The 57,671-nt window shown below is 43.2% G+C and carries 48 protein-coding genes, 1 tRNA gene and 1 pseudogene (2 of these 50 running past the window's edge); 16 read left to right on the top strand and 34 right to left on the bottom strand.

Translation table 11 applies throughout. The features are described from left to right. The 3 genes from FQ083_RS00670 to FQ083_RS00660 all read right to left on the bottom strand — a co-directional run. On the bottom strand, window positions 1-771 hold the 5' portion of the coding sequence (locus FQ083_RS00670) for a tetratricopeptide repeat protein (RefSeq protein WP_149408334.1). 420 nt of this gene lie to the left of the window's left edge; only the first 771 of its 1,191 coding nucleotides appear in the window; it begins with the start codon at window positions 769-771; its stop codon lies beyond the left edge, outside the window. Between the two features lie 76 nt (window positions 772-847). Then, complete coding sequence (locus FQ083_RS00665) at window positions 848-1,129, bottom strand: hypothetical protein (RefSeq protein WP_149408333.1); 282 nt, start codon at window positions 1,127-1,129, stop codon at window positions 848-850. Between the two features lie 27 nt (window positions 1,130-1,156). Next, on the bottom strand, window positions 1,157-2,641 hold the full coding sequence (locus FQ083_RS00660) for a DUF4331 domain-containing protein (RefSeq protein ID WP_149408332.1): 1,485 nt from the start codon (window positions 2,639-2,641) through the stop codon (window positions 1,157-1,159). 670 nt (window positions 2,642-3,311) lie between these two features. On the opposite strand from FQ083_RS00660, the gene arsS reads away from it, so the two are divergent. The 5 genes from arsS (at window position 3,312) to FQ083_RS00635 (ending at window position 7,822) form a co-directional block, all read left to right on the top strand. Beyond that, window positions 3,312-4,280, top strand: a complete 969-nt coding sequence (arsS, locus tag FQ083_RS00655; protein WP_149408331.1) for an arsenosugar biosynthesis radical SAM (seleno)protein ArsS — start codon at window positions 3,312-3,314, stop codon at window positions 4,278-4,280. 83 nt (window positions 4,281-4,363) lie between these two features. After that, window positions 4,364-5,173, top strand: a complete 810-nt coding sequence (locus tag FQ083_RS00650) for a DUF547 domain-containing protein (RefSeq protein WP_149408330.1) — start codon at window positions 4,364-4,366, stop codon at window positions 5,171-5,173. A 17-nt stretch (window positions 5,174-5,190) separates the two neighbouring features. Then, window positions 5,191-5,931 (top strand): TIGR04283 family arsenosugar biosynthesis glycosyltransferase, encoded by a 741-nt coding sequence (locus FQ083_RS00645; RefSeq protein WP_149408329.1) that lies wholly within the window; start codon window positions 5,191-5,193, stop codon window positions 5,929-5,931. A gap of 102 nt (window positions 5,932-6,033) precedes the next feature. Beyond that, on the top strand, window positions 6,034-6,657 hold the full coding sequence (locus tag FQ083_RS00640; protein ID WP_149408328.1) for a TIGR04282 family arsenosugar biosynthesis glycosyltransferase: 624 nt from the start codon (window positions 6,034-6,036) through the stop codon (window positions 6,655-6,657). A 109-nt stretch (window positions 6,658-6,766) separates the two neighbouring features. Beyond that, window positions 6,767-7,822 carry a methyltransferase domain-containing protein gene (locus FQ083_RS00635; RefSeq protein ID WP_149408327.1) on the top strand — a complete coding sequence of 352 codons (1,056 nt, stop codon included), beginning with the start codon at window positions 6,767-6,769 and terminating at the stop codon, window positions 7,820-7,822. A gap of 130 nt (window positions 7,823-7,952) precedes the next feature. Here FQ083_RS00635 and mtnP read toward each other — a convergent pair whose 3' ends face one another. The 6 genes from mtnP to FQ083_RS12615 form a co-directional block, all read right to left on the bottom strand. Further along, window positions 7,953-8,846, bottom strand: a complete 894-nt coding sequence (gene mtnP, locus FQ083_RS00630) for an S-methyl-5'-thioadenosine phosphorylase (RefSeq protein ID WP_149408326.1) — start codon at window positions 8,844-8,846, stop codon at window positions 7,953-7,955. A 47-nt stretch (window positions 8,847-8,893) separates the two neighbouring features. After that, window positions 8,894-9,367, bottom strand: a complete 474-nt coding sequence (locus FQ083_RS00625) for a GFA family protein (RefSeq protein ID WP_149408325.1) — start codon at window positions 9,365-9,367, stop codon at window positions 8,894-8,896. Window positions 9,368-9,612: 245 nt separating this feature from the next. Next, on the bottom strand, window positions 9,613-10,524 hold the full coding sequence (locus tag FQ083_RS00620; RefSeq protein WP_149408324.1) for a haloalkane dehalogenase: 912 nt from the start codon (window positions 10,522-10,524) through the stop codon (window positions 9,613-9,615). Window positions 10,525-10,714: 190 nt separating this feature from the next. After that, window positions 10,715-11,404 (bottom strand): glutathione S-transferase family protein, encoded by a 690-nt coding sequence (locus FQ083_RS00615; RefSeq protein ID WP_149408323.1) that lies wholly within the window; start codon window positions 11,402-11,404, stop codon window positions 10,715-10,717. Window positions 11,405-11,516: 112 nt separating this feature from the next. Next, the gene (locus tag FQ083_RS00610) at window positions 11,517-12,053 is read right to left on the bottom strand and encodes a peroxiredoxin-like family protein (protein ID WP_149408322.1); all 537 of its coding nucleotides are present in this window, start codon (window positions 12,051-12,053) and stop codon (window positions 11,517-11,519) included. A 111-nt stretch (window positions 12,054-12,164) separates the two neighbouring features. Further along, window positions 12,165-12,320 (bottom strand): hypothetical protein, encoded by a 156-nt coding sequence (locus FQ083_RS12615; RefSeq protein ID WP_188004043.1) that lies wholly within the window; start codon window positions 12,318-12,320, stop codon window positions 12,165-12,167. 311 nt (window positions 12,321-12,631) lie between these two features. Here FQ083_RS12615 and FQ083_RS00605 point away from each other — a divergent pair, with 311 nt between their 5' ends. After that, window positions 12,632-13,435, top strand: coding sequence for an aspartate dehydrogenase (locus FQ083_RS00605; protein ID WP_410477349.1), 804 nt, complete (start codon window positions 12,632-12,634; stop codon window positions 13,433-13,435). Window positions 13,436-13,465: 30 nt separating this feature from the next. Here FQ083_RS00605 and FQ083_RS00600 read toward each other — a convergent pair whose 3' ends face one another. The 14 genes from FQ083_RS00600 to FQ083_RS00535 form a co-directional block, all read right to left on the bottom strand. Next, on the bottom strand, window positions 13,466-14,830 hold the full coding sequence (locus tag FQ083_RS00600; RefSeq protein WP_149408320.1) for an aromatic acid/H+ symport family MFS transporter: 1,365 nt from the start codon (window positions 14,828-14,830) through the stop codon (window positions 13,466-13,468). A gap of 417 nt (window positions 14,831-15,247) precedes the next feature. Then, window positions 15,248-16,543 (bottom strand): M20 family metallopeptidase, encoded by a 1,296-nt coding sequence (locus tag FQ083_RS00595; RefSeq protein WP_149408319.1) that lies wholly within the window; start codon window positions 16,541-16,543, stop codon window positions 15,248-15,250. Window positions 16,544-16,623: 80 nt separating this feature from the next. Beyond that, window positions 16,624-17,403 carry a 3-oxoadipate enol-lactonase gene (pcaD, locus tag FQ083_RS00590; protein ID WP_149408318.1) on the bottom strand — a complete coding sequence of 260 codons (780 nt, stop codon included), beginning with the start codon at window positions 17,401-17,403 and terminating at the stop codon, window positions 16,624-16,626. A 54-nt stretch (window positions 17,404-17,457) separates the two neighbouring features. Next, a complete protein-coding gene (gene pcaF, locus FQ083_RS00585; RefSeq protein WP_149408317.1) occupies window positions 17,458-18,696 on the bottom strand; it encodes a 3-oxoadipyl-CoA thiolase in 1,239 nt (412 codons plus the stop codon). Between the two features lie 50 nt (window positions 18,697-18,746). Beyond that, window positions 18,747-19,406 (bottom strand): 3-oxoacid CoA-transferase subunit B, encoded by a 660-nt coding sequence (locus FQ083_RS00580; protein ID WP_149408316.1) that lies wholly within the window; start codon window positions 19,404-19,406, stop codon window positions 18,747-18,749. Between the two features lie 59 nt (window positions 19,407-19,465). Further along, window positions 19,466-20,140 (bottom strand): 3-oxoacid CoA-transferase subunit A, encoded by a 675-nt coding sequence (locus FQ083_RS00575; protein WP_149408315.1) that lies wholly within the window; start codon window positions 20,138-20,140, stop codon window positions 19,466-19,468. A gap of 112 nt (window positions 20,141-20,252) precedes the next feature. Then, window positions 20,253-21,482 carry a benzoate/H(+) symporter BenE gene (gene benE / locus FQ083_RS00570; protein WP_149408314.1) on the bottom strand — a complete coding sequence of 410 codons (1,230 nt, stop codon included), beginning with the start codon at window positions 21,480-21,482 and terminating at the stop codon, window positions 20,253-20,255. Window positions 21,483-21,557: 75 nt separating this feature from the next. Beyond that, window positions 21,558-22,337, bottom strand: coding sequence for a 1,6-dihydroxycyclohexa-2,4-diene-1-carboxylate dehydrogenase (locus FQ083_RS00565; protein ID WP_149408313.1), 780 nt, complete (start codon window positions 22,335-22,337; stop codon window positions 21,558-21,560). Window positions 22,338-22,396: 59 nt separating this feature from the next. Further along, on the bottom strand, window positions 22,397-23,413 hold the full coding sequence (gene benC / locus FQ083_RS00560) for a benzoate 1,2-dioxygenase electron transfer component BenC (RefSeq protein ID WP_149408312.1): 1,017 nt from the start codon (window positions 23,411-23,413) through the stop codon (window positions 22,397-22,399). A gap of 65 nt (window positions 23,414-23,478) precedes the next feature. Further along, window positions 23,479-23,976, bottom strand: coding sequence for a benzoate 1,2-dioxygenase small subunit (benB, locus tag FQ083_RS00555; protein ID WP_149408311.1), 498 nt, complete (start codon window positions 23,974-23,976; stop codon window positions 23,479-23,481). Window positions 23,977-24,038: 62 nt separating this feature from the next. Next, window positions 24,039-25,424 carry a benzoate 1,2-dioxygenase large subunit gene (gene benA / locus FQ083_RS00550; RefSeq protein WP_149408310.1) on the bottom strand — a complete coding sequence of 462 codons (1,386 nt, stop codon included), beginning with the start codon at window positions 25,422-25,424 and terminating at the stop codon, window positions 24,039-24,041. Between the two features lie 128 nt (window positions 25,425-25,552). Beyond that, window positions 25,553-26,476 (bottom strand): catechol 1,2-dioxygenase, encoded by a 924-nt coding sequence (gene catA, locus FQ083_RS00545; RefSeq protein ID WP_149408309.1) that lies wholly within the window; start codon window positions 26,474-26,476, stop codon window positions 25,553-25,555. A gap of 99 nt (window positions 26,477-26,575) precedes the next feature. Then, window positions 26,576-26,866 carry a muconolactone Delta-isomerase gene (gene catC, locus FQ083_RS00540; RefSeq protein WP_011513602.1) on the bottom strand — a complete coding sequence of 97 codons (291 nt, stop codon included), beginning with the start codon at window positions 26,864-26,866 and terminating at the stop codon, window positions 26,576-26,578. Between the two features lie 42 nt (window positions 26,867-26,908). After that, a complete protein-coding gene (locus FQ083_RS00535; RefSeq protein WP_149408308.1) occupies window positions 26,909-28,081 on the bottom strand; it encodes a muconate/chloromuconate family cycloisomerase in 1,173 nt (390 codons plus the stop codon). A gap of 187 nt (window positions 28,082-28,268) precedes the next feature. Between FQ083_RS00535 and FQ083_RS00530 the strand changes: the two genes are divergently transcribed. Next, window positions 28,269-29,186, top strand: a complete 918-nt coding sequence (locus FQ083_RS00530) for a LysR family transcriptional regulator (protein WP_020443476.1) — start codon at window positions 28,269-28,271, stop codon at window positions 29,184-29,186. A gap of 96 nt (window positions 29,187-29,282) precedes the next feature. On the opposite strand, the gene FQ083_RS00525 is transcribed toward FQ083_RS00530, so the two are convergent. Then, window positions 29,283-30,194, bottom strand: a complete 912-nt coding sequence (locus tag FQ083_RS00525) for a LysR family transcriptional regulator (RefSeq protein ID WP_149408307.1) — start codon at window positions 30,192-30,194, stop codon at window positions 29,283-29,285. Between the two features lie 173 nt (window positions 30,195-30,367). Here FQ083_RS00525 and FQ083_RS00520 point away from each other — a divergent pair, with 173 nt between their 5' ends. Together FQ083_RS00520 and FQ083_RS00515 are read left to right on the top strand one after the other, a co-directional pair. Continuing rightward, entirely contained in the window at window positions 30,368-30,820 is a 453-nt protein-coding gene (locus tag FQ083_RS00520; protein WP_149408306.1) for a DoxX family protein, read from the top strand. A 218-nt stretch (window positions 30,821-31,038) separates the two neighbouring features. Then, the gene (locus tag FQ083_RS00515) at window positions 31,039-31,857 is read left to right on the top strand and encodes a DODA-type extradiol aromatic ring-opening family dioxygenase (protein WP_149408305.1); all 819 of its coding nucleotides are present in this window, start codon (window positions 31,039-31,041) and stop codon (window positions 31,855-31,857) included. Window positions 31,858-32,538: 681 nt separating this feature from the next. On the opposite strand, the gene FQ083_RS00510 is transcribed toward FQ083_RS00515, so the two are convergent. The 6 genes from FQ083_RS00510 to FQ083_RS00485 all read right to left on the bottom strand — a co-directional run bounded on the left by FQ083_RS00510 (window position 32,539) and on the right by FQ083_RS00485 (window position 42,722). Then, on the bottom strand, window positions 32,539-33,804 hold the full coding sequence (locus FQ083_RS00510) for a type III PLP-dependent enzyme (protein ID WP_149408304.1): 1,266 nt from the start codon (window positions 33,802-33,804) through the stop codon (window positions 32,539-32,541). Window position 33,805: 1 nt separating this feature from the next. Then, a complete protein-coding gene (locus tag FQ083_RS00505) occupies window positions 33,806-35,836 on the bottom strand; it encodes an IucA/IucC family protein (protein ID WP_149408303.1) in 2,031 nt (676 codons plus the stop codon). A gap of 52 nt (window positions 35,837-35,888) precedes the next feature. After that, window positions 35,889-37,148: an MFS transporter gene (locus tag FQ083_RS00500; protein WP_149408302.1), complete on the bottom strand. Its 1,260-nt coding sequence runs from the start codon at window positions 37,146-37,148 to the stop codon at window positions 35,889-35,891. Further along, window positions 37,148-38,944 carry an IucA/IucC family protein gene (locus tag FQ083_RS00495; protein WP_188004042.1) on the bottom strand — a complete coding sequence of 599 codons (1,797 nt, stop codon included), beginning with the start codon at window positions 38,942-38,944 and terminating at the stop codon, window positions 37,148-37,150. Before FQ083_RS00495 ends, FQ083_RS00500 begins: the two co-directional genes overlap by 1 nt. 55 nt (window positions 38,945-38,999) lie before the next feature. Continuing rightward, on the bottom strand, window positions 39,000-40,235 hold the full coding sequence (locus FQ083_RS00490) for an acetyl-CoA carboxylase biotin carboxylase subunit family protein (RefSeq protein ID WP_149408300.1): 1,236 nt from the start codon (window positions 40,233-40,235) through the stop codon (window positions 39,000-39,002). A 291-nt stretch (window positions 40,236-40,526) separates the two neighbouring features. After that, complete coding sequence (locus tag FQ083_RS00485) at window positions 40,527-42,722, bottom strand: TonB-dependent receptor family protein (RefSeq protein WP_149408299.1); 2,196 nt, start codon at window positions 42,720-42,722, stop codon at window positions 40,527-40,529. A 205-nt stretch (window positions 42,723-42,927) separates the two neighbouring features. Between FQ083_RS00485 and FQ083_RS00480 the strand changes: the two genes are divergently transcribed. The 5 genes from FQ083_RS00480 (at window position 42,928) to fecE (ending at window position 49,269) form a co-directional block, all read left to right on the top strand. Continuing rightward, the gene (locus tag FQ083_RS00480; protein ID WP_262880808.1) at window positions 42,928-45,015 is read left to right on the top strand and encodes a TonB-dependent receptor; all 2,088 of its coding nucleotides are present in this window, start codon (window positions 42,928-42,930) and stop codon (window positions 45,013-45,015) included. 73 nt (window positions 45,016-45,088) lie between these two features. Beyond that, window positions 45,089-46,162, top strand: coding sequence for an ABC transporter substrate-binding protein (locus FQ083_RS00475; RefSeq protein ID WP_149408297.1), 1,074 nt, complete (start codon window positions 45,089-45,091; stop codon window positions 46,160-46,162). A gap of 42 nt (window positions 46,163-46,204) precedes the next feature. After that, on the top strand, window positions 46,205-47,281 hold the full coding sequence (locus tag FQ083_RS00470; RefSeq protein ID WP_149408296.1) for a FecCD family ABC transporter permease: 1,077 nt from the start codon (window positions 46,205-46,207) through the stop codon (window positions 47,279-47,281). Window positions 47,282-47,470: 189 nt separating this feature from the next. Continuing rightward, complete coding sequence (locus tag FQ083_RS00465) at window positions 47,471-48,502, top strand: FecCD family ABC transporter permease (RefSeq protein ID WP_262880807.1); 1,032 nt, start codon at window positions 47,471-47,473, stop codon at window positions 48,500-48,502. Continuing rightward, window positions 48,502-49,269, top strand: a complete 768-nt coding sequence (fecE, locus tag FQ083_RS00460) for a Fe(3+) dicitrate ABC transporter ATP-binding protein FecE (protein WP_149408295.1) — start codon at window positions 48,502-48,504, stop codon at window positions 49,267-49,269. Before FQ083_RS00465 ends, fecE begins: the two co-directional genes overlap by 1 nt. Before the next feature lie 352 nt (window positions 49,270-49,621). Here the strand turns inward: fecE and FQ083_RS00450 are convergent, their stop codons facing one another. Further along, window positions 49,622-51,238 carry an NAD(P)/FAD-dependent oxidoreductase gene (locus FQ083_RS00450; RefSeq protein ID WP_149408294.1) on the bottom strand — a complete coding sequence of 539 codons (1,617 nt, stop codon included), beginning with the start codon at window positions 51,236-51,238 and terminating at the stop codon, window positions 49,622-49,624. A gap of 155 nt (window positions 51,239-51,393) precedes the next feature. Between FQ083_RS00450 and FQ083_RS00445 the strand changes: the two are divergent. After that, window positions 51,394-51,558, top strand: a pseudogene (locus tag FQ083_RS00445) (indolepyruvate ferredoxin oxidoreductase subunit alpha); the annotation flags it as partial. 251 nt (window positions 51,559-51,809) lie between these two features. Here FQ083_RS00445 and FQ083_RS00440 read toward each other — a convergent pair. The 3 genes from FQ083_RS00440 to FQ083_RS00430 form a co-directional block, all read right to left on the bottom strand. Beyond that, a tRNA-Arg gene (locus FQ083_RS00440) sits at window positions 51,810-51,885 on the bottom strand. A gap of 72 nt (window positions 51,886-51,957) precedes the next feature. Continuing rightward, window positions 51,958-52,767, bottom strand: coding sequence for a hypothetical protein (locus FQ083_RS00435; RefSeq protein WP_149408292.1), 810 nt, complete (start codon window positions 52,765-52,767; stop codon window positions 51,958-51,960). Between the two features lie 37 nt (window positions 52,768-52,804). Beyond that, a complete protein-coding gene (locus FQ083_RS00430; RefSeq protein WP_149408291.1) occupies window positions 52,805-53,335 on the bottom strand; it encodes a hypothetical protein in 531 nt (176 codons plus the stop codon). A 377-nt stretch (window positions 53,336-53,712) separates the two neighbouring features. Here FQ083_RS00430 and FQ083_RS00425 point away from each other — a divergent pair, with 377 nt between their 5' ends. Then, window positions 53,713-57,671 carry the 5' portion of an exodeoxyribonuclease V subunit gamma gene (locus FQ083_RS00425; RefSeq protein ID WP_149408290.1) on the top strand. The gene runs 508 nt beyond the window's last position, so 3,959 of the gene's 4,467 nt are visible here — the first part of the coding sequence; the start codon lies at window positions 53,713-53,715; the stop codon falls past the right edge of the window.

Here is a 57,671-nt window from a genome sequence, read left to right as displayed (position 1 = left end):
CTGAAGCAATAGCCGCGTTTTTTCATAGTCTCCTTGTTTTAATAGCCAATCAGCGCGTGCCATGAGTGCGGGTACAGTTTGAGTGTCCATCACACTAAAGACTTGAGTAGCAAGCGCAACATCCTTGCTACGCAGTGCAGCGTCTGCCTGAATAAGGTAAATCCAGCGTGCGGTCGATGCATCGAGTCCGGGCGCAAGATTGGCGAGCCCATTCAGGGTTTGCTTTGCTTGCGTCAGTTGACCGGTCATGCTCTGCACTTGAGCCATACATGCCAATTGATAGACACGTAGAGAAGCATCATCGAGCTTTGTACAGTAGCTTATTGCCTCCTCAAACTGACCTTGTACGACAAGCAGAGAAGAGAGTGTCAACAGCGCATCTGCATGAGCAGGATCTTTACTTAATATCTGCTTTAGCTGTGCTTTTGCTTCGGAGAACTTGTGATCTGCCTGCAATGCTCGTGCTCGTAACATGAGGGTTTCTACATCCGGATCCTTTATTTGATCCAGCTGCGCTCGGGCTTGACCCAGCGCACGTGGATCACCCTGTAAGTAAGCGCGCTCTAAAAGCTGACTGGTTTGCTCAGGACTGGCTGTGCTCGCACTAGACAAAAAGCTGTCTGAGTTTGAGTAGCGCGGCGGCGGTGAATCGGTGGGTAAGGTCTCAAGAATTTGTTGGTCGCTTTTTGGAATAAAGGGTGCAGCATGAAGAAGGGGGCTGCCGATAAGTAATAACGGTAGTAGTCCAATAAAGGGCTTAATCCAGTTCATAAGATCTCTCAGCTCAAAACATAAAGAAACACCTGATCAAGAGTTTGATCAGGTGTCAGGTTTATATCACGTCAGATTACAACGAGGCGTTGGCACCTGTTACCGCAACAGGCTCTGCTAGATTGGCTTCGGGAAGGATAATCCGATCAATATCTTGCGGTTCGTCGGTATTTACATCCTTACTGGCGTTGATCACGGTAGAGACTCTCTCGACTGCTAGATTTGCCTTCGCTTGATCTGCTGCTACATTGGGATTGCCCTGATTTCCTGTCTCAAAGTTCTTGTTGTCGTTATCACCGAAACAGCCAGTAAGAGCAGCCGATCCGGTAACCAATATCGCTAAAAGTACATAGCGCATGGTGTTTCTCCTTAGGTTAGATTCAGCTTAGCGACTGCCTGCATTAGGGGTTTTTAGATAAGGAAAGACTGAGTCAAAAGCAGTAGCAGATTTTACGACTCCATCAGTAAATGGCGCTGTACCAGCTTTCGCATCAGCAGGGACACAAGTAGCTTCTGGAGGTAGTCCAGCATGACATAGGACGCCCATTGCTACTCTTAACGATACATCAGTTACATCATCACCAGGTCGTCTACCATTCGGGAAACCTGCTGTATCACCACCAATAACACCTAAGTCATTTTGACTTGCCGCTACTACAGTAGGTGTCGTGGTATTTAAGCGTAACATATCAGCTGGGACTAAAGCTTTGTTAGCTGGTTTGTTGATAGTAGGAACGCCCGTTAGGAACGCAGTCACTAGATCTTGACGCGGGAAGTTAGTAGGAGCTGGTGCACTTGGATACAGTTTTTGAATCAAGGCAGGTAGCGTAGGATAGAACACATAATTCTTGAAATTAGCCACGTCATCTTTTGGCTCTGAGGCGTTAAATTTGTCTTTGTCTTTAAGACCAATAACGACCTCATTGACTAGCGGCATACCCAATCTTGAAACTTGAGTCCATGCACCACCTTTCTTAGCGGTGGTACTGATACCAGAAGCAGGTGAAGGATTGACTAAGGTAGCCTGACGAACACTGGCAGTCGTCCAAGCGCCAATCACAGGATCAACACCTCTCTTATTATTGCCTAAATCTACTTGGGCTGCGTTAACGAGACAAGCTTTAGGTATCTCCATTGCAATAGAGGTAATATTCTTATCTGCTAACACGTTTGTCCCGCCGTCACGTGGACCTAATGGGTTTAGGTTAATCAAATCGAATACTTTGCCTAAATCAATGGCAAAGCTTTCAGCACGTTGACCGACAAAGACCTTGCCAGCCCCACAAGTGCCCAAGTTTAACGGTTGAATAAAGCCTCTTGCATAACCTGGATAGTCTGCAAAAGACTTGGTGCCGATGTAATCAAATGGCTTGTTAAAATTCCCCAGTGGTGTACGCGCGCCGCTGCGGCGATCACCTTTAACCATCGTCACACCATAGCTTTCACTGGTTTGCACGTTAGCTGGGTTTGAGGCATCGCCTGCATTAGATAAGGGTATCGCAACATTTGGCGTCGAGGCATTACCATCTGAGTCAATCTCGATACTATTTAGTGTTTGTTTAAAGTCAAATTGGAAGGTGACGTCTTCGACCGCATCACCGTTGTTATCAATGTGGATCTCATATAGAGCATCATCATCTAACGAAAAATAATTAGGCCCGCCATAGGCATCTTGCAGTGGTAAATAGTTAGCAATGATGGTGACGTAATCTGCTCGGCCACTCTCATAGCTGTTAAACATATAAAGGTCAGTGGCATCGACTTTAGGCGTTTTGGTGATTGAGGGCGCTTCACGGTGACTAGAGGCTACAGCGCTTGCACTTGCGCATAAAGCCATCGCTGCTAATAGAGCGTGTATAGTGTATTTCATACGAATCCTTGTAGAAAAACTTGAGGGCTAAGGGGTATTTAAATCATAAATATATAGACGGTATATATTTGGATATTGCATTTCTAAATGGTTGATTTTGAAATATTTCCGAGAGGTTCCTGAGACAATTTAAATTTTTATTATATATAATCCATATATAAATATATCTAAACTATCCTCTGAATAAGTTAAACGAAACTATATGCTTAAGCAAGAATTTTATTATGGCACTCATCGGGTTTATCGTAACGTTCATCGGATTTATTGGGATAAGTGTTGTTTTTCTGTTACAAGAGCGTTTTTAAATCACTTATAAAGGTATTTACTTAAAAACATAAGGGAAATAAATGGAATATTAGCGCAAGAAAAGCAAGGATAATGGAATAATAAGCTGTTAAAAAAGGCTCATTATTCAGGAGAGAATGGCACACGCTTTTAAGTCGTTCAAAGTTTTGAAAATATCGCAGCTTCATCTTGTCCTTATATATAGCTAACATTATAAATGTTCAATAATCTAAGATTAATGGCAATGCATCAGAAAAAATAAGGTATTACTAATTAGATTAGCTTTATACAAGCAGTAGATTTATAAGACAAACACTATCTATACCAAAAATTTAATGATGTCCATTTATAATCAAGAAGACTGACACCTGGATTCTATACCACTATGAAATCTACCATTGAATTACTCGAAGATACTGATTTTCCTAATATTAAAAGGCGAGAGCTTAAAATCTTGCAAGTGAATATGGGTTACTTATGCAATATGTCCTGTGTGCATTGTCATGTTGCCGCCAGTCCGTACCGTACAGAGATGATGTCACGTGAGCTGGTTGAGCTAATTCCACAAATTTTACAAGCACAAAATATCGATACACTGGATTTAACTGGTGGCGCGCCTGAAATGCATGAAGACTTTAAGTACTTGGTTAAAGCGGCACGAGCGCTGGGTGTCAAAGTGATTGACCGCTGCAATCTGACGATTCTGATGGTAGAAGGTTATGAGGATATGGCGCAGTTCTTGGCGGACAATGAGGTTGAGGTTGTTGCTTCGCTTCCTTGTTACTCATTAGAAAACGTAGACAAGCAGCGCGGCAAAGGGGCGTTTGATGACAGTATCTTAGGACTACACAAGCTTAATGCTTTAGGTTATGGTAAATCTGGTTCGAATTTGACATTGAATCTTGTGTATAACCCACAAGGGGCGACACTACCACCCAATCAGCAGCAGCTAGAAGCGGATTATAAGCGCGAGTTAAAAGCGCACTTCGATATTGAGTTTAATCAGCTATTTGCGTTAACCAATATGCCTATTCAGCGCTTTGGTGCGGTTCTATTGGCTAAAAAACAGTTCCATCCTTATATGGATTTACTCAAAGCCAATTATGTGGCTTCCAATTTAACCGAAGTGATGTGTCGCTCGACTATCAGTGTAAATTGGCTGGGTGAGTTATTTGATTGCGATTTCAACCAGCAGCTTGAGATTCCGGTACCAAACAAAGCCCGCCGTCATCTACGAGATTTATTAACACAAAATCCTGCAGGTGATGATATTGCCATTGCGGACCATTGCTATGGGTGTACGGCAGGACAGGGCAGTAGCTGCGGCGGTATTTTAGAAGAGTCAGCTATATAGCTTTATTAGAGTAGATTAGATAAAACTGGAATAAATGAGATTAGGATAGGCAAAAACCTATCTATTTAAGCGGAGTTACTACCATGTCATTATTCAATAACTTAATAGTCAAAACGACTATTGCCACCGCTATTTTGTTATCAAGCGCAGCCGCCTATGCGGATTTTAATCACAGCAGTTGGGATACGTTGCTAGATAAACATGTAACCATGACCAATGCTGGCAAAGCGTCGGTAGTTGATTATGTTGGCATGCAGTCAGATAAAAGTAAGTTAGATAGCTATATGGCTGCCACTAGTAAGGTCAGTCAATCTGAATTTAACGGTTGGAATAAAGATGAGCAGCTAGCCTTTTTAATCAATGTCTATAACGCAGGCACGGTGGAGTTGGTGCTCACCAAGTATCCAAATATCAAATCAATTAAAGATATTGGATCCGTATTAAGCTCACCTTGGAAGCAGAATTTCATTCCACTATTGGGTAAAACACGCTCGCTAGATGATATTGAACACAATCTGATTCGCGGCTCCAAGCGTTATAATGACCCGCGTATTCACTTTGCGGTTAATTGTGCCAGTATTGGTTGTCCTGCGCTCCTAGACGATGCGTTTACTGGAAAGCGCTTAGAGAAGCAGTTAGAGCAAGTCACCAGTAAGTTTTTGGCAGACAGCAGCCGTAATCGCTTGAAGGGCAATACGCTTGAGGTATCACCAATTTTTAAGTGGTATAAAGAAGATTTTACGATGGGTTGGCGCGGTACTAATGACGTTGCAGGATTTTTGGGACGTTATAGTCAAGCATTAGGAATGAATAATACTCAAGTGAAGGCCTTAGAGCAGGGTAAAATAAAAGTCAGTTATACCAATTATGATTGGCGGTTGAATAAGAAATAAATTGGGCGTTAATAAAAATGACTGCTGTGCCAATCCAACTCTCTATCGTAATACCGTTATTAAACGAAGCGGATAATTTGCCTAAATTGATGGGTCATCTTGCTCATCTGAATCCAGCACCTTATCAGGTCATACTAGTGGATGGCGGTTCAACAGATAACTCAGTTGCCATTGCTAAGGAACTGATTGAAAGTTTGATAGATAGTAGTCCATCCGTTATTAGCGAACAGGTTATTGATTGGCAAATAATAGAGTCCACCGCTGGACGTGCGCTGCAAATGAATGCAGGTGCTGAGCTAGCAATGGGTTATGTGTTGTTGTTTTTGCATGCGGATACGCAGCTGCCGAACCACGCTATTGCCGATATTACATCAGCCGTCAGGCAAGCCGCGTGGGGGCGTTTTGATGTACGTTTGGAAAGTTCTACATGGATGCTCAAGGTAGTCAGTCAGATGATTAATTGGCGTTCCAGATTTAGTGGGATTGCAACGGGTGATCAAGCGATATTTATCAAAAAATCACTTTTTGAGCAGCTGGGTGGTTACCCTCAGCAGCCACTTATGGAAGATATTGAACTTTGCAAACGTCTTAAAGCTGTTGGTAAGCCGGCTTGTCTACGAAGCAAGGTGATGACTTCGGCACGGCGCTGGCAACAGTATGGCACTTGGCGCACGATAGGTTTGATGTGGCATCTGCGTTTTGATTACTGGCGCGGTGTCTCTGCTGATAATATTAAGCAGCGTTATTATAAGACTTAGTAGCTAATAATTGTCCTTATTAGCCGTAAAGAGTCCTAGAGTGCGCTCAAACCATTTCAACTTGTAATAATAAAAATTCAAATATTTATGCCAAGAGATGCTATGCAAACAGACACGCTTATTATTATCTTCGCCAAGTTCCCCGCTCGTGGTATGGCAAAGACACGTTTGCAGCCTGCGCTTGGTCTTGAGGGTGCATCACTTATAGCAAAACAGCTGTTATTACATAGCGTTGAGCAGGCACTAGCAACCGGATTGAGCGTCGAGCTGTGCGTGAGTCCAGCGCCAACTGATTTATGTTGGCAGACGCTTGGTTTACCTGAGTCATTGCAGTGGTCAGCGCAAGCAAATGATGACTTAGGCTTACGCATGTTAGCTGCTAGCCAGCAAGGTTTATACAAATTTAAACAGGTGGTATTGATTGGTACGGATTGTCCAAGTTTAACGCCATTACGTATTCAAGATGCAGTGCAGCAATTAGAGCAGTCTGATACGGTCATGATTCCTGCCTCAGATGGTGGTTACGTGCTCCTAGGATTTAAGCAAGTTGATGCCAGTTTATTTTCGGATATCGAGTGGAGCACTGCCAGCGTGGCAGCAGTGACTCGACAACGTATTAAAGCATTGAGTTGGACATTGGCGTTATTAGACCCACTGCACGACATTGATGAGCCTGCAGATTTAAAACATTTGCCCGTAGGTTGGCTTGAAAAAATAGGCTCTTGATTAGCTGGTTCTTTAAATATGATTCATATTTCTTATCTTTAGGATGACCCTGATATAGGGTGCTGAATAAGGTTGCTTAAGCCGTTTTATTATTAACAAGGAAGTTATTATGCATGAGGTTGTTCAAGATTATTATGGCAAGCAGCTACAAAGTACTGAGGATTTAAAAACGTCAGCATGCTGTGATATTAGCAATATGCCAAGTTGGTTAAAGCCTTTGTTAGCGAATATTCATGATGAGGTCCTAAGTCGATATTATGGTTGTGGATTAGTCTGCCCAGCGCTACTTGAAGGCTGCCGTATCCTAGATTTGGGCTGCGGTTCGGGCCGTGATGTCTATGCATTAGCACAATTGGTTGGACGTACAGGTCATGTGGTCGGTGTCGATATGACAGATGAACAACTAGCCATTGCAAAGCAGCATCAAAATTATCATGTGGATAAATTTGGCTACGACAATGTGACTTTTCTCAAGGGCTACATCGAAAAGCTAGATGAGCTCAATTTAGACCCCAATAGCTTCGATATCATTGTCTCAAATTGTGTTATTAACCTATCACCTGATAAAGCAGCGGTGATGGCCAGTGTACAGCGTTTGCTCAAGCCTGGCGGTGAGTTTTACTTCTCTGACGTCTATGCAGACCGCCGTATCCCGCAGCATTTAGTCAATGATCCTGTCCTTTATGGAGAGTGTTTAAGTGGTGCCTTATACTGGAAGGATTTTGAGCGCTTAGCACGACATGCTGATTTTTTAGACCCGCGTTTGGTTGAAGATCGTCCGCTTGAAATCACCGATCCGCTACTTGCTGCTAAGATTGGCGATATTCAGTTTTTTTCCGCTACTTATCGATTATTCAAGATTGCCACGCTGGAAGATGCTTGTGAAGACCACGGTCAAGCAGTCATTTATCACGGAACCATTGACCAGCTACCACATCATTTTAATTTAGATAAACATCATACGATTGAGACAGGCCGCGTTTTCCCTGTCTGTGGTAATACTTTTCGTATGCTAAAAGAGTCACGCTTTGCTAAGCATTTTGATTTTATTGGCGATGATAGTCGCCACTATGGTATTTTTGCAGGTTGTGGTAATATCTTACCGTTTGGTCATCAAGCGGATATAGTGTCTGGGCCGTTTGTTAATTCAGGAAGCTGTTGCTAAAAGTAAGACCTGTATGATGTTGAAAAAGCTATCTCTCCAAAAAGCTATCTTTCATATAAAAGAGGCCCTCAAATAGTTTGAAGGCCTCTTTTATATGAAAGAACATTATAAATGTCTAAGGTTTTAACCTCTACGGAAGCAATGCCGCAAGCCTTGTCTTAGTCTCTTCGCTCATCGCTTCAACAGGCGTGACTAATGCTTGGGTCAAAGCAGTATGAGCGATAGATTTCGGCTGTTCGGATGCAATTAATGCCACGGCTTGCTTAATGACTTGCTGCGCGTTATCTGCATTTTTCATTAGATTTTGTATAGCATAATCTGCACTGACGGCTTGCTCATTTGGATGCCAACAATCAAAATCTGTCACTAGCGCCAATGTGGCATAGGCGATACTGGCTTCGCGTGCCAGCTTAGCTTCTGGCATATTGGTCATACCGATGATGTCCGCTTGCATCTGCCGATACCAGTGTGATTCTGCGCGAGTTGAAAACTGAGGTCCTTCGATACACACATAGGTCGCTTTTGCGTGGCATTGCCCATCCGCAATATTTGCGTTGCCATAAGCTCGCATCAAGATGTCTGCTACTTCAGGGCATAAAGGGTCAGCCATTGACACATGGGCGACCGCACCATCTCCGAAGAACGTGCTTACTCTCTGCTTAGTCATATCAATCATTTGATCGGGGATGACCATATCTAGTGGTTTCAGCGTTTTTTGCAATGAGCCAACCGCTGATACTGAGACGATATAGCGTACACCTAAAGTCTTTAAGGCATAGATGTTGGCACGATAAGGCACCTCAGAGGGGGTTAACCTGTGTCCTTGACCATGTCGCGTTAAGAATGCAACTGTGACGCCATTAAGTTCACCGAGCACGATGTCATCAGATGGCTCACCATAGGGTGTCTCAATTTTAACGCTGCGCTTATTGGTCAAAGCTTGCATTTGATATAGACCGCTACCGCCGATAATAGCGATATCGGCAGCGTTTTTTACCGTAATTTCTACTGCGGTTGAAGTCATATTGGGTTCCAAATGATCATTGGTAGAGTCTATCAGAGCTAATACTACTAGCGTTTACTGACTCTCTTATACATACCTTGAGCAAGCGCCTTCAAGATCATCGCCTGACTTTGCACAAAGCCGTTGTACTTGGGCAAATCATCCTCTATATCGCTGGTGCGGCGATTATAAAATAGATGCATAGTTGGCTTGGGTAGTGCCGCCACATCAGGATAATTTGTTGTGGGTATTAATATTAGATTGCCGCCCAACGCCATTTCTATACTGGGTTTATTGCAACGGGTACAAAGTCCGCGGCTAATATTTGGTGGGAGTTTCCAACGGCGAAATTTGGTTCTGATAAGGTTTAATGAACTCACATCGGGTTTAAGTAAAATCGTCACATCATTATAAGCTTGGCCAGTGAATTCTTGGCAAATAGTGCAGTGGCAGATAAAGCGTCCAATGGGCTGATTATTGATCGTATAAGTATTGCTATAACAGGAGCAAGAGCCTTCTTGTGGGGTAAATTCTCTGCTCATTGGTCAGTCCTTAATAGTAGGGGCGTGGATATTTAGTGTTTTGAAATATAGCACTATCCTAGCGTATTAGTGTAGTCGCTTTCAGTATCATGATCGAATAGGATCTATGCTAAAGAAGATGCAGAGATAAACTAGTGGTTTAATGAAGCATTTAACATGACTAACAAAAAGCTGTCAAAAAATTATAGAAAATAGCGCAAAGTTCTTTATATTTTTTACTTTAAGTCACTTAGGGTGATGATGAATTATCTCGGGTTATCATAAATAAATTGGACCAAAAGCTTAGCCACTTTCTCACCTTGGTCTTCTTGAAGAAAATGTCCGCCGTTGGCAACAATCGTATGTGCTTGACCTTTGGTGCCGGGAATGAGTTTTTGCATAATGCGATCGCCACCAGCAGTCACTGGGTCAGAATCGCTGAACAGCGTGATAAAGGGCTTTGTCCATTTACTCAGCTCAATCCATGCAGCGCGGTTATTTTCTGAAGCAGGATCATCCGGCGTCGAGGGTACAAGCCGTGGAAACTGTCTAGCGCCCTCCTTATAGGATTCATCAGGAAATGGCGCATTATAGGCGTCGATCACCGCCTGTGACAGCTCAGTAACGGTACCACTCTTGATGGTCCCTCCGACATGAAATTGAGGTGTTTCCTGCGAGAATTGTTGCCATTTACGAAAACCTTCACCTAGATCGTGGTCGCCGGTGGGGAGCATGGTGTTGCCAGCTGCTACCCGAGCAAATCGGTCTGGATTTTCTGCAACCAAACGCAAACCAATCAGTCCACCCCAATCCTGACAAAACAGAGTGATGTTATTCAGATCTAATTGGTCGAGTACGGATTGCATCCAGTTGACATGACGTTGGTAGGTATAGTCAGTACGAGATGTGGGTTTGTCTGAGCGCCCAAAACCGGGGAGGTCAGGAGCAATAACGCGGTGTCCCGCTGCAGTCAGTATCGGAATCATTTTACGATATAGATAACACCATGAAGGCTCCCCATGCAGCAGTAACACTGGATCAGCGTCCCTTGGTCCTTCGTCTAAATAATGCACGCGCAGCTCACTGTCTTCGCTGTCGTCGACCATTAGATAGTGCGGGTCAAAGTTGTAATCTGGTAGGTTTGAAAAACGCGAATCGGGAGTTCTGAGTATTTTCATGTCTCGTCCTTGAGTTGGGTAAATGAGCATGTATTCTTACACAGCTGATGGAATCTTAGAGTTAGGGTGGATCGCCACAAAACCCGATGAGAATTGATCGCCGTTACCAATCTTAATCATGTGAGTATCATATTCCGTACTCTTACCCTATGCCAATTATTACTCTAACTTGATCGTTGTTCTTTGGCTGTTAGGTATTCTTATCGGGTTTAGCAAAGTTTTGAGGGTATAGCGCGCGTGCTGCTACATCATCAAACTCGGTCTTAAACTCGATGTCTTTAGGAATATTTCGGGCTTTTTGGACCGCAGGGCGGGCACTTATATTTGCAAACCAACCCTTTAGGTTAGGGTAGTTATCTAAACCTTCTTCGCCTAATACCACGGTTGCTTTATCAATCCAACCCCAAGCTGAAATATCAGCAATCGAATACTCATCGCCAACCAGATATTCGCGACCTTCCATGTGGGTCTCTAACACTTCATAATGACGTTCAGCTTCACGAAGATAGCGATTGATAGCATAAGGCGTTTTCTCTGGTGCCTTATGTCTAAAATGCACAGATTGACCAGAAAACGGCCCTAACCCTGTCGCTATAAACATCAACCATGACAGCATCTCGCCACGATCTTCTGGTTTACCGGCTAATTTCCCTGTTTTTTCGGAGAGATACATCAAGATAGCAGTAGAATCAAACACGCGTTTGCCATCATCTTCGATGGCCGGGGTTTTACCATTGGGGTTAATAGCGCGATACTCAGGGCTATGTTGTTCGCCTTTTAAGGTATCTATAGCGATCAACTCATACGGCAAGCCAGTCTCTTCGAGATAGACAGCTACTTTCATCGGGTTTGGGGTTTGATGAAAATAAAATTTGAGCATAACCTGATCCTATCCTGTTGAGGTCTTAGTTTGACAATCATAAAAGCAATGAAAAATACAAATAATCCTTAAAGACTCATGCAGTCATTAAGGATTATTTTTTACAGTGAGCCTAACGATGCGTACCGCGAATAGGGTAGTCATTTTTTCGAATAAAGGCTAAACCATTCGCAAGGGCTTCAAGTTCAGGTCTAGCAAAAGGTGCGTTGGAGATATCAACGATTTGAATTTCTCCATCAGCATTAATCACAAATACACCAGGCTCTGCAAAGGGATGATCGGTCTCTTTCTCTGAACGTGGCTCTGAGATATAAAGTCCTAGCGTATTCATCTGCTCAACAGTCAGACCATAGGCAATAGGGAAGTCGATATCTAATTTTTCTAAATGAATCTCTAATTGCTCTTTACTATCACCTGATACTGCAATGATATCGACACCCGCATCAGCAAATGACGATTTTACGGTTTCTAATTGGTTGAGGTATTTAGTACATATCGGACAATGTTGACCTCGATACACCACGACCAATTTCCAGTCATGACCGTTATCAGGCGTACCTAGTGACTTTATATCACCATTTAGCATTTGTACGTCTATATCGGGGAATTTGACACCGGCTTGAATTTTTTGTGCGTAATTTGATGGCATGATTTATCCTTTAGAAGTGTTTTATAAGTAGGAGTAATTTATATAGCAATGATCATCTTAACTGGACTAAAATAAATGTTCAAGATATATTTGAGTAATCACTCAAGTTAATTAATCATTCCAATCTACAGATGCTAATATCCAGTTTACTAAGCGTGTAGTAAAAGAGTATGGGCGCATAGGATAGGCATTATTTAAAATAGAAGGTAATGTGGTAGATTCACCATCACAACGAATATGAATGGATGCCTGTTTAGTTATACTCATTGGTGTTCAGCTCCTTTGAATAAAATCCCTTTGAATAGAATTAAAATTTCTATCCTAAAAACTACCTTAAAGCTATTGCCTATACCTCTTTACTGTACCACTTGCAGCCCAGCTTGCAACACATAGTCAGAATGATGGCTACTATTGAATATAGAGCCAATAACAGCATAAAAGTGTTTTGTTATTGTCTTAGGGTATGTCATCAATTAATATCATTGCTTTAAAAAAATATATTTAATCTATATTTGGGCAGATGAATGAAAATAGCACAAGACTATATAGCCTAAGCGAAAAAATATAAAAAGTAATAAATGGGAGTAAGTATGAAAAACGTGATGTTTATAGGCTATGGATCTATGGCAAGAAAAGTACATGAGATGTTGCCTAAAAACATTGTCCTCTCAACAGTATTGGTAAGCACCAGAAGCGCAGAGATTATAAAAACTGAACTAGGCGAGTCTATAGATGTGATTACTTCGGTAGACGATTTGATAGAAACTCCTGATTTAGCAGTTGAGATGTCGGGTCAGAATGGGCTCAAAGAACATGCTATTAAAATATTGGAAAAGAGCATCCCACTTGGGATTGTATCTGTCGGCGCTTTTACTGATGAGAAGTTTGCTATATCGCTTGCTGATACTGCAGAAGCGAATGGTGTGAAAATTCATATCTTAGCGGGTGCAGTGGCTGGAATTGATGGCATACACGCTGCAAGTTTCGCAGGACTCAGTGATGTGGTTTATCAAGGTAAGAAGCACCCATCGAGCTGGAAAGGAAGCCATGCAGATCGGCTTATTGACTACGATAATTTAGTGGAACCTACTGTGTTTTTTACGGGTACCGCTAGAGAAGCGGCTGCTTTATTCCCTGATAATTCAAACGTTGCCGCTACGATTGCGATTGCAGGCGTTGGCCTTGATGATACAACCGTAGAGTTAATTGCTGATCCAACGCTTGAGTACAATATTCATCATATAATGGCGAAAGGGGTATTCGGTAAGCTTGAGATTAGCATGGCTGGACTGCCATTGGTCGAAAATCCTAAAACCTCAAGTCTAGCAGCATTTAGTGCCTTGCGTTTATGCTGCCAGATTGATCAGGTTATACAAATATAAAGTATGATTAAAATAGAGTCGAAATCAAATTTAGGTCGCTATAGGTGTGTCTAAAGTGACTGGTTTTTCTTGAATTTTTTTACTATCTACGGCTGCATTAAGGTTTACTAAGAAAATAGCAACGGCTGCAATTATTCCTGGTATGGCGATAAATAAGAAGTTCGTTTGGTGGCTAAGCTCGAGCGTGAGTAGCGCCCCAGTCAAGATAGGACCTACGATAGCACCAATGCGACCGATACCCGATGCCCAGCCCATAGCTGTCGTACGTACAGCAGTCGGATAATACTGAGCAACAAAGGTATAGAGCAGAATCTGTGAGCCGATAGTAGTAGCACCTGCAATCGCGATTAGGGTATATAGCACCACTTGAGGGCTATTGTAGCCAAGTAATATCAACGCGGCTGCACCAGCGACAAACATAACGGTTAATACAGGCTTTAGATGGAATCTATCGGCTAGCACACCGCCACCAATAGCACCGACCATACCGCCAATATTGAGCGCAAATAAGAACAGCATACTAGCGCCTAGTGAATAACCTGCTTGAATCATAAGCTTTGGTAACCAGCTGGCGAGAGCATATACCATCAACAAGCACATAAAGAAAGCTACCCAAAACATGATGGTGGTAAAACCTCTATTTTTTAGGAATAACGCTTTGATAGGAGCGTCATCGCCTTTGGTTGGCTCATCTAAGATTAAGTCAGTAGAGGCTGTGATAGTCTCTTGTGGTGCAAGTTTGCGGACGATTTTTTTGGCTTCATCATGTCTTTTTTCTTTGACCAAATACATCAAGGATTCAGGCAGCATTTTCCAAATGATTGGTAAGAGTAAGGTAGGAATGCCTGCAATATAAAACATAATCTCCCAACCGTAATCTACCACCAAAAACGATCCCAATAATGCTGATGCCATACCGCCGATCGCGTAACCACTAAACATAATAGCGACTAGAGTACTACGAATACGCTTTGGGGCGTATTCAGAGGTCAGCGCCACACAAATCGGCATCACGCCGCCGATACCAAGACCAGCAATGAAGCGTAAAGCTGCAAACTGCATCGGACCATTAGCAAAAGCACCGAAAAAGGTAAAGCTACTGAATAGACCGACGCATATCATGATGGTCTTTTTTCGACCGATTTTATCAGACAAAGTACCAAAAATTATGGCACCAAACATCATGCCAAAAAGTGCTGCGCTGGCAAGAAAGCCTGCTTGTACCGCGGTCAATGACCATTCTTCCATGAGTAACGGTAGGGCCACTCCATAAATGATGAGATCATAACCATCAAAGATAATGATCAATAGACACCAAAACAGCACCTTCCAATGAAAAGGAGCAAATTTGGCTTCATCAATAACTTTATTGATGTTTAAGGTTGGTGATTCCATTCGTTTTTCTCCATGGGTAATATCCTTATAAGTATCTAACAAGTTATTGTTTTCTGATGATCAAGTCAAAAACCATCTAAGTATAAATATATACCTATAAGGTATGGATTTTGATCTTATGGCAGATTAGAAAGTACAAGTACGAGTAGATGGCTTGAATAAAAAAGTGTATTTTTACTAAAATAATGTCTAAACAACTAATAAACCTTTAGATATCTGTTTTTCTGAATTTTATGCGCTTGTTGCTAAGAGAGAATGCTTCTTAAGAGGTAGATGAAAAAACAGCTCATATATCTTTTAAATATATGAGCTGTTTCGATTTTTATTAAATTATATCGGTTGTAAGAGATAAAATAACGACTTTAATTATTGATTTAAGCAAGTGCTCATACCAATAGATATCGCTCTTTTAGAAAGTTATTTTTTCATAGCCAAATAATCTATTGCTAATTGGCTAAGCGCTCTAGTACCAACTTTGAATGATGATTCATCTACATAAAAGTATGGGGAATGATTATACGGCGCTTTGCTAACGTCTTGTCCTACTGGAGTGCCGCCTAAAAAGAAAAATAAACTAGGTATTTCTTGGGCATAAAATGAGAAATCTTCAGATGCCGTTAGTTTAGGCACCTCAAGTACATTGTCTTTACCTGCTACGTTTTTGAGCGTCGGTAACATTTGCGCGGTAAGGGCTGGGTCATTAATCGTAACTGGATAACCTTTATTGATTTTGACGTCAGCTTTAGCGCCTGATGCCATTGCTATATGAGTGGCCGTGGTTTTCATCTTATCAAAAATTTGGTCGCGATTATCCATATCAAAGTTACGAATAGTACCAATCATATTGACACTATCTGGAATAATATTATCGCGTACACCGCCACCTATTTTACCGAATGAGACAATAGCGGGCTCTTTAGTAATATCAATCTGACGGCTCACTATGTGATTAACACCGGTAACGATTTGCGCCGCAGTTGAAATAGGATCGACCCCATTCCAGGGCGCTGAGCCATGAGTTTGTTTACCGTTTACTGTTATATCAAAGGTATCAGCACTCGCCATAATAGGGCCGCTTCGGTAGCCAATTTGGCCACTATTTAAGCTCGACATAACATGCAATCCAAACGCAACCTCAGGCTTATACTTTTTAAAAATGCCTTGCTTCAGCATGAGCTCAGCACCGCCTTCTTCACCTTCAGGGGCACCTTCTTCGGCAGGTTGAAATACAAACATGATATTGCCGTGCAATTCATTTTTAACCGCAGCTAGTACTTCAGCCGTTCCCATTAGCATAGCAACATGAGTATCGTGTCCGCAGGCATGCATGACCCCAACGTCTTCACCCATATACTTAGTCACAATGGTTGATTTAAAAGGCACATCTGCTTTTTCGGTAACGGGTAATGCGTCCATGTCTGCACGTAGCATCACTGTAGGGCCAGGTTTAGCTCCCTTCAAAAAACCAACAACACCTGTATGCGCTATATCAGTTTCGACCTGCATACCTAGTGATTTTAGATGCTTGGCAACAAGAGCGGCAGTACGAGTTTCTCTATTGCTCAATTCGGGATGTTTGTGAATATCCCGACGCCATTCAATCACCTTTTTTTCAATACTTTTAACTTCTTTATCGATATTGATGTTGGCATGAGCACTAAATGTGCTAAAAGCAAAAATACCGATAACCAATGATAATAATGATCGTTTCATACTGTCTTCCTTGTTTGATGGTACTTCCTTGTTATTGCTTTGATATGCTCATGTGATAATTTTAGTGACCAATAGCGCTATTAAATATTTAAATATTGTCGCACGAGTTTATTGAATGCTTCAGGCTGTTCAATATTCGAGATATGCGAGGCATCGATAGTAGTCAGCTTAGCGTTAGGTATATGATCGACCATATATTGACCATCGGCAACTGTTGTTACTGGATCTTCAGATCCTGCAAGCACTGTGACTGGCACGCGGATATTCTTTAACTGCTCGCGAGTATCAGCGACAGATAATGCCTCACAGCAGCTGGCATAACCCTCACTACTGCCAGCTGCGAGAGCGTCAGATAATGCTTTAACTACATCAGGATGGTTATCGATAAATCTTGCTGTGAACCAACGCGAGGCAGCTGTAGTGGCGATAGGCTCTAGACCTTGCTCACGTACCAATTGCGCACGATCTACCCATGCCGCCTCATTACCAATCTTCGCGGCGGTATTGCATAGCATTAAGTGATGAAAGCGGTTGGGGTGATTAATAGCCAACCATTGACCAGTCATACCGCCCATAGAGATGCCACAAAAAAATGCTTTATCAATATTCAAGTAATCCAGCAAGTTAATGACGTCTTGCCCAAGCTGATCCAAACTATAAGGACCTGTTGGTGCAGAAGACTTACCATGGCCACGGGTGTCGTAGCAGATAATAAAATAATCGTGCTGCAAGGCATCGATTTGTGGCTGCCACATATGATAGCTGGTACCTAAGGAGTTGGAAAATATCAGAGCAGGATTGCTGCTATCACCAAACGTGGCGTAATTTAGAGCTATTTCTTGATTGTCAAATATGGGCATACTAAGCATCCTTTTTTAGGACTAAAATGTTGAAGGCATATGTAGAGATGAGGATCACGCTTGATAATTAACCCGCTCAATAATCATCGCGATACCTTGTCCTACGCCGATACACATTGAGCAGATGGCATAACGCTTACCTGTTTTCTCAAGTTGATTGAGAGCGGTTAAAATCAAACGTGCGCCTGAGGCGCCAAGCGGGTGACCAAGGGCAATCGCACCGCCATTAGGGTTGACGCGCTCGCTATCATCAGATAATCCTAAGTCACGCGTACAGGCGAGAGCTTGAGCGGCAAAAGCCTCGTTTAATTCAATGACATCCATCTCATCAAGTGACAGTCCAGTTTGCTTAAGCAGCTTTTTCATCGCTGGTGCGGGAGCAAAGCCCATAATACGTGGCTCAACGCCTACCGTAGTTGAGGCCACAATACGTGCACGCGGCTTTAGATTAAACTCTTTAACGGCTTGCTCTGATGCTACTAAAAAAGCCGCTGCGCCATCATTGATACCTGATGCATTGCCAGCCGTCACGGTGCCATCTGCGGTGATGATAGGGCGCAGCTTGGTCAACTTCTCAAGTGTGGTATCAGCACGAGGGTGCTCATCAGTATCGACGCTGACAGGATCACCTTTACGCTGCGGGATGCTGACAGGAGTAATCTCATCGTTGAAAAATCCTGCCTCTTGCGCCGCTGCGGTACGTTGTTGGCTACGTAATGCAAATGCATCTTGGTCAGCGCGATTGACATTGAACTGCTCTGCGACATTTTCGGCGGTTTGTGGCATGGTCTCCGTGCCATATAGCTCATCAAGATTTGGATTGATAAAGCGCCAGCCCATCGTGGTATCTTCGAGCTTTTGACTACGACCAAACGCTTGATCTGACTTGCTCATTACCAATGGCGCACGGCTCATACTCTCAACGCCACCTGCAATAATAAGGTTGGCTTCACCCGCTTTAATCGCGCGCGCCGCTATCGCTAACGCATCCATAGACGAGCCGCATAAGCGATTCACGGTAGTGGCAGGCACTTGATAAGGTAGGCCAGCTAGTAACGACGACATACGCCCGACGTTGCGATTGTCTTCACCGCTCTGATTAGCACAGCCGTAAATAACGTCATCTACTTTTACCCAATCGACATTGGCATTACGTTCGATTAGCGCCTTGATAGGTATAGCACCTAAGTCATCGGCACGTACTGGTGCTAGACCGCCGCCGTAGCGTCCAAAAGGGGTGCGAATGGCATCAATAATATAAGCGTTGTTTAAACCAGTGGTTGAATCGATCATGGCGATTATCCTAAGTTTTGATTGTTCTAGGCTTTGATTAAGTGGGCTTTTTATTTAGTAGCGTCAATTAGCGTCGAACCCGTCAATGTTTGTAAGTCTTTAAAGCTTAAGTTGTCAACTATCTCCGTGACGACCATACCTTTATCAGTCACATCGATGATGCAGAGATCAGTATAAATACGATCCACACAATTTTTGCCAGTCACAGGGTAGGTAAGCTCGCTGACGATTTTAGGCTCGCCAGTTTTGGTCGTGTGATTGGTCATCACAAAGACTTTTTTGGCACCGACGGCTAAGTCCATAGCGCCGCCAACAGCAGGTATTGCATCTGGCGCACCCGTGCTCCAGTTGGCCAAATCGCCGTTTTCAGCAACTTGAAACGCGCCCAATACGCAAATGTCGATATGACCACCACGCATCATGGCAAAGGAGTCGCCATGATGAAAGAAGCTACCGCCATCGAGCATGGTGACATACTCTTTTCCGGCATTAATCAGCTCAGGGTCTTCCTTACCTTTGGTAGGTGGGGGTCCAAAAGCTAGTAAGCCGTTTTCTGAATGCAAAAATACATCTTTATCATCCGGTAGGTATTGGGCAATTTTGGTCGGTAGTCCGATGCCTAAATTGACATAGGCGCCATCTGGAATATCTTGTGCAGCGCGCTCGGCGATTTGATCGCGGGTCAAAACAGTGTAGGAAGTATGGTTCATGATGACGCTCCTTATAGTTGGCAGTATTAAGCGGTGGCTGTAGTAGCAGGGCTAGTAGATTAAGTGCTAGCAGGCTGAATGTGCACCACATGCTGTACAAAGATACCCGGCGTAATAACGTGCTCAGGATCAAGCGCGCCAAGCTCAACCGTTTCAGAGACTTGAGCAATAGTCACGTCAGCTGCCATTGCCATGATTGGACCAAAGTTACGGGCAGACTTGCGGTACACCAAGTTGCCCCAACGATCGCCTTTATCGGCTTTAATTAAAGCAAAATCAGCCTTGATCGGATATTCAAGAACGAAGTCTTTGCCATCGATATTACGAGTCTCTTTGTCTTCTGCCAGTAAGGTACCAAATCCTGTGGGCGTATATACCGCACCGAGTCCCATACCAGCTGCTTGAATGCGGCAAGCCAAATTCCCTTGTGGTACTAGCTCAAGTTCAATCTTGCCAGCATGATAAAGCTCATCAAATACCCAAGAGTCGGACTGGCGCGGAAAAGAGCAAATGATTTTACGCACAGCACCCGTTTTTAAGAGTTTGGCAAGACCATGGTCGCCATTGCCGGCATTGTTATTGATGATAACTAAGTCTTTAATACCCAAGTTGATCAGGCCATCAATTAGCTCAGCAGGCTGACCTGCAGTACCAAAACCACCAATCATAATGGTAGCGCCATCTTTAATTTGACTGAGTACGTCAGAGATGCTTTTATCAGCTTTATTAATCATGTCTATATCCTATAAAAATTCATATGAGGTAATGTCTTTAAGGTTGATAAGCGGTGCACAGGTTGAGTCATTGCTCTGAGACTACTTAAGTTTTGTCGTAAGAGCGCCACTCTTAATTGGCTTCATCATTAGCGCTCTTTAATGAGGTTGATAATGTGGGTAATAGGCGTTTTTTGGTTACGATGTGATGAGCAATCATGCCGATAAGAATGCCCCAAAATACAGAGCTTAATCCCAAAAAGCTCATACCCGATGCAGTGGCCAAAAATGTAATTAAGGCAGAGTCTCTTTGATCATCGTCTTTCATAGCGAGCGTAATATTGGCAGAAATGGCACCGATTAATGCAAGACCGGCTAGTGCCGCGACAAGCTCTTTTGGAAGTAAGCTAAATACCATCACAATACTGCCAGCAAATAAACCGCCAAATAAATAGAAAATGCCATTGGCGACGCCTGCAATATAGCGTTTCTCTTTTATCTCATGAGCATCTTTACCAGTACACAGCGCGGCAGTGATGGCAGCAAGTACAATAGTAATACCGCCGACACAAGCAACAGCTAAGGAGGCGATACTAGAAACAGCAACGATAGGTTTGGCTGGCGTGTCATAGCCACTTAGATTTAAAATAGCCATACCGGGTAAGAATTGACCTGTTAAGCTCACAAGGATGAGTGGTATAGCGAGGTTAAACGTTGAGTTCCACGACCATTCAGGGGCAATAAAAGTGGGTATAGTAATGGCTAAATTAAAATCGACAGGGTTCATTTTGCCAAGTAAGATACTTAAGATGACGCCACACAGTAGTACCCAGATCATCGTGTAGCGTGGTGATAAGCGTTTAGCGAATAGGTAGCAAGCCAACATACTAAAAACAATAAATGGCATCGTGTCAGTTGCGACAAATAATTCTAAGCCGAACTGAAATAAGATGCCTGCCATCATGCCAGCGGCGATACCGTTAGGAATCCCTCTTAGAATTTTGTCAAAGTAACCGGTCACCCCAACAATAAATATCACAATGGCTGAGATGATATAACCAGCAACGGCTTCATTGATACTCATCTGTGGAAATAGGGTAACCAGTAGAGCGGTACCAGGTGCGGACCATGCCGTGATAACCGGTGTTTTATATTTAATAGATAAATAAATACCGGGAATGGCAGCACCGATGGAGACCCCCCAAATCCAAGACGCCATCATGGCATCTGATACTTGCGCGGCTTGTGCGGCCTGAAAAAAAATAATTAAAGGACCAGCATAAGAAATCAGAACCGCTAAGAACCCTGCAACCGATGCGGAGAGCGACCAGTCGTTTTTTAAGGTTTGGATTACAGAGGCCATATTGCTTCCTTGCAAATTAGCATTCGTTACGGGGTTGCAAATTAAGATGCATGCTACTAATTGGCAGATTTATTGTTATCCTTCGTCGCCACCGCCCACAGGAATAGTACTACCAGTGATATAAGAAGACTCATCAGACGCTAAAAAAGCGATAGCGTTCACTTGCTCATCGATTGTGCCGTAGCGTTTCATAAAGGTACGATCAATGGTTTGGTCAACCACGGCATCCATCCAGCGTTTTTCATCGGCAGTTAAAGGATTGGCATTACGAGGAATTTTTCTAGTCGGGGCTTCAGTACCGCCAGTTGCTACTGCATTCACACGGATGCCATCGTTTGCATATTCAAAAGCGAGCGATGCGGTCATGGCGTTCACGCCACCTTTTGCTGTCGAGTAGGGTATGCGGTTGATACCGCGAGTAGCAATAGAGGACACATTAACAATAGTGCCTGACTGCTGTTTGACCATGGTTGGTAATACCGCATGGCAACACCATAATGTTGGAAATAATGAGCGGCTGATTTCCTTTTGGATTTCTGCTTCAGAAAAGCTGGTAAAAGGTTTCATCCATATTGCGCCGCCGACATTGTTGACTAATATATCTATGCGCCCATAGCTATCAAGTGCCTTATCAATAGCCTCTTTAGCACCTTGATGGGTTTCAAGGTCAGCTTGAATGGTAACGGCCTCTCCGCCATCAGTAATGATTTCAGCTAGCACCTCTTCTACTAATGGAGAAAAGTCTGCCATGACGATTTTTCCGCCCTCACTTGCCAAACGTAAAGCGACTCCGCGTCCGATGCCTTGGGCGGCACCAGTAACGATACATACTTTATTATCAAATCTTTTACTCATGACAGTCTCCTAAAAATCTTGCTCATGCTTTGCTAGTAGAGTAATACGGCTAGGCTACGTTATTGTTCACTGGGCGTGAATTTTTCATAGTAAAAATTACTCGGTTTTAGATTGCTGCTGTCTAACCAGTTACTCACCGCATCCACCATCCCTAACGGACCACACAAGTAGACATCGACGTCACCATCGTTCAGCCACTCATTATCAACATGACCGGTAACATAGCCTTTACGCTCATGCTGGCTGTCTTCAGTGGCGACACAGGTGCGGTAGTCAAACCAAGGGTGGTTTTGTTTGACTTCTTCTAGTTTCTCAACTTCTATAAGATCAAAATCGTTGGTGACGCCGTAGACCATCCTGACAGGATGATGAGCACCAGACACCTCTAAACTTTTTAGCATCGATAAAAAAGGCGCGATACCGGTACCGCCTGCTAGAAATAGAGTCGGGCGGATTAGAGGGCGCAGGTAAAAGCTACCAAATGGACCCTCAAAATTAATCTCTTGACCTATAGTCGCAGTATCAGATAAAAAGGTGCTCATTTTGCCGTTAGGAATATTGCGGACGACAAATTCAGCTTGCTTAGCGCTTGGCACGGAGCTAAACGAGTAAGAGCGTGTTTCATCAGTATCAGGAATACGGATGTTGACGTATTGACCCGGAAGAAATACCAAAGCGTCTGAGTTGTCCACTTCGACACCAAAATGAATGGTAGATTCAGACAACACATTGAGTTGTTGTAATTTGCCTTTAAAAGTAGATTTACCAACTTTACAGGCTTCAGAGGAGCTGGGCACCTTGATCACGCAGTCGCTCTCAGGAATCATCTGACAGGTGAGGACATAACCTTCAGCAGCTTCAGCTTCTGTCAATGCATCTTCGATATACATATCAGGGTGCATGTCGTAGCTGCCAGATTCACAGTGGCAACGGCAAGTACCGCAAGCACCATCAAGGCAATCCACAGGGATATTGAATTTTTGACGATAAGCGGCTTCGGCGACGGTTTCGTCGGCTTCACATTTGATGAAGCCTGTGACGCCGTCTTCGAACTGTAGAGCAATATTATATTCCATGAGAAATATCCCTTTTCAACACGTATTAATTAAAAGCTAGTGGCTAAATAATGAGTGAATAATGATTAGACGTGATAGACGTCCATGATTTGATGCACATAGTCGTCTTTTAAGACCACATACTTATCCAAAATTTTTGGTTGGTCTTGAGTCATGTCTATTTTGTACTGAGAGTAACCCCAATAGGTATTGGTCTCGTGATAGCGAAAGGACTTGTTGATCCAGTTGAAACGCACCTTCACAATACCGTCATTGTCTTCGAGTAGTTCAATATTCGATAAATTGTGCGTGGTACGCGTATCAGGTATGGTCGCTGATGAGCGCTCAGTCTCGATGCGGAAGATACGATCTTCAAGACCACGGCGATCCGGATAATAAATCAGCGAGATTTCTCGTTGTGGGTCGCTGATGAGCTGACCATCATCATCCCAACTTGGCATCCAGAAAGGGCAGTCTTCATCGTAATAAGTGAGCCATTCTTCCCATTTTTTCTCATCCAATAAACGCGCTTCACGGTATAGAAACTGTCTAATGTCTTCAATGTTAACAGTTGCATTTTTCATGATTGATATCCTTATTTTTTTGTCAGTTCTACAATAAATAGCAGAGTAATAATAAAAATGTATTAGTCGCTATTAGCACCGTGTAGCTGCTGCTCTTGCTCTAGAGCTTTTTTCATCTCTTCATGCCAGTAACGATGTTGGACGGTATATAGCCCTTCATCTTCAGTCTTAACACCACTCATCAAAGGTTTGAGGTCAATAGCGGCAGCGCCTTCATCTGCACCTTGAATCCAATGCTCAGAGCCTCGGCACATATCATTCCATTCAAGCTTGATACCGTTATAACCTTCTTGACACGAGCGGAACTCTTCTAAGTCATCAGGTGTTGCCATACCAGTAACGTTAAAGAAATCTTCATACTGACGAATACGGCGTGCACGTGCCTCATCGCTTTCGCCTTTTGGTGCGATACACCAGATACTGACTTCAGTTTTGTCAACCGCGATAGGGCGGAGCATGCGAATTTGTGAGCTGAACTGATCCATGATGTAGACGTTTGGATATAGGCATAAATTACGTGAGCGCCCAATCATCCAGTCCGCCATGGCTTCACCGTAGCTGGCGACATACTCATCGCGATAAGCATAGTTTGGACGGTCTTGTGGGTTTTCCCATTGTGTCCATAACAGCATGTGACCGTTTTCAAAAGAATAAAACCCACCGCCTTGTCGACCCCATTTGCCAGCGTTCATGGCTTTGATATTGTCTTCTTTGACAGCTTCAGTTTCTTTACGGCGCGCAGTTGTCGCAGCGTAGTTCCAATGCACGGCTGATACGTGATAGCCGTCGGCACCGTTTTCAGCTTGCAGTTTCCAGTTACCATCAAAGGTGTAGGTTGAGGTGCCGCGTAGAACTTCTAGACCTTCTGGCGACTGATTGACAATCATGTCAAGAATTTTGGTAGAGCCGCCAAGCCAGTCTTCGATTGACTGAACATCATCATTTAAGCTGGCAAAGATAAAGCCTTTATAATTGGCCATCTTCACTTGTTTTAGGTCGTGTGAGCCTTCTTTATTGAAGCATTCTGGATAGCCTGCATGTCTTGGGTCTTTAACTTTAAGCAGCTTACCTGAGTTGTTAAAGGTCCAACCGTGGAATGGGCAGGTGTAAGTGGCTTTATTGCCTTTTTTATGTCGGCAGAGCTGTGCACCACGATGTGAGCATGAGTTAATCATGCAATGCAGCTCGCCTTCTTTATTGCGGGCAAGAATAACAGGCTGACGACCAATGTATGAGGTGTAGTAGTCGTTGTTATCAGGAACTTGAGACTCATGAGCCAAATATACCCAATTGTTTTCAAAGATGTACTTCATCTCAAGCTCGAACAACTCTTCGTTAGTGAAGGCGCTACGATGCAGGCGATAAATCCCTTTTTCACTGTTGTCTTCTAAAAAATCATCAATAGTGATGTCTGATCCTTCAGGTACTAGATTGATACGCTCGCTCATGGCTGCCTTCCTTGTATAATGACGGTATAAAATGAGATTAGAAGCTAACGTTTGATACGACAACTGAGGACATATCAAACGTAAGTCGCTAATAGTTATTAATGAATGCTATTTAATATGAGTGCTCATTAACCTTGAGCACGGCGGCGTTCTACTTCGCTGCCTTGTATAGCTTGGTCAATGTCTTTTACTAAATGAAAGTCAAAGTCGATACTTGCGTAAGGCTTATCAAGCGCTTTTTCTTTTAGCTTGTCCGCATCTTCGACCATCGTTACCTCTGGTACCAAACCTTCGCGGCTTGCAAAAGCAAAGTCATCCCATAGGTACTCATCGCCATCGATGTTAATCTGCGTGGTCAGTTTGCGATGACCATCAGCACTGGCAAAGAAATGAATGTGAGCTGGGCGATGACCGTGACGTCCTAGCGCGCCCAATACTTTTTGCGTCATTCCTTCTGGTGGTACCGAGTAACCTAGCGGCACGATGCTGCGGAATGCATAATTTCCGTTTTCATCGGTAATGATGCTACGACGTAAGTTGAAATGAGACTGTGATTCATCAAAGAAAGAGTAGTTACCTAAGCTGTTGGCATGCCACACTTCAACTTTTGCGTTTGGAAGAGGCTTTCCATCTTCACCATAAACAGTGCCTTGCATAAATAGCACGGTGCCATTATCAAGGTCAGTGCCATCATCTAGACGCGCAAAGCCCTTTTCTTCTGGCGCACCAGCGACATAGAGCGGACCTTCAATAGTACGTACAGTCCCGCCATCAAGACCGGCTGCTTTTAAATCCTCTTCAATCATTAAATCCATGAAGTGATCGAAACCCAAGCCTGGTGATAATAAACCAGCTTCTTTGCCCAAATCACCGATAAACTCAACGCCAGACCAATATTCATCTGCAGTGATTTTTAAGTCGTTAATGGTTTGCATAAGGTCGGTCACGATACGCAAGACAATCTCTTGTACGCGTGGATTGACTTGCTCAGGGAAGTCGATTTTGCCTTTGATGAACTGAGTGGCTAATGCTTCAATTTGGCTGCGTTCCATGTCTCTCTCCTTGTTGAGGACTGTTTTATTAAGGGGTAATTGCAGTGAGTATTCTTACTCAGTTTTTATAGGTTCTGATATCAGCTGTACTGGCTTGCTTTAGCTGTCATCACTACGAACAGATGATGGATGACGTAACAATGGTGTCACTTCAACCTTCATGTACGGATAGAGCGGTAATGACATCATAATGTCGTGTAGCTCTTCATTACTCTCAACATCAAAGATGCTGAAGTTAGAGTACTGACCGGCTATGCGCCAAATATGACGCCATTTACCTTGCTCTTGGAGCTTTTGTGATAATGCTTTCTCAGTTGCTTTAAGCTCGTTGACCTTGTCGGCGTCCATATCTGTTGGGATTAAGACATCCATTCTGACGTGATATAACATAATTATTTCCTTATATTTAATGATAGGTAACTTTGTTAGCTGTTACAGTATTTCAGTTTGAGCATTAGTGGCAAATTGCGGCTTCGATGATTTAAGTGAATTATTGATTGCTTGTCTGGCATAGTGATAGACCTTATCGCTATCTACTTCAATGCCAAGACCTGCACCTGTAGGTACATTTAAGCCAAAATTTTGATAATCAAGAGGCTGTACTAAAACGTCTTCGGTTAATAGCAAAGGACCAAACAGTTCTGTATCAAAATTTAAACTGGGATAGGTTGAGAATACATGGGCTGATGCTGCCGTACCGATAGGACCTTCAAGCATCGTGCCACCATAGAGCTCGATACCTGCTAGATATGCCATTTGCCCAATAAGACAAGCAGCTTTTAATCCGCCTGCTTGATTGATTTTCACGGCAAAGACGTCGGCACAATGATCTGCTGCTAAGGTAAAAGCATTCTGAGGGTCTTGGACAATTTCATCCGCCATGATAGCTACATCAAAATGTTCGGTTAAACGTTTTAGTGCGGCTTTATTGCGCATTGAGATAGGTTGTTCTATTAACTCAACGCCGCCAGCTTGTAATAAGCTAATACCTTGCATTGCCTCAAGTTCTGTCCATGCTTGGTTAACATCAACTGTGATACGGCAATCAGGTAGCGCTTTTTTGATAGCCAATACGTGGGCAACATCATCAATAATCGGATTGCTACCGATTTTTAATTTAAAAATGCGATGGCGCTTTTGCTCAATCATGCGCTCAGCTTCTGCGATATCGGTCGCTGTATTGCCGCTAGCAAGCGTCCATGCTACTTCGATGCGATCGCGGACACGGCCACCAATCAGCTCACTTACTGGTAGGTTTAGGCGTTTGCCTTCGATATCGAGTAGGGCAGTTTCAATCGCACACTTTGCAAAACGGTTGCCATTAACATGAACACTTAGCAGCTGCATGGCTTTCGCTGTGCTAGTAGGCTGTTCTTTTAATAAAAGAGGCGTAAAGTAGGTATCGATATTAGTCTTGATACTATGAGGGCTTTCTTCTGCGTAGCTTAGACCACCAATGGTGGTCGCTTCGCCCCAACCTTCATAGCCATCTTCTGTTTGAATATGTACTAAGACTAGTACTTGTTCTCTCATGACCGTGCAAGCGAGCTTGTGCTCTCGAATAGTCGGTATCGGTACTAGCAAGGTGTTAATTGAGCGAATCATATCTGTCCTTAATTTATAAGTCTTACTTCCTTATGCTTAATAAGAACTATAATTGCTGGATAACGACATGTCTAAGACCTATTTAGTCTGTTATTAATACCTTTTAGGTATTTTGATAACCAACCCGCAACATGTTATGTTCTTTAGGTATCGATAGGCTTATAGGTCACTCAAGGAATAACATTCAATGGAATTGAGACATTTACGCTACTTTGTAGCGGTGGCAGAGGAAAAAAGTTTTAATAAGGCAGCAGAGCGTTTGTTTATTTCGCAACCCCCACTGAGCCGTCAGATAAAACAATTGGAGGAAGAGATAGGCGTCACGCTGATTGATAGAGACAATCGACCTCTAAAGCTTACTGAAGCTGGCGAGTTTTTTTATGATCATGCGCTGCAGATAATAAAAAAATCAGATGATCTGCGTGCTATGACTTTTCGTAAGGGTAATTTTGACAACTCGCTATCTATAGGTTTTGTATCGTCGATATTATATGGCATATTGCCAAAAGTGATTGCGCGCTTCAGAGAGGTCTATCCAAATATAGAAATTAAGTTATATGAGTTAAACTCTTGGCAGCAAACGCAAGGATTGGTAGATGGTAAAATAGACGTAGGATTTGGCAGGCTATTATTTGAAGATGCTTCTATCAGAAGAATGGTTCTTAGAGAGGAGAGTTTGGTTGTTGCAGTTCCTGTCAATCATGTGCTCGTAAAGGAGAATCGTACTAGCATCAATCTAATGGATTTAACCAATGAAAATCTATTGCTATATCCAACAGCGCCGCGTCCCAGCTTTATTGATTATGTGTTGGAATTGTTTGAAGCCCGTAACTTAAAAGCCAATTATCTGACTGAAGTACGTGAGTTACATGTTGCGTTAGGGTTAGTAGCAGCAGGTGAAGGCCTGACTATTGTGCCAAAGACGCTTGAGCATCTGCGTAGTCAAGAAGTGACTTATATTCCATTTGAGGATGGTCATTTAACCTCACCGATTGTGATGAGTGTCAGGCATTTTGACAAATCAGAATTGTTAAAAACATTGTTAGACGTGACTTATCAGATTTATGATGAAGAAGGGTTTGATTATAAGCGTGAGAAAATATGAATACATCATAGTGTTAATATAGAATATAAACCTATGCGTGAGAATTTACGAGTGCTAGTTCAATAAACGAGTCATTGCCGTTAAGCCCAATAAAAGCTAAGGTATTGACTCGTCCCAGTACGGTGGCGTACCATAATAGCCTTCCATAAAATCAATAAAACACCTCACTTTATGTGGCAGTAATTTTCTATGGGCATACACTGCATATAAGCCCAAAGCCTCAGGCTCAATTTCTGGTAACACGACGACTAGTTTGCCACTGCTAATTGATTCACTGATAATAAACGTCGGCTGTAATACCAAACCTGCGCCTGCAATAGCCGCGTCCACCAATACATCACCATTATTACTACGAAGCTCGCTACCTTGCTTGAGGTATTTTGCTTTTAATAATTGGTAGATATCGTCCTTACCATCCATATTCATATAGCTGTAATGCAAATAGCGGTGTTCGGCAATATCTTCAGGTTGAGTAGGCGTGCCATGTTTGTTCAGGTAATCAGGTGCAGCGCATAACATCACACGAATGGGTGCGACCTTCTTAGCAATCAGTGACGAGCTTTTTAGCTGCCCGATACGCAAGGCCACATCGAAACCCTCCTCGACAATATCGACTTTGCGATCAGTCAATTGTAGGTCGACCTTGACCAATGGATAATGGATCTGAAAGTCGGTGATTAACTTAGCCATATGTTTTAAGGCAAACGATACTGGTGCACTGATTCTCAAAACGCCTTTGGGATTCTGTTGTAAACCACCTAATTTTGATTCCATATCATCAATGCTAAGTAAAATCTGTTGTGCATGTCCGAAGTAATGACTGCCAGCTTCGGTAAGGCTGACTTTACGAGTGGTGCGATTAAGCAGGCGTGTATTTAGCTGCTCCTCCAACTTAGAGACATATTTGCTCACCAACTGCGGTGACAGCTGCAAGGTATTTGCCGCATTACTAAAACTGCCTTCGGTCACCACTGCCACAAAGGCGCGCATTGCATCGATTCTATCCATATTTTGCCCTATTTCTATTTAATCATCAAAATTCAACGCCAAAACAATTATCAATGATATGTTGTTAATTATTCAATATTATCTATCTTACTCTTTTACTGTGTTGATAGTAAAGTATGGTTATTCCAGGAATTAAATACCCTTCCTAAAATAAACCTAATGGAGTAATAACAATGAAAATGTCAGTAATGAATAGAATTTTGCTATCTAAAGCGGACGCTGCCGCTTTAATCCTTCGTGTACCCGTAGGTTTGATTTTGGCAGCGCATGGTGCTCAAAAGTTATTTGGCTGGTTTGGTGGCAATGGGCTGGCTGGCACGGCTGGGTGGTTAAGCAGTATGGGTATGGAACCTGGTTTTCTAATGGCAATATTGGCAGGGAGTGCTGAGTTCTTTGGTGGTCTTGCCTTAGTCTTAGGATTGCTGACTCGACCTGCTGCATTAGTTGCTGCATTTACGATGTTAGTCGCCATCTTCTCTGTACATATCGGTAATGGATTATTTGTCGCTGATGGTGGCTATGAGTATGCCTTAGTATTGATGGTCGCTTTGATTGCTTTGGCAATACAAGGTGGCGGTTATCTCAGTATGGATAATGCTTTATCAGAAAAACTAGATAATGTTTAATAAATCCACATTTACTCGCTAATAGTAAGTGTCCATCTTAAATAATGGCAATTGGACTAAAAACTGGCAACATATATAAGATAAAGAAGGCGATGTTCGCTGGCTTGTGACTTTAGTATGCTTCCATGTGGCTTATTATTATTTAACAGCACTGAATTCCAGTAGAATTGTGCCTGTTCATCCTAGCAGTATTTAGTAAAGATAATGGAGTGAAGCTAATGAATAATGAGTCTATTTCAGCCACGCAGCCAGTATTATTTATACCTCACGGTGCAGGTCCTTGTTTTTTTATGGAGTGGCAGCCAGCTGATACTTGGGATCAAATGGCTGAATTTTTAAAAAATATCTCAAGTCGCTTGCCACAGTGTCCCAAAGCTGTTTTGATCATCAGCGCACATTGGCAAACACCCGAGTTTAGTATCACCACTAGTATGCAACCTGATCTAATTTATGATTATTATGGGTTCCCTGAGCATACTTATCAGCTGACTTATCCAGCAGTGGGCGCGCCAGTATTGGCTGAACGGATAGGTAATATGCTCACTGATGCAGGTTTAAGCAATAAACAAGATGCTACAAGAGGCTTTGATCATGGAGTATTCATCCCGTTGAAACTCATCTTCCCTAATGCGGATATCCCAGTAGTGCAGTTATCGCTACGTCAGGATCTTGATCCTGAAGCCCATTTAATGGCAGGTAAAGCAATTGCGGCATTACGTGATGAAGGGGTGTTGATTGTGGGCAGCGGTATGAGTTTTCATAATATGCGCGGTTATGGCGATAAAAAATTCACGGCTCCATCAGTGGCATTTGATGATTGGTTAACTAAGACGGTTGCAGCCGATGAAGATGCGCGATTTGCAGCCCTTAGTGATTGGTCTAAAGCGCCCCATGCTATCGAGTCTCATCTATTAGGAAGCGAAGAGCATTTGATCCCGCTGATGGTTATCGCGGGCGCAGCAGGAACAGATCAAGGGCAAAAGGTCTATTCTCAGCAAGTAATGAACACTCAGATATCAGCCTTTCGGTTTGGCTAAGCTCAGATTCTTCTATCAAACCTCAATATCAATCAAGCTACCTAAATGTTTCTAAAATTAATGAGAGCCCGCTAAAATTCCTCAGTAGATGCTTAGTGGGTTTTTTATACATAACGCAGCTATGTGGTCTACGCTGTAAGTCAGGTAGAAACCAACTTGGGAGGTTTTAGGCATACTGCTTAATCATAACCTATGCTATCGATTTCGTAATCATGCAATCCATATCTAAAATGAGTAGTTCGATACCTGTATAGCGCATCGATCATAAATCAATGCAAATGAGTGTCATGGTTAGGAGGTTCTCAGCACACAAAAATCAACAATCAGTCTATAGTGGTCAGCATACTATCAGGCGAGTCTGACATGGCAAATCCCATCACACGACAGGCATACAAACCTAAAGACGGCTAGATAACACTAGCCGTCTTTGATACAAATATAGGTGACATCACCTGTCTAGAATTGTTTAAGCGCAGATGAGTTAAGGTTTAATAGGCCTTATGCCCATCATCAGCTTCCTTGTATTTATAAGTTTTTATTCAACGACTTTGAGGTTCTATTTTTGCCACAACCTTACCTGCCGAACTGTCACACTCAAACCAGCTTCATTCTTTCTTAATTATTAACGGTGCCTAACAAAGACGCACATTTTTCTTTATATATTAAATTAGCCTTATCCTTTTATAAAAAAATCATTTTCGGTGGCTGATGCATTAAGAAGTTTTGGTGAGAGATATTCCAAGCGTAAGCCCCTGCTAAGGTAAAAACAAGGTAGTCGCCGATATGCAGCGCTTCAATCCATTGATCTTTTGCCAGTATGTCTTTGGGAGTACAAAGCTGACCGACAAGGGTTGCCTTGGTGCCAGTGATGGCGGCTTGCTCTATCAGATTTTCTAGCAACTTATTTTCCATTGCGTGGCTCGTGCGGCGTGGCACGATGAAAAAAGGATGATTGTGCTGCTGCGCGGCGGGCGTTCTAAAGTGATGCGTGCCGCCATGACCAATCACAAATGTCTCGCCAAGATTTTTTTTGATATCCAGTACCTCCATGACGTAATAACCACAGGGCGTAGTGATAAAACGTCCAATCTCAAACCTGACCGTAAACTGCGGATTTGCCGTTAAAATGCTGGCAAGCTGTTGACAGAATACTTCCCACTCAAAATGCTGCGGCTGCTGATCATAGTGAATACCAATGCCGCCACCCACATTGATGGTCAGGTTTGAGGGCAACGACGGATAATCGTGCTGCCACTTCTTGACCATCTCCATATAGCGCTGCATTAATAGCAGATGGCGCTCGACTGATAATTGATGCGACATCAAGTGAAAGTGAAACCCACAGAATTCAATAAATGGGCTTGAGTCGATGATAGCTAGCGCTTGCTTGAGATGGGTTTCATCCAGCCCAAAGGGGGTAGGCTTGCCGCCCATGACCAGTTTACTGCTACCAATATCACCAATATCAATATTCATCCGCAAAAATATACGGACAGGAAGCTGTAAGGATTGACTTAAGGTTTGGATTCGAGCCAGCTCGACCAGACTCTCCACATGAATGGTATTGATTTGCTGTTGTATGGCTTGCTGTAAATCTGAGTTAAGCTTTCCCGGTCCACCAAAAATAATAGAGTGGTTTGGCTGGTGGGTTTGTAGCCAATTGAGCTCGCCTGCAGAAGCGGCCTCAAACCCATCTACATGCTCTGCTAAGGTTGATAGTATTTGAGGCTCAGCATTGGCCTTTATGGCATAAAACAGCTGCGTGTTATCAGGCAGGCAGCGCTTCATAGTCTTTATACGTTCTGCTAAGGCTTCTAAGTCATAAATATAGGCACAGAGCGGGGCTGACTGCGCATCATAATTATGGATACAGTCAATTATTTTTTGAGGAAGCGAATGCTTATCTGATGTCTCTATTAAGTGTGTTGTTGTCGCGTTTGTCATCATTTTAGGCAACCTTTGATTCAGATAATTTATGAGTTTTTATATTAGATTTATTGGCGTTGAGCATAGAGGACTGCCATGGGCAAGGGAGCATCACGTAGGCGGAATGTTTATCAGCAAGCGTGAGTAATCGAGTTTTATAATTGGTCTTGCTAGGTAAGCTACCGCCGGCTAACAAATCCTGAATTTCAGGCTGAGTACCATATACCAGTTGCCAATTCATCAATATCTCTTTGACATGCTGCCAAAGTCGCGCTTCTAAAATCTCTGCTGATTGCGCACCTCGGCATAAATAAAAGATGGCCTCACTAATATTGTTCACAAAAACGCAATAGGCAATGCGCGACCATCCTGCTGCTTTAGAGTAGCGGATGGATTGTTTACAGCGCTCGGATAAACCAGTCGCGTCAGCAAGTGACCAAAGGTTATCAACCAGTTTGGTGCCTTCAAGATCTCGAATCCAGACGCATGTCGGCAGACCTTGATGAAAGCCAATTACCGTGTTTTGTAAATGCGGCTCGAACACAACGCCATGATTAAAGAAGTAATCAAACGTGCCATCAATTAAAGTATGGGCATAACGGCTGAACCATAAGCAGGCTAGAGTGTCATAAGATGAACGCTCATTATCACGTTGACCAGTGTGTACGCAGCGTTTTTGTAGCTGGCGTTCAATGACGCTGTCTCCGAACCTATCCTCCGTAAATAAGGCCGCAGCAACTTGTGGCTTAAGATATTTAATTTCATCCGTTGTAAATGACTCTCGAAATAACATGCCAAAGGACTCGGTAATAAACTGAGTAGAGCTGGGATCGTCATCGGGGAATTTGGCGCTCATATCAAGGGTGGCAGCCCCCGGCTCTAACATCAGCTTAAAAGCTGGCGCAGTCAGACGCTTGCTGTGATCAATTTTATCTAAAATGCTATTTAGATAAACGGCACTGTGGAGCTCATACCAAGCGTTTTTGCGAATGCAATTGGTCAGACGAACATGGATAGAGCATTTGATAAAATGTGATAGCTGGTGATGATATAAGGTGCGCACCGATGAGGTTGGGGATACCGCCTTGCCTATCAGGCCAAGCGGTATCATATATCCTGATGTGACTGCTCGCTTGATGGTCGGATTTGCCAAGATGCCATCGGCTTCCCACGGATGACAAGGGTAGTAAACCCAATCGGTGTCGCTATCAGTATCTGAATTAATAGACTCTAGTAAGTCGCCAGCGTCAGCAAGTAACGTGTGAGCGATATTGCGCAGTACGGTTTTGGTGTCTTTGCCAATATAGCTGACGAGGGAGAAGTCAACCTTAAACCAAAACAAAGCAAATTGGCTTTGGGTTTCGGGCGAGTGCGCCAATAAAGACGTCATGTCGACCCCTTGCCTGCTTTTTGGCGACGGATGATACGCATGACCCCACAGCAATGCTTGCTCGCTATCTATATAGCCATTAACAGTGGATTTATCTTGCTGTAAATCGTGATGGTAGTCAGTAGCGTGGTTGGCAGAAGTCTGCAAAAAAGCGGTTGTCACGCTGATGCTATTATCAATCTGATATTTTAGCTCTTGGTTGATATCGATTTGATAACGCGTAGCAATATAACTGTGCAGATAATCGACCAATTGATGAATGTTGAGGCATGCCCATGATTGACCGCGAGCTTTTAGCCAAGGCGCTCCGCTTGGCTGGCACTTGCCTAGATGACTAAAATACGCCACTGGCAATACGATTTTTGCAGAAGCAGCCTCATTAGCGACAGGAAATCGAATCGTTAATAGGCGCGTGATTAGGCAGACGCGGTTATCACGTAGACATAGTGGTAAGTCGTCATCAGACTCATCAATGCTTAGGTCTTGATTGGGGATAGCAAACTCACGAAGATAACAATTGATGATATTCGTCAGTGCATGCTGCTCAGACTTATACTGATGGTACTGCGAAAGCAGGCTTGGCACTGGGGTATTTTCAACTGTTTTACTAGGTAGTAGAAAATTTGGTATCGTGTTGTTTGATAGTGAATAGTTTGGTTTCATAAGTGAAGTCTTTTTTAGATGTTTTTAGAGTGATTTTTGTCTGTAGTGACCTCTACACAATATTGCTATATTTTTCTTGATATATTTTTATGGTTATTATCGCGATAACTGCCATCATTGCTGAGAGAACGAAAGGAGAGAGCAAACCAAACATCGGTACAAATAAAGTGACCGACAATCCTGCTAGCACGCCGCCCCATTTTGCTAGCGCATCATAGCGAGAGAATATTTTGCCGCTATGCTTAGACTGATTGGTATCCGCCATTTGTGCATGCAGGCTTTGGTAACACATAAACATGCCAACGCCAAATAGCATTCTAGCCAACCAAATCAAGGGAAGATAATCCGTCAAATGCAGTAAAACCGCACTCGCTAATACCGTAAAACCAAGGCTTAAGGACATTGCTGGCAGGCGTTGGCTGATGCGCCCATAGAGCAGCTGGCAGATCAGATACATGACATGAGGCATGGCATATAACTGTCCTATTTGAGAGGTGCTAAGCCCAAAAGTTTTGGCAAATGGCAAAAAATATGGGAAAGTCGCTACCATACAAAAGGCTAAGAAAAACTGCAGCACTGATATAAACAGATAAGGATTGGCGAAAAAAGCTACGCCCGTTATTGCTTGCACTGAGTCATGCGTCTTCTTTTTATCGCTTTTAGCTGTGTTACTGTTAATGTTGTTGGTTTTGGTTCTTGTAGATGCTTTTGGCAATTCGGTAGTATTTGCGGTTGTGCCGATATTGCCTGCTGCGATAACGTCTTTCTTTAACGAAAAGCTGAGTAGTAATGCTAAGAGCGGCAGGATGGCAAGCACGCGATACAAACTTAACACCTCGTAATGGTGTACCAAAAAACCCAGCCCAATCGGGGCCGTAATCAGGGCAAGTCGTGCTGAGAATTGAGTGAAATTCAACACCTGTTTTAAGGCGTTTTTATCAGTGATACTGGTGGCTAAATATGCGTTTGAGGCAGCCATTGTCCCACCAAACAGCCCCTGAACGCTCAGCCCTATGACGAGCTGCCATAAAGACTGAGAAAATCCGCATATCAAAAACCCCACCGCCAACCCCAACTCCGCTCGCAACAAGGATGTTTTGCGACCATATGTATCGGCGAAACTTCCCCAGTATCTGGCAGCAATGGCAGTCATTAGGGTCGGTAATATAAACAGCAAACCAACCCAGCCTGATTGCAATGGCGCATTTAGCTCTTGGAGCATGATTGGCAAAAACAGTGGCATACCTAACGCAGAAAACGCGGAAAGGTAGTGACAACATAGGACGATTGCCACCATCATTCGATAGTTCATTAGGAATCCTGTTTGTGTCGCTGCATAAGTTTTAAGGTATTGGGTGCTGATTTGCCATAGAACTTATTGATATCGCTCGCGCCAGACTGCTCTTTTGACAACAGACTACCAGCAGACAATAAGTATTTGATATACCAGTGCTGGCTCTCTAATAAGACTTGCTTGGCAAGATGGATGTCGTAACCTTGTTTAGAGAGGCTGTGTAAGGTCGTATCAATACAGTCTATTAAGGTTTGATAGGCGTCATGACGGTTGATGATGTTATGGGCGCTCATCATCTCAATAATGGCAACGATGTCTAGCTGGAGCGTGATGGTCAAAAACATCTGCGCTAATGCCAACTCATCTTCAACGACGATACGTTGGTCTTTAATATCATTAATAACACTGCTATTTATCACATCGCCTAAACCAGCTTGAGCCATGGCCGCGTTAAATCGTGGTGGATAAAGGCGTGCAGAATCATTGTCTTTCATGAGCAAGGTCATCGTGCGGCTATGATTATCAAATACAATGACGGCATTTTGCTGATTGGCTTCTAGCGCAATGCCATATTTGATCCATAAATTTAAATGAACATGGCATAACAGATGGATATACTCTTTTAACCAAAGCTGACTATCACCGTCATAAAACTGTGCAATTAAGTGACTGATAAAGGGGCGACCATCAGGCATGACGCTGCCAAATGCTGCCACTGGGACAGGGGTTTTATCCATTAAATTGATATCGTCATAGCGCCTGACTATAAAGGCGAGTGTTTTATCGTCGCCCATATGACCACCTAGGCTTTCATCGCAATGGGCGTAACACCCTTGGAGCGCGGCATCATTTTTTTCAATCAATTGTAAGGTGCGTTGAAACCAGTGACCATCATAAATGGTTGAGGGCTTAATTAAGCGCACGTTTTTATTGCCTAAGGTGCGGACAATGAGCGGTATTTTGATATGAATATTTGGCTCAGCACAGCACACTACTGTGCGCACAGATAAGGTTGGTTGTACGCTTAGCGCAGACTTGGGTGCCAATATAATTTGCAGCGAAGTATCCTTAAGAACATGCTGGTGCAGCAGCGGCAAGGTTAACGGATGTACTGGAAATAGATGATGCGTCTGTTGGAGGTCCGGACTGAGACCGACGTCTGTAAAGATTGGCCAAATATCAGGCAGCTTAGCGCTGATAGTGGTTAGTTTTTTCGAGATAGCAACCCAATATAGGCTAAAGGTTGGCGCAAACTCTGGACTATAGGTTGCGATATCCGCCGCATCCAGACCAAGCTTGGCTCGGGCAGTCGGATAATAAGGATGGTCTAAATACGAGGCGACTTGATCAGCGTATAGCAAGCGCTCAGACCAACTTGGGTATTCATTAATATTGCGCTCAAGATGGCAGCGTTGAGAGTTAAACCCTTGGCGTGCTAACGCTCGGTGTTCGGTAGCACAATTAAGCTCAATCAGATAGCTGTTAAGCGCAGTCTCACAGGCAACTGGCAACTGTTTGAGAATGGCGACAAAATCCTGATAGTCATGCTTGATGAGGTAATCGCCTGAGTTTTTTTGAAGCCACATTGGGCTGGCAAGTTGCCAATATTGCATATAGTCACTGGCTACGATCGGCAACCAACTGGTTTGATTGGACGAGGCTATCTCTAGCCACAATTTTTGTTGTTTTAATACCTCTGGCAGATCAGGAATATCAAATTCTGCTTCGATAATCGAATTATTTGACAGCAACCCATAGACATCTTCACGGATACAAGTGTTGATAAAGCGCTTAGTAATATATTGTTTATCCATCATAAACTCTCAAAATATAACAATTAAAATGTGTAAAAAAGTAGGTAACAACGTCCTAGGATTCAAACTGCCACTGCAAATTTGCTATGGCATCGTTTAGTACGTCATTCATAGTGTTCGCGCAATCGGAATAAGCCAGTAGTCGGCTCAAATAGTCTTTATTAGAGTGGGTAATGTGAATGGTTTGATGTTGTTTTTTTAGGGGCTGATGGATAATGGTCGTCTGCTGCATTTGCTTATTAAATGGGCTAGGTGCTATGCAAATGGTGCCAGATTGAGGTGCAACAATGTAATGAATGCGTGCATGCGTACTGATGGCGAGTGACCCGAACTCGGCCTCTAACTCAGCAATGCTGACCCCTTGATGCAATCTAACAATGGTATCAAACCAAGGGTAGTGCGCCATATCATGTAATAGAAACTCTCTACCATCGCCGATGCTGCGATAGTTGATTTCAACCAAATGCACCTCGCCCGTTGGGGTAATAATAAATTCACTGTGACAGACGCCAAGTCCAACACCGATATCTTGTAGAATCGACAAACAGCGCTCACGGTACTGCACACATAAGGGCGTATTCCAAACTGCATCAAGCTCTACAAAATGTGGCGGTTCGGTTAATGTCACCTCAAAGCCGCCTACCGCCACCAAACTCTCACCATCTCCGAGTATCTCTAACGTAATTAAGCGCCCAGCCACATAGGACTCAACCAAAATAGGCAGGGTTTTTGACTGCCAAAAACTTTGGCAATAGCTTAACAGCTCATTTTTATTCATACAAAGCTGAACGTCCATGCTAGCGACGCCTTGCTTGGGTTTAGCGACCAGAGGGAAGCTGATGCTGAGATTCTCAAGGTGTAAATCTTTAGCGCTTAGCAGCTGATAGCCGGCTTGATATAAGTAAGCAGAATGCAGCTGTGTTCTCATTAAGTACTTGTCTTTAAAGACCAAGCAGTGACGCCAGTCTTTACTAGGCAAATGGAAAAATTCAGCGACCACAGCGGTTGCGGCTTGTAGATGGTCGCTATTACTAAAGACGAGATTGGGCAGGATATGATAATTATTTAAGGTATCAATGATCGCTAGAGGGTTAAATACATCGCATTCAAGGATGCTGATTTGCGCCCCTAAAGGCGTCGCTATTAACGCATCCATGTGTGCCTCTTTATCATCGGTTATGATAATCAATTGACTGTCAGGTACGTGCCTCGATTTCAATAAGGCGGGGATAAAACCTTTAATAACTGCATCGTTGACCACATGAGTGATGAGAACCGTAGAATAAGTCATAGAGTTTTCCTTTCATAATTAGCTATAAATAAAAACAAGCAGCACAATCTTTTATTGAACGCAATAATAATGATAATGATAATCATTTACAAGTAAGTTATGAAAATATTGTGCTATTAATGGCTGAAATCTACTAAAATTTTTTAAGAGAGGGGTTTAAGTGCGAAGGTAAGCAGTGAAATTTGATAAGAGAGACAAAGAGGTTGCAATGTTTTTTTGAAATAAAAGCAAATCCATTTCAGATTTGCTTTTATCGTTGCGAAGTATTCAAGGATTAGAATTTATTAACCCTTAAAATTGATAGTTAAGCCCCAGTTTGTATGAACGTCCGGGTGCAGGATAGCGACCAACAGGACTGGTATCGACACCGCGGAAGTAATACTGTTCATCAAATAAGTTATTAATACCGAACTGAACAGATAGTTTTTCGTTTTTGGTATCTTGCAATGTTTTTTGTAGGCTCAAGTTCCAAACTTGATAAGCAGGTATCTCACCAATGCCGCCGTCTTTGCTTTCTTCTACCGTGTTGGCATTATCAGCATAAGCTTTGTCATAGTAAACGCCAGATAAAGTAGCGTTGTAATCTTGATGCTTATAATTGGCGTGCCAGCCCAACTGATGTGGCGAGCTGTACGGCAGTTGATTGCCTTCATCTGCCCCTTCTTTTAGCGTGGCATCAAGATAGTTGTAACTAAGACCTACATCTAGGTTTTTGAATGTTTTTGGGGTATAAGTAATCGCAGTCTCTAAACCTTGATGCAGGGTACGACCCACATTATCAAAGCTTTGCTCTGCGCTGTTCCATTGCAGCTGATCTTTAAAATCTATGCGATACAATCCCAAATTAGCTTGAATGTTATCGGTGGTATAGCGTGTACCTATTTCATAATTCCACGCAAGCTCACTGCCTTCTTCACCGTTACCGCGAATATTGGCAATTTGCGGCGTTCTTAGAGATTTCTGCGCATTGGCATAAATCAGCCAAAGCTTGTCATCAGACTTGGTTAATGCATAAGATGTGGTTAATCCAGGTAGCCACTCTGTGATGGTGTTATCTGTTTGCGTGTTATTACCAGCATCATTAAACGTCATTTTTGCATTCTCGTAACGAATACCAGGGGTGATTTTTAGGCGCTCATCCATAAAACTCATCTCATCACTAAGATAAGCAGCCCATGCATCCGTTTGTAACTGCCAATCACGGGGCATGGTCGTCGTACCATCAGCAAGCTTGGTTTGCATCAGTTTATAATCGATGTCTTCATTGACGTAGCGCACGCCACTGATGAGGTGATGTTTGATGTTTTTATTATTGCCAAATTGCACAGAAAATTTCGGCTCTACGCCATAGACGTTAAACTCACGAGGGGAGGTACGCAGGCTGTCTGCTGCAATAGAAGGATCTGCCCAATGTACACCTTGTTTGTTCGCTTGTGAGTTAAATCCCCATTCAAAATTACGTGTGGCATGATGGCCAAAAGTAGTGAGGTCTAATACTGCTTCATCACCGATATCCAAGTAGTTTTTGTACTTAGCATGCCAGCGCGTTGATTTACCTTGATAAGCTTCAAGTGGGCGTTGACTCTGTTCGACATCTTGCTCATAGGCAGAAGGCGAGAGCGCACCAGGCATTTCTGTATCGGCATCATAGTATTGCAAGAACCCTTCTAGTTCCTGATTGTCATCAATATACCAAAGGGCTTTGGCTTGTAGGTTAGTAACTTTAGTGTCTGAGTGATCTCTAAAGCTGTCACCCTTAATACCGTTGGCTTCTAGCTGTATTCCGAAATCATCATTTAACCAGCGGCTGTGACGAGCATATAAACTGGTCAATGGCTTACCATTTTGCTCAAAGACCGTTAAATTGGTGCCAATCTCATTTTGAGTCTCTTTGGCAATAGGTTTGGTAATGAGGTTGATCACACCGCCGACATTATTTGGACCATATTGGGTCGCAGCCCCGCCGCGTACGACATCGATGCGCTCAAGATTATCGAGGGTCGCCGGGAAGATAGATTGACCGGTATGACCATAAGGTGCCAAGGTTAAAGGAATGCCATCCATTAAAAACTGCGCCTGTCCACTACGGCTGGCATGTAGACCACGTATGGATATATTAGGTAATACACCAGTCCCTGTTTCATCGTCAATTTTGACACCTGGAATAAACTGTAGCGCACCGTCAATTGAGTTACTCACGGTTTTCTTAATGAAATCGTTGTCAATCACCGTACGATTACCAGCAAATGCTTTTACCTGATTAGCACTAGAATCACCTAACGTCTCTGCAGTGACAATGATTGGCGCTGCAGTAAAAGAAAGTACTTTTGTTTCTGCTTTATTATTAATGGAGCTAGTTGTAATGGAAGTGTCTGAGCGAGCCTCAACACTCGTTTTCTTACTAATGGGCGTCATCTCAGCGCTACTTTGTTGATAAATGCAAAACATAGCAAGACAAAGCGCAGAACGTTTAAAAATAATAATCATAACAATTCCAATTATTTAGCAGGTGTTTATGTCAGTCAAAGGTGAATAGTGTTACTAAAACGTTGCAATTATAAACAGTAATAGTTATCATTTGCAAAATTATTATCATTTATATGCTTAAGTATTAATAAGTACTGCTCAATAATTATTGAGACTAAGCCACTGACAACCTCGCTCATTCCTTAACACATCTATGGATCTAATTATGTCTCACCATCAACCTAAACCCTTAGTGACTGCGGTCCGTGCTCAATTATTCCTAGCCATGATGACGACTGGTCTAACCATGGTGGTGAGTCAACAGGTTGCTGCTCAAGAGACAGCTATACAGCCATTAACAACACTGCCATCGACGACGCTAGCGCCGATTGTGGTCACGGCTAAAACTTATGAAGGTTATGCTGCTTATGCCCCAACGTCAGGGACCAAGACACAGACCGAGTGGTTAGATGTGCCGCAGTCAGTATCGGTAGTGACTAAAACGGAGCTAGAAGATAGAGGCGCGGTGCGCGTGATGGATGCTATGAAAGGCGTCGCCGGTTTGAATAACACGCTTGGCGAAGGTAGCCGAGACGAGTTTGTGCTGCGTGGATTCAATGGTTTAAACGATGTCTATAGCGATGGTATGCGTGATGATGGCAAATTGCAGTCCTATCGCAGCCTCGCCAATGTAGAGCGCGTAGAGGTGGTAAAAGGTCCAGCGGGCGCGCTGTATGGGCGCGGTAGTGCAGGTGGTATTATCAACTTAGTCACTAAAAAAGCGGAAGGCGATGACTTCGATAAGGTGCAAGCGCAAGTGGGTAGCGATGGCTTAGCCGTGGCGCGCGTCGATAGCTCGCATAAATTATCAGATACCGTCAATGCCCGTATCAATGCCGAGTATCGCCGCAGTGACTCCTATGTCGATCATGTCGATTCAAATGATGTCTTTATCGCACCAACGGTACGTTGGCAGCCGACTGACCAGCAAACGCTTGATTTCTCCCTCGATTTTATGCGCCAGCACCTTGTACCTTATCGCGGTGTTCCGTCCAAAAATGGTAAGCCTGTTGATGTACCTCCTAATACTTTTTATGGCGGCACCAATGATTACCAAGATTCAGACACTTGGCATGCCAATGTCAATCATGAGTTTGATATCAATGATGATCTTAAATGGACCAATCGAGCTTCATACAGCCATATTACTTTAGAGCAAAAAGGCACCCGTCAATCATCTGCTGATGTGGTCAATGATAAGGTTGAACGTACTGTCAATAATTTTGGTTATGATCCACGCACCAGCAAAACCTTACAGTCTGAGCTTGCTTGGAATCTTGATAATCATGAGCTGCTATTTGGCGCTGATTACAATGATATCGACATTGACTTAACTCTTGCGACTGACAAAAATGTACCACCCACATCTGCAACTAACCCGAGCGCTGGTCCAACGCCTAACCCAGGTTTCCCCGCATTTCGTAAAAACAGCACCCAAAGCGTTGGTGTCTTTGCCCAAGATGTCTATCACATTGGTGACTGGTCACTTGTCGGCAACGTTCGCTATGACAATATGCGCCTGAGTCAAAACGCTAATGGTAAGGACAGTGAGCTTAACGACGACAAATTCAGCTACCGAACAGGCGTCGTCTATAAGTTTAATGACGCCACCTCCGCTTATGCCACCGTAGCGCGTTCATGGCAGCTGCCTTATTCAGGAACGTTTATCAATCCAAAATTGGGTGCACTTTATCAGACCGACCTAAAAGAAATTGGGGTGAAAACGTATTTAAATAATGACGATATTATGCTGAATGCTTCTCTCTATCGCATTGATAAAGAAGACCCAAAAACCAATGACAATCGCGAAGTGACGGATAAAGATGAGTTTCGTCATCAAGGTCTAGAGTTAGAAGCTCGAGGTAAGCTAAGTGATAATTGGGATGTGTCGGCAGGCTATAGTTATCTTGATGCTGAAGATAAAAAAACGGGTCTGACGCCAAACGACGTACCGAACCAAACGTTCTCGTTATGGACCGCTTATCAACCTGCTGATCAATGGCGAATTGGTGGCGGTGTGAATTATATCAGTGACCGCTACGCTGGAGACGCAGAGGCAGTCGAACTCGCTGGCTATACGACCGTAGATTTAATGACTGCCTACAGCACAGGCAAACATAATCTGCAATTGAATCTAAATAACGCTCTGGATAAAGAATATGCGCTTGGGGCTACCAATGGCACGTCGGGCAAAAACCAAATTGGTCTTGGTGCGCCTAGAACGTGGCTATTAACCTATAACTACGAATTTTAACGAGTGCGTCTTAACGCCAAAATTTCATGTCCCTAGCGCCCAACCCATTTAATGATATTAAGAAAAGCTATTTATGAATCAACGTCCAAAGCTCACGCTTATTTTACCCTTACTGGTCATCGTATTGATTGTGGTTGGCGGTATTGTTTTTATTATGAATCAAAAAAACAATGTTGCGACAACGCCATCATTGAATGCTGACAACGGCACGTCGGCAGCAGCAGTTACTGAGTCAAGTGACAAAAATAACGTTCTTCTGCTAACCGATGAAGAAATTAAAGCACGTTTGCCCAATTTGAGCGACTATCTGCAGGATCCAAAGCGTATCGTAGTTTTGGAGTACTCATTTTTAGGGGATGCGTTAGTGCTAGGACTCAATCCGGTTGGTATCGCCGATGATAATAAACCTGACAGCATTATTCCTGAATTTAATCAACAGCTATCTGGCTATACCTCGGTCGGTTCACGTTATCAGCCAAGTCTTGAAGCCATCGCTGATTTAAAACCCGACCTTATCATTGCCGATGACGAGCGTCATACGGTGATCGCCGATGAGCTTAATCGCATTGCACCGTCTGTCGTGCTTAAAAGTCGCGGTGAAAGTTATGTAGAGAATATACAGACGGCGCAATTGGTCGGGCATATCGTACATCAAGATCAAAAAATGTCTCAAGTCATCAATACGCATCTAGAAAAGATGGCAGATTTAAAGTCGCAATTGGCAACAACTCCACTTGCTAACCACAGCGTGCAGTTTGCGATTATCAGTGATAAAGGCATGTGGCTGCATGGTCCAAGCTCGTACGCCGGTAGTTTACTCAATCATCTAAATATCAAAAGCCCGATTCCGGAGCAAACAGGTGAGGCGTATATCGCAACCAGTTTGGAGCAATTATTAGCGGCTAATCCTGATTGGTTATTGATTGGACGTTATAACGATCACACTATCTATGATGAATGGAAATCCTCGCCGCTATTTAATCAGCTAACGGCGGTTAAAAAGAATCAGGTCATCGAGGTCGATCCCAATTACTGGGCGCTCAATCGCAGTATGCAGTCTGCTGAATACATGACGGCTGAGCTGCTTGATATTGCATCGAGCCCAGGCAAAGAAGGTTCAAGCCTTTCTTTAAAAGAGTCGAATTAATGAGACATCGCACTACTGTCTTTTTAAAGCAAGGCGATTTTTATGGTTGATAAGCAACTGAGCTGCTCATCTTCTATATCCTTAAAACCCCATATTGCAAAGCGCCCGATAATATGGGCGTTATTATGGTGTGGGTTATTAGTCATTTTACTGATTGGCTGCTGGCAAGGGTTAACGGCATATTCAAAATTTGCCCTGTCGTTGACGGATTTATTTTCCTTATTGACACAGCAAAATGGTCAAGCGTCGCTAACTGCACAATTATTAATAGAGATTCGCCTGCCGCGCGTGCTCGTGGCGGTTATAGTCGGTGCCAATTTGGCGGTGGCGGGGTTACTAATGCAAGTGATGACCCGTAACTCACTGGCATCTCCTGCGGTATTGGGTATCAATGCAGGGGCAGCGTGCGTGGTTGCTTTATCTTCTATTGGTTTAGGATTTACCTTTTTAACCTCTACCTTTTTGCAAGCAATGGTTGGGGCAGTGCTCTCTTGTGCCCTCGTTGCAGGATTGGCGGGTTACTTTTCTGGGCGTCCGGTGCATCCTGTCCGTCTAATCTTATCGGGCGTTGCTATCAATGCGCTGCTGGTCGGCATGACACGAGCGGCGCTGATTACTACGGATGAGCAAGCTTATGGGGTATTGTATTGGCTAGCTGGCTCTATTGCCAATACGCGCTGGGAGTCCATTCCCATGCTAGCGGCTATATCGCTGCTGACCTTGGGTTATGGCTGGTGGCTATCACCTAAATTAAATGTCTTGGTGCTGGGCGATGATGTGGCAAGTAGCCTTGGGGTGAACCTGCGTGCATTACAGTGGTCGTGTGGGGCATTGATTACGATATTGACGGCGATCAGTGTGGCGGTCGCCGGTCCTATTGCCTTTGTCGGTTTGATTATTCCCCATGTTGCCAAGCGCCTGTTAAAGCAGGTATCGAATATGGCTTATGAGCAGATTTTGCCATTGTCTATGCTGCTTGGCAGTATATTGATGGTGTGGGCGGATGTCTTGTCACGAGCAGTTGCTTATCCGGCAGAGACACCAGTGGGCCTGCTAACGGCACTGATTGGGACACCTGTTTTTATCGCGCTGGCATGTAGACGACGATTCGATAGCTGATCGATATAGTCAGGGAAAAGTAATATCGATACATCAAGTACTGCTGATATTAACTTTTCTTGCTTGCTGTGCCTACGCAGACAGAGGCTGCAAAAAATTTATACCAGCAGTACTTTAGCGTTTTTGAGATATTTTAACTATAACTAAAAGCGATTCAAAATCCTATCCAGCAACAAAAGTAAGCAACGAATGACGATACAAACTAAAGCTTCTTCATCGCGCTCAAACTCACTATTTGGTCATAAGTCTGCAAGTAGGGCGGTGGTACTGATTATTCTGATGCTATTCATCCTTAGTGTGAACAGCATCTTTTTTGGTGCCAGCGAATTAACGCTAGTGCAAATCTGGCAGCATTTACAGCAAGGATTTGGCGGCGACAAAGACTTTATTGTTTGGCAGCACCGATTGCCACGCACGATATTATCAATTTTAGTCGGGGCAAGTCTTGGGTTATCAGGCTCATTGGTGCAAGGGGTCATTCGTAACCCGTTAGCATCTCCTGACTTGATGGGTATCAGTGCTGGCGCAGGGTTCTGCGCAACTCTTTTGCTGGTTATGATTCCTGCTGCTCCCATGTGGTGGTTATCTGTCGCAGCCTTACTAGGTGGGTTATTGGCCTTTTGTATTATTATACTATTAGCACAGATATCACAGCCTACGCCCGCACGCTTAGCACTGATTGGCGTCGCTATTAGTGCCTTTTTAGCCAGTGGGATTAATTTTCTATTGGTCATTTATCCCGTTGAAATCAATACCGCAATGATTTGGTTAACTGGTAGCTTGTGGGGTCGCAGCTGGCAACATATTCCCATGTTAACGATAATATTTGCCTTATTAATGGTCATCAGTATGTATTTAGCGTGGCGCTTGGATGTGCTAGGACTTGGCGGGGAGACGGCATATCATCTTGGTGTGTCAGTCAAACCATTAGAATTTACCACATTATTTATCGCAGTGGTGATTGCGAGCTTGGCGGTGTCGGTGGCAGGAACAGTCAGTTTTATTGGTTTACTCGCGCCTCATATCGCACGATTGCTCTTTGGGCATCAGCACCGTATCTTGTTGCCAGCGTCAGCGCTGATAGGTGCGATCATTTTAGTCACCGCAGATGTATTGGCACGCAGTCTATTTGCGCCAATTGAGTTACCAGCTGGTGTCTTAACCTCAGTGATCGGTGCGCCTTATTTTATCTTTTTGCTATCGCGCTATAAGGGGTGGTGATGCTATCAGTGAATGAACTCCAGCTTGGCTATCATGGCGGACAGACAGTTATCAAAAACTTGTCACTTGAGTTGCCAGAAAATAAAGTCATTGGACTCATTGGCCCAAATGGTTGCGGAAAATCGACACTATTAAAAGGCTTGTGCCGGCTGATTCAACCTCAATCGGGCAGAATCTTACTTAGACAACAAGATATGGCGCAATTGAATAATCGTCAGATTGCTCGTCAGATATCGGTATTGCCACAAGTACAGACCAATCCTGAAGGCTTGACCGTCAGACAGTTGGTCGAGTATGGCAGAACGCCCTATGTCTCACATTGGGGTAAGATGAGCGCGGCAGACAACCAGATAGTAGATAGCGTCATGCATGAGATGTCTATTCAATCTCTAGCTGAGACACCACTTGAAGCCTTATCTGGCGGTCAACAGCAGCGCGCTTGGCTCGCGATGGTTTTAGCGCAGGATACGGATCTTATCATGCTGGATGAGCCCACCACTTATTTAGATATCTCCTACCAGATAGAGCTGATGAATCTTATTCGAGGGTTAAAAGAGAAGGGCAAAAGCATCATCGTTGTGCTCCATGACCTTAACCAAGCAGCAAGATATTGTGATTTATTGGTGGTTCTAAAGTCAGGCGAATTAAAAACGATGGGAACCCCTTGTGAAGTAATAACGGAGGGGATGCTTGCTGATATATTTGACGTGCAAGCCAAAGTGATTACAGACCCTGTAGCAGGTTCACCGATGTGTGTGTATCTATAGCATGCCTGCGCCGCTATCTTTTATCAGCTGAGCACCAGTACAGTTACAGCTGGCAGCAGGACTTAGAGCCTAAAACAACCAGACACAAAGCACCGACCAAAATACCTAATGAAGCCTCACAAATCGATGTCGAATAGTATCCTGACGATTGTATGTATGAGCGTGCAAATCGTTTAGGTTGTAGTTAACTATAGTTCTTGCTTATTTCACATACACAAATTGATCATTAAAAATTCTGATAAACGAACAGCAATATTGTTTATCAGAATTAGTATAGTGTTTGACTGAAAGTTAATCTGCTTTAATAATTTCCTAAAGCCTAAAGCCTAAAGCCTAAAGCCTAAAGCCGCTCTTACTCTATCTTCAACATCGATTTTGCCACAGCTTCGGCCACTTTAATGCCATCAATCCCTGCTGATAATATTCCACCTGCGTAGCCGGCGCCTTCGCCTGCAGGGAATAAGCCTTTGGTATTAATGCTTTGGAACTCTTTATTGCGTTTAATACTGATTGGTGACGATGTTCTGGTTTCTACGCCAGTTAGTAGACCATCATCAGATGAAAACCCTTTGATTTTTTTATTAAACGCTGGAATGGCTTCACGTATGGCATCCACGGCAAAGTCTGGCAGTGCTTTGCTTAAGTCGGTTAAGGTAATGCCCGGCGTGTAAGACGGGTTAACATCCCCTAATTCTGAATTTGGTTTACCTTTTAAGAAATCACCAATGGTTTGCGCTGGTGCACTGTAGTCTTTGCCGCCCAATTCAAACGCTAAGGTTTCTAGTTGTCTTTGTAATTCGATACCAGCAAGAGGGTGGTTTGGGTAATCTCGCTCTGGGTCGATGCCGACAACAATAGCACTGTTGGCGTTACGCTCGTTCCTTGAATATTGGCTCATGCCGTTAGTGACAACACGGCCTTCTTCTGATGCTGCGGCAACAACGGTCCCACCTGGACACATGCAGAAGCTATAAACAGAACGACCATTTTTACAATGATGAACAAGTTTGTAATCCGCAGCGCCAAGTATTTCGTTTCCAGCATTGTCACCAAAGCGTGCTTGGTCTATGGTTGACTGCTTATGTTCAATCCTAAAACCAATTGAAAAAGGTTTTGCTTCAACATACACGCCTTTATCATGGATCATTTGGAAGGTATCGCGGGCACTGTGACCAACAGCAAGAATGACATGGCTAGTTTTTAAGGTTTCACCAGTATTAAGTGTCACGCCAGTTACTTTTGAGTCAGTGATGTGCAAGTCGTCTACGCGAGTAGCAAAACGGACTTCCCCACCAAGCGCTATAATCTCGGCACGCATTTTTTCTACCATAGTGACTAACTTATAAGTACCTATGTGCGGTTTACTTACAAATAAAATCTCATCTGGTGCGCCAGCTTTTACAAATTCTGTCATGACTTTACGGCCGTAATGATTGGGATCTTTCACTTGGCTATATAGTTTACCGTCAGAAAAGGTACCGGCTCCGCCTTCACCGAATTGTACGTTTGATTCAGTGTTTAATTTACGCTGACGCCAAAAGCCAAAGGTGTCTTTGGTGCGTTGTCTGACTTCATTACCGCGTTCAATGATAATTGGTTTAAAACCCATTTGAGCAAGGGTGAGTCCTGCCAATAAACCACAAGGACCAAAACCAATAACAACAGGACGCTCAGTTAAATCTTTTGGCGCTTCACCTACATATTTATAGCTAGTGTCTGGTGTTGCTTTAACATGGTTGTCTGACTCAAATTGAGCCAATAAATCATTGGTTAAATCCAAGTCGGTCAGTGTGATGTCTAACGTATAAATTAATTGGATATTTCTTTTATTACGAGCATCATAACCACGTTTAAACATCACAAATGACGCCATTTGCTCAGCAGAAATTTTAAGTTTTGTCGTTATAGCAGTCGTTAAATCTTCAGGTGCATGATTTAATGGCAATTTAATTTCAGTTAAACGTATCATTGGTTACTCATAAACTCGTGTAGAAAACAGTCTCGCATTTTACTGGTACTGATACAAATAAGCGAATAAATATTTTACTTACGCAGGGTAAATTTACGGATTTGTATTGTGGTTTGAAAATGATCCGCCATCTTGAATTATAAATGATAATTTGTATGGCGTTCATCGTTGATGATAACTGCATTAAATGCAAATACACGGACTGTGTTGCAGTATGTCCCGTGGATGCATTTTTTGAAGGTCCTAACTTTTTAGCGAGAGATCCTAATAGTTGCATAGATTGCAGCTTGTGTGATCCTGAATGCCCAGCCAATGCTATTACACCAGTATCGAAACCAAGATTTTAGAAAAGACCTATCGCAAAGCCATCTGCTAAAATAAATATCCATTCAGACGTTATATAAGATATAGATTTTTGCCATCACCATAGAGTGTAACTTTTTTGGATATTGAGTGTTTTTCGGTATTGGTTAATACCGTTATTAATCGGCGACTACCGTGTATTAAAAAACAAAAACCCCTTGCAGCGCGTGGCTTACAAGGGTTTATCGTGTTATATCGTTATGTTTGTTGGTGCGCCCACCAAGACTCGAACTTGGATCGATCGCTTAGGAGGCAACTGCTCTATCCTGTTGAGCTATAAGCGCATAATAGAGTGCTATTGTAGAAAAAAGCACTTATAAAATCAATTAATACCGAATAAGTAGAGGGTTTTGTATTTATTTAGCAATACTGATAGCGTCAGCGACATCTACTGTCAACTCACCTGTTGCTTTTTTGCCTTGCGTATTTGACTTAAACAGATTTGCCATATCATTTTGATAGCCATCGATATTTTCATAATCGTGTCTACTTAATATATCTTGCCCTGTACTTGAGAGTAAAAAGTTTCGAAAGTTAAGTGCAATAGGATTTTGAGTTAAGATGACACCGTCTACTTTTTTCTTGTCTTTTAAGGCATAACTAAACGATACAAGACTTCGAGTGTTTGTATTATCAGCTTCACCTTTAGCAGCGATTTCATCAGCATTACTATCTGCATCGATAGTATCTTCTACCATGCCATTTTTTGCCTTGCTCTGGTTTTGTTCATCTTGTGCTATTTTTAATTTTTCTTGTAATGGTGCTAAGCGCGCTGCCGATAAATTGCCATCAGCAATAATGATATCGGTATCAACAATAAATAAAGACGGCTCATGATCGGCTACTTTATTATCCGATAGCGTCAAAAGTGCAACAGAGGCGACATAACTTGTCATGATTTCTACATTGGGATAACGAGATTGAAAACTTGAAATCACAGCATCTAAAGGCGCTTGTAGTTTTTCTTCTGCTTGTATGTGCAAAGTGCTCTTGGCAACCGTCTCTCCATCTTCTTCTGCTGAAGCAGTTGATCCACTATCATTTGACATAATAGGCAATGGATCCATGTTTTTACGATTGCTGGTCCATAACCAAGTAAAGATGGCGATAAAAATAATCAGCAGCAGTAAAATGAGCCCAGCCAGTAGCAGCTTGTAGTCTTTCATATAGTACCGATCTTCTTATTGTTGGTTTAAATGTGGTTTAGAGCGGTTGATGCAGCATTTCATCTGCTAAATCCGCCAGCATATCCGAAAAAATATCAGTTATTTCTTGTGTAATAGCTATGGCTTCTTGTTCTGGGTTTTTATGAGCAGTAGTATTATTGCTACTTGCCAGAGCAGAGAGGTAGTTTGAAGGGGAAGAGGGTTGATTGTCAATCATTTTTGTGGAGGCTTGATGCGCCGCCAATGGTGATTGTCCTGCACTTAGTTTATCTTTAAGCCATTCAAAGCCGTGAGTTCCCCACCATGCCTCGAAGCGTGATAAGGTGCTTCCACGTACTGCTATAGGTAGGTTTAGCGTTCGTAGTTTTTGTGCCAAAATAGGATCGCTTATGGCTTGATGAATACTTAGATAGAGTCCACGACTGTCATCCTTATATGGCTGTCTATTTTGCCAAGATTGATCATCTATTTTCATACGTGGCAATTGCCAAAGCTCACCGCGGTAGTATACGACATATAAACGTCGTTTAGGATGAATGAAAATGGCATCAATGGGACGCAAGGGCATAGTATTAAATTGTCTCATCACTAAGAATTGAGGTAAAACACAGCGACATCTATTGTCGCAGTGTGTTTTTATCGATGGTTTATATGCTAGTAAACGTTGACGAACAATGGCAAACTAATAGCCAGATTACTATTCCCCTTACAAGAGAGTCTGTAAGCGGATATACATGAGTGTTTACCAATGCAGTTTGATTTAACAGCGTCATGCTAGCAGAAATGTCATCCATTGACGACTCCTAAAGATGGATTGACAAGTATTGCCGCCTACAGCGTTGTTATTACACTCAAAATTTTACTATGAATGTTTGCGTGCTATCTCGAGCATGTATTCTTTATCAATTCCTTTATTCTCCTGCTACTTCAATCAGACTATCCTCTATGTTTACCATTATACAATCCCATCGTACCGAAAATCTTGTTGATCAGCTTCTTGTGCAATATCAGTCCAAAAATCAGCCTGTTTTTGAGCCTTTTATTGTCATTGTGCCTTCAATGGTATTGGGTGATTGGTTGGATAAAACCATTGCTAGCCGTGCTGGTATTAGTACCTTGGTGCGTACTAAGTTTTGGGGACAGTATCAATGGACGCTGATGCAAGATGTATTGACTCGCCATAATTCATATCTGTTAGAGCGGGACCCTGATACAGCAACCTTGAATGTTCCTGAAGTGGCGGTATTGTCACCAACAGTCATGCAGTGGCGATTGTTTGGGTATCTGACTTACTACCAAGAGTCGATTATTGAAGATGAAAAACATCCGGTGAATCCGCTGCTGGCGTCTTTGATTGATGAGCCACAAGCTGGGGTTCAGCAAGACAATGTAAGACAAGATAAGTCGCAGCAAGATGCGCGTATTTGGCAGCTGTCAAATGATCTGGCGAGGGTGTTTAATCGTTATTTGACCCATCGTGAGGATTGGTTGGCGCTATGGTCGCATAACAAGCCGCTTAATGTGGATGAGCTGATTGCAGATAAAGATGCCTTGTCACTGCGCTTTGATAAGTATGCGCGTGGCACGCCTGAGTGGTTAGTGGAGCATTATGTTGAGTTAGAAGTTGCTCAACGCTTCTTATGGTCGCGTTTATTTGCGGATGTGCATCAGCACCGTGTTGTACTGGAAGAGGTGTTTTGGCAAGCACTAAAGTCAAATAAGGCTGGCGAGCAAAGTCAGTTACCCAGAGTGCTGCGTATTTTTACCATCCAGCAGTTGCCACAGACTGAGCTGGACTTTTTGCAGCGCTTATCGCAATACATGGATATCACACTGTTGCATTACAATCCATCAAAGCTGTTTTGGGCAGATATTGTTGATAAGTCGTGGTTACAGCGTCAGCAGATTATCAACCCTGAAAGCGTGTTCTTGCGTGACTATGGACACAGTCTGCTGTCTCGTTTGGGTAAACAATCGCGCGATACCTTTGCCATGCTTGCCAACTTGTCAGGTAATGAGCAATACCAAGATGCGCTTGTAGAATGGCAAGATAGCTTTGGTATTGGTGAAAATGGCGATGATGATAGCGTCTATGATGCTGATGTAAGCGGCAGTTCTCAAATTGCGCAAAACAGTCCAAGCTTACTTAGACGTTTGCAGAACGATGTGCTGATGCTTGATGAACAATCGACCCAGCAAGCGACGGCTGCAAAAGTTTCGCAGGAGATGAGTAAGCAAATAGAGCTGGGCTTTGATCAAGAGCCGCATCAAACACCATGGTATGAAGATGAGGCGTTAGAGAATAAGCGCTTTGAAAAAGACCGCTTTTGGGCAATGTCTGCGCAAGATAATAGCCTAAGCATCCATTCGTGTCATAGTTTGCAGCGTCAGCTTGAAGTATTGCGTATTATGATTGGTCGTTGGCTAAATGAACCTATCAAATCTGGTGAGAAGAAACGCCATATCTCCGACATCGTTGTGCTGCTACCTGATGTTGAACGTCATCATGCATTGATTGGCTCTATCTTCGTCAATGGTAAGGGTCAAGACGGTTTGACTTTGCCTGCTAAAGTGACTGGTGTTGTTGATGCCGACATTCGCCAGTTATGGGAAGCCATTATCGGTTTTTACAAACTATTGGGTAGCCATAGTGCCCGTTTTGAAGCAGCTGAAGTCTTAGACTGGTTGATGTTACCGCCCTTGTTTGAAAGCTTTGGACTGACTCATGAGCAAATGAGCCGTGGCTGTGATTTATTGGTAGAGGCGGGCTTTATTCGCGGTTTTGACGAGCTGCATCTTAAGCAAACGTTGGACGGTAATGATTACGACTATCGCTTTAGCTTTGCACAGGCATTAGACAGATTAACTTTAGGTCTGGTCATGCCAGAGGCTGAGTTGAGCGACTGCTTATATGATCTAAATGACGATGAATGGCCAAGCACTGCGTTACCGGAAATGACCTTGCCGTTACCACAAGTGAGCCTAAATGATGCGTTGATTGTGGAAGCACTTTGCCGCATTTATACCGGCTTGGTCGCACGTCGTGATGACCATATACAAAAAATGAAAGCGGAAGATTGGCTCGATCAGATTGAAACACAAGTTATCCATCGCTACTTTGGCGACGTGGACCAAACACGTACTATGCGTGCTATCTACAATGCAATGAACGGCTTTAAATCTAGCTTACGAGCCAATCGTCACTATAGACAGTACTCTAGTGGTGATAGCGACAACAGAGAAGTAGAGCAAAAGCTGGCAGGTGTGGAGCAGTTGCCACTTAAATTAAGCTTTATGTTAGACAGTATTGAAAACGAGCTTGAAAGTCAGCAAGTCAGTGCGGAGCCGACTGGGGTGATTACCTTTGGTAAGTTTGGTGCTTTAAGAAACGTGCCGTTTGAGTTGGTAGTGATGCTCAATATGGATCTCTCTGAGTTTCCTGGGCGTGATCGTGATAACCGCTATGATTTGATGAAAGCAACCAATGCACGCCGCGGTGATAGAGTCAGTGAAGATGATGATAACGGGGCTTTTTTAGATGCGTTGTTATGTGCGCGTAGTGCTTGCTGGATATTTTATAATGGTCAAAGCTTGACGGACACCCATGAGCATCTGCCAGCGAATCCAGTGAGTGAGCTATTGCAATTCTTGCAAGGCGAAGTGCAATGGCAGGTGAACTCGCTTGAAACATTGCCTGAGAATATTGAGCCCACTACCGAGAGCCTCAAGCGCTATTTGCCTAAATTAATTAAGCAGTGGCTGCTGACTGAGCATCCCGCACTGCCTTTTCATGAGAGTCTGTTTGAGACTGCAATTGAAGATGCTGATATTTCAAATCATACTTCTAAACCCAATCAGAATGCAGATATCAATATTCAAAATAACAGTCCTGTAGGTATGACTGATGAATTAGACGCTATCTTAAATAAAGCCATGCGCAAAACCAAATTAGCGCAAAAAAAGCAGTTCCCGCCTGCGCCGCTTTGGCAAGCTGTGTTTGATACCTTGAAGGGTCGAGTATCTAGCGAGCATCCACAGCTAGTAGGCTTACCTACAAAAGGGCAATATGAATCTATTGCTCAGATTTTCGGTCAAGGTTTGGGGCAAATGGGACAAGTAGATAATCAAACATTCTCTGCATTGATTGAGATGCTAGCGCTAGATAATACTGCTGATGCCAGTGATAGTAGTGATATGAATGAGGCACTCATCAAGACCCTATTTGATACTATATTTAACATTGGAGAGATAGACGTTGAGGGAGTATTGGTCTATCAAGTGCGTCATCCTGCCAAAGCGTTTTTACGGTCTCAAAAAGTGCATGTAGTGCAAGGCGAGGAAGCGATGGCGCATCAAGAGCCACTGTTTCTAGACAGTTTGACCACCTATCAGATTAAAGAGCATTTGATAAATGAATTGACCAACAATGCCACCAATAAGAATAGTGATGGGAAGGCTAAACAAGACAGTCAAATCTTGATGTATCAAAAAATCATGCCAGCCGGTGTGGCTCGTCAAACCACGTTGCCCAATCAACAACAAAAACTGCAACAGCAATGTCTAGAGTTCAAAGAGCAGTTAGTTGCTAATGGATTTGATGAAGCTGGAGAAGATAGCGCAGGTGGTTTACATTTACTGACTCCAACCTCTGAGCACCCCATTCAGATAGAGCTGGCGGCTATACTAAATCGTACTGACAATGAGCCACTGCTTAAGCTGCTACCTAAAATTATTAAGATAAAAGGCTCAGTACCAATATTAGTGCCAATATTAGCACCAATATCAGTGCCGATAGGTACTCATAATAGTCGCTCTCATCTACAGACAGGTAAGTCCTACACCGAGCAATCCCCCAAACAGTGGTTAAATATATTGCCCAATTCTGCCAGTCCTAGGCATTTACT

The sequence above is a fragment of the Psychrobacter sp. ANT_H59 genome (genome assembly GCF_008369225.1).
GTDB classification, from domain to species: Bacteria; Pseudomonadota; Gammaproteobacteria; order Pseudomonadales; family Moraxellaceae; genus Psychrobacter; species Psychrobacter cryohalolentis.
The sequence above is the reverse complement of the archived record's forward strand: the minus strand, read 5'-3'. Positions and strand labels throughout refer to the sequence as shown.

Coding starts and splice junctions, on each gene's coding strand:
- FQ083_RS00665 (WP_149408333.1), bottom strand. CDS start 1,129: ATGCGCTATGTACTTTTAGCGATATTGGTTACCGGATCGGCTGCTCTT.
- FQ083_RS00660 (WP_149408332.1), bottom strand. CDS start 2,641: ATGAAATACACTATACACGCTCTATTAGCAGCGATGGCTTTATGCGCA.
- arsS (WP_149408331.1), top strand. CDS start 3,312: ATGAAATCTACCATTGAATTACTCGAAGATACTGATTTTCCTAATATT.
- FQ083_RS00650 (WP_149408330.1), top strand. CDS start 4,364: ATGTCATTATTCAATAACTTAATAGTCAAAACGACTATTGCCACCGCT.
- FQ083_RS00645 (WP_149408329.1), top strand. CDS start 5,191: ATGACTGCTGTGCCAATCCAACTCTCTATCGTAATACCGTTATTAAAC.
- FQ083_RS00640 (WP_149408328.1), top strand. CDS start 6,034: ATGCAAACAGACACGCTTATTATTATCTTCGCCAAGTTCCCCGCTCGT.
- FQ083_RS00635 (WP_149408327.1), top strand. CDS start 6,767: ATGCATGAGGTTGTTCAAGATTATTATGGCAAGCAGCTACAAAGTACT.
- mtnP (WP_149408326.1), bottom strand. CDS start 8,846: ATGACTTCAACCGCAGTAGAAATTACGGTAAAAAACGCTGCCGATATC.
- FQ083_RS00625 (WP_149408325.1), bottom strand. CDS start 9,367: ATGAGCAGAGAATTTACCCCACAAGAAGGCTCTTGCTCCTGTTATAGC.
- FQ083_RS00620 (WP_149408324.1), bottom strand. CDS start 10,524: ATGAAAATACTCAGAACTCCCGATTCGCGTTTTTCAAACCTACCAGAT.
- FQ083_RS00615 (WP_149408323.1), bottom strand. CDS start 11,404: ATGCTCAAATTTTATTTTCATCAAACCCCAAACCCGATGAAAGTAGCT.
- FQ083_RS00610 (WP_149408322.1), bottom strand. CDS start 12,053: ATGCCATCAAATTACGCACAAAAAATTCAAGCCGGTGTCAAATTCCCC.
- FQ083_RS12615 (WP_188004043.1), bottom strand. CDS start 12,320: ATGAGTATAACTAAACAGGCATCCATTCATATTCGTTGTGATGGTGAA.
- FQ083_RS00605 (WP_410477349.1), top strand. CDS start 12,632: ATGGGAGTAAGTATGAAAAACGTGATGTTTATAGGCTATGGATCTATG.
- FQ083_RS00600 (WP_149408320.1), bottom strand. CDS start 14,830: ATGGAATCACCAACCTTAAACATCAATAAAGTTATTGATGAAGCCAAA.
- FQ083_RS00595 (WP_149408319.1), bottom strand. CDS start 16,543: ATGAAACGATCATTATTATCATTGGTTATCGGTATTTTTGCTTTTAGC.
- pcaD (WP_149408318.1), bottom strand. CDS start 17,403: ATGCCCATATTTGACAATCAAGAAATAGCTCTAAATTACGCCACGTTT.
- pcaF (WP_149408317.1), bottom strand. CDS start 18,696: ATGATCGATTCAACCACTGGTTTAAACAACGCTTATATTATTGATGCC.
- FQ083_RS00580 (WP_149408316.1), bottom strand. CDS start 19,406: ATGAACCATACTTCCTACACTGTTTTGACCCGCGATCAAATCGCCGAG.
- FQ083_RS00575 (WP_149408315.1), bottom strand. CDS start 20,140: ATGATTAATAAAGCTGATAAAAGCATCTCTGACGTACTCAGTCAAATT.
- benE (WP_149408314.1), bottom strand. CDS start 21,482: ATGGCCTCTGTAATCCAAACCTTAAAAAACGACTGGTCGCTCTCCGCA.
- FQ083_RS00565 (WP_149408313.1), bottom strand. CDS start 22,337: ATGAGTAAAAGATTTGATAATAAAGTATGTATCGTTACTGGTGCCGCC.
- benC (WP_149408312.1), bottom strand. CDS start 23,413: ATGGAATATAATATTGCTCTACAGTTCGAAGACGGCGTCACAGGCTTC.
- benB (WP_149408311.1), bottom strand. CDS start 23,976: ATGAAAAATGCAACTGTTAACATTGAAGACATTAGACAGTTTCTATAC.
- benA (WP_149408310.1), bottom strand. CDS start 25,424: ATGAGCGAGCGTATCAATCTAGTACCTGAAGGATCAGACATCACTATT.
- catA (WP_149408309.1), bottom strand. CDS start 26,476: ATGGAACGCAGCCAAATTGAAGCATTAGCCACTCAGTTCATCAAAGGC.
- catC (WP_011513602.1), bottom strand. CDS start 26,866: ATGTTATATCACGTCAGAATGGATGTCTTAATCCCAACAGATATGGAC.
- FQ083_RS00535 (WP_149408308.1), bottom strand. CDS start 28,081: ATGATTCGCTCAATTAACACCTTGCTAGTACCGATACCGACTATTCGA.
- FQ083_RS00530 (WP_020443476.1), top strand. CDS start 28,269: ATGGAATTGAGACATTTACGCTACTTTGTAGCGGTGGCAGAGGAAAAA.
- FQ083_RS00525 (WP_149408307.1), bottom strand. CDS start 30,194: ATGGATAGAATCGATGCAATGCGCGCCTTTGTGGCAGTGGTGACCGAA.
- FQ083_RS00520 (WP_149408306.1), top strand. CDS start 30,368: ATGAAAATGTCAGTAATGAATAGAATTTTGCTATCTAAAGCGGACGCT.
- FQ083_RS00515 (WP_149408305.1), top strand. CDS start 31,039: ATGAATAATGAGTCTATTTCAGCCACGCAGCCAGTATTATTTATACCT.
- FQ083_RS00510 (WP_149408304.1), bottom strand. CDS start 33,804: ATGATGACAAACGCGACAACAACACACTTAATAGAGACATCAGATAAG.
- FQ083_RS00505 (WP_149408303.1), bottom strand. CDS start 35,836: ATGAAACCAAACTATTCACTATCAAACAACACGATACCAAATTTTCTA.
- FQ083_RS00500 (WP_149408302.1), bottom strand. CDS start 37,148: ATGAACTATCGAATGATGGTGGCAATCGTCCTATGTTGTCACTACCTT.
- FQ083_RS00495 (WP_188004042.1), bottom strand. CDS start 38,944: ATGGATAAACAATATATTACTAAGCGCTTTATCAACACTTGTATCCGT.
- FQ083_RS00490 (WP_149408300.1), bottom strand. CDS start 40,235: ATGACTTATTCTACGGTTCTCATCACTCATGTGGTCAACGATGCAGTT.
- FQ083_RS00485 (WP_149408299.1), bottom strand. CDS start 42,722: ATGATTATTATTTTTAAACGTTCTGCGCTTTGTCTTGCTATGTTTTGC.
- FQ083_RS00480 (WP_262880808.1), top strand. CDS start 42,928: ATGTCTCACCATCAACCTAAACCCTTAGTGACTGCGGTCCGTGCTCAA.
- FQ083_RS00475 (WP_149408297.1), top strand. CDS start 45,089: ATGAATCAACGTCCAAAGCTCACGCTTATTTTACCCTTACTGGTCATC.
- FQ083_RS00470 (WP_149408296.1), top strand. CDS start 46,205: ATGGTTGATAAGCAACTGAGCTGCTCATCTTCTATATCCTTAAAACCC.
- FQ083_RS00465 (WP_262880807.1), top strand. CDS start 47,471: ATGACGATACAAACTAAAGCTTCTTCATCGCGCTCAAACTCACTATTT.
- fecE (WP_149408295.1), top strand. CDS start 48,502: ATGCTATCAGTGAATGAACTCCAGCTTGGCTATCATGGCGGACAGACA.
- FQ083_RS00450 (WP_149408294.1), bottom strand. CDS start 51,238: ATGATACGTTTAACTGAAATTAAATTGCCATTAAATCATGCACCTGAA.
- FQ083_RS00435 (WP_149408292.1), bottom strand. CDS start 52,767: ATGAAAGACTACAAGCTGCTACTGGCTGGGCTCATTTTACTGCTGCTG.
- FQ083_RS00430 (WP_149408291.1), bottom strand. CDS start 53,335: ATGCCCTTGCGTCCCATTGATGCCATTTTCATTCATCCTAAACGACGT.